This window comes from uncultured Microbacterium sp., assembly GCF_945952435.1.
GTDB lineage: Bacteria > Actinomycetota > Actinomycetes > Actinomycetales > Microbacteriaceae > Microbacterium.
Map to the genome: position 1 here is coordinate 1 of NZ_CAMFHZ010000006.1, position 57671 is coordinate 57671.

Consider the following 57671-nt stretch of genomic DNA (forward strand, 5'->3'; position numbering starts at 1 on the left):
CTCGACCTTCGCGCGCAGCCGCTGCACGTGCACGTTCACGAGGCGGGTGTCGGCCTTGTAGTGGTAGCCCCACACCTGCTCGAGCAGCATCTCGCGGGAGAAGACCTGCTGCGGCTTGGACGCGAGCGCGACGAGCAGCTGGAACTCCAGCGGGGTGAGCGCGATCGCGTCGGACCCCCGGCGCACCTCGTGCGCGTCGACGTCGATCGTCAGATCCCCGATCCTCAGCACCTCGGTCGTGGACTGCGGGGTGGGCCGCAGCCGGGTCCTGATCCGGGCGACGAGCTCCTTGGGGTTGAAGGGTTTGACGATGTAGTCGTCCGCGCCGACCTCGAGCCCTCGGACGACGTCGGCGGTGTCGCTGCGCGCCGTGAGCATGATGACGGGGACTCCGGACTCGGCGCGGATCCGCGTGCAGATCTCGATGCCGTCCATCCCGGGAAGCATGAGGTCGAGCAGGACGAGGTCGGGGCGCTGGGTACGCCACTCGTCGACGGCCTTGGCTCCGTCCGCGCAGAACACGGGCTCGAAGCCCTCCGTGCGCAGCACGATTCCGATCATCTCGGCCAGAGCCGTGTCGTCATCGACCACGAGGATGCGTGAGGTCATTGTGCCCAGTCGTCTTTCGTCCAAGGCGTGCGGGTGGCTCGGCGCGCAGCCCACACGTGGGACCAGCGTACTTCACACGCCGGGGAAGACGGCGGAACCGGCGGGTCGGCCGTCGGAGGCGTATGCCACGATGGGATCCACGACGAGAACGGGAGGACTCGTGACGAACGAGAGCTGGACCCCCGCGCCGAAACCCGGCCTGATCCCGCTGCGCCCGCTCGGGTTCGGGACGGTGCTGGGCAAGGCGTTCGCCGCGCTGCGGCACAACCCCAAGGTCCTTTTCGGATTCGCGATCGTCGTGCAGCTGCTCGTCCTCGTCGCCGTCGGCACGGTCGTCGGCGTGGTGGCCGTCGCGGCGTTCGGCCGTCTCGACACGGTGCGCCCCGGCAGCGACGACTTCGTGACGATCCTCGTCGGGTCGGCCGCGATCTTCGGCCTGGCCACGGTCCTGATGGGCCTCGTTTCCTCCGCATTCGGCGCGATCGTGCAGGGGGTCGTGGCCGCGGACGTCCGCGCCGCGGTGCTGCGGGAGCCGGCGACCCTGCGGGCGTTGTGGGCGCGCGTCAAGCCCGCCGCGTGGCGTCTCATCGGCTACGTGCTGCTCTACGGACTCGCGTCGCTGCTCGCGGCGACTCTCGTGCTCGCGATCGCGATCGGGGCGATCGGCGTCCCCACCGGGTTCCGCGGAGCGGGCCTCGTGGTCACGATCCTCGCGACCGTGCTCGGCATGCTCGGCCTCGTCGCGCTGGCGATCTGGATCGGCACGAAGCTCATGCTGGTTCCCTCGCTGCTCGTCGTCGAGGGTGCGGGGATCCGCGACGCGATCGTGCGGTCGTGGCGACTCACCCGGGGGCGGTTCTGGTTCGCGTTCGGCATCGCCTTCGTCATCGGAGCGATCTTCGCGGCGGTCTCGCAGACCCTCAGCACGATCTCCGGGCTCGTGGGCTCCTTGTTCGGCGGAGTGCTCACGCCGCTCGGCGGGACGGAGTCCTCGATCGCGGTCGGTACGGTCGTGACCATGATCATCGCCCAGATCATCGTGATCGTGGTGCAGTCGATCGGAGGCGTCGTGCAGGCCACGGCGGGAACTCTCGTCTACATCGACTGCCGGATGCGGTACGAGGGACTGGATCAGGATCTGATGGCCGCGATGGAGCGGCGCGCGGCGGGCCAGGACGACGGCGCGGATCCGTTCCGTGTCGACGACGCCCGTGCGGTCGGACGCGGCTTCCGCCCGCCGCGCCCCGCCTCCTACGGCTCTCCCGCGTACGGCGCTCCTGAGTACAGCGCTCCCGCGTACGGCGCTCCCGCGTACGGCGGCTACCTCCCGGCCCCCTCGCAGGGATACGCTCCGCCGGTCGCACCCCCTCCGCCGCCGTCGCCGCCCGCCCGTCCCGTCGCGGCGCCGTCCGAGCACGAGCGCGACGGCTGGGCCGCGCCCGGGTCCACCCGCTGAACCGCGGCATGCCGGTCTCCGTCCCGATCCTGCTCTCCGCGATCCCCCTGATCCCGGATGGCGACGACGCGCGCCGCCTCGCGGAGGAGGAGCTCGCCAAGGCCGTGTATCAGGCCGCGCGTCCGACCCTCGTCGATCGCTGGGCGCGCGCGATCGTCGACGCCGTGTCGCGCCTGTTCACGACGGACGGAGCCGCCGCGCTCGGACCCGGGGCAGCGATCGCGATCGGGATCGTCCTCGCCGCCGTGCTGGTCGCGGTGCTCGTGGTGTGGGGGCGACCCCGGCGTTCCCGGACCGGAGCCTCGCCCGCGATCCTGCTCGGAGCGGCGGACGACCGCACGGCCGCGCGGCTCCGCGACGACGCCGATCGCGCCGCCGCATCGGAGGACTGGGCCGCGGCGATCGTGCTCCGCTACCGCGCCCTGGCACGGGGCCTCCTCGAGCGCGACCTCATCGCCCCCGCGCCGGGCGCGACCGCGCAGACGATCGCCCGCGAGGCGGCGGTGCCGTTCCCGGCCGTCGGCGAAAAGCTGCACGGTGCCGCCGTGACGTTCGACGAGGTGCGCTATCTCGGGGTCCCCGGAGACGCCGACCGGTACCGTGCCGTGGTCGCGATCGACGACAGGGTGGCGCGGATGCGCCCGGAGGAGGCCGCCCCGGCCGATGCCGCGCCCGCCGCGCGGGAGTGGCGCGCATGACCGTCGACGCCCCCGCATCCGTCGTCGCGTCGACCGAGCGCGGCGAGCCCACGCTCGTGCGCGACCGGGGCAGGATCCGGCGGCTGGTCGGCTGGCTCGTGGTGGCGCTCCTCGTCGCGGTCGTCGCCGCCGCAGGGCTCCTCTTCGCGAACGCAGGATCCCGCGCCCAGCGCTACGTCCTGGATCCCGAGTCCGCGGGCCCCGACGGCACGAGGGCGCTCGTCGAGCTGCTGCGCCACGAGGGCGTCGCCGTGGAGGTCGCTCGCACGCGCGCCGACGTCGAACGCCTGCTCGACGAGCGCAGCAGCCTCGTGACGTCCGATCCGACCACGCTCACGGACGCCGGCACGCAACGGCTGCTCGACCGCTCGGACGACGTGGTGCTGCTCTCTGCGAGCGCGCGCATCCTGCGGCTCACGCGGCTCGGCGGCTACGCCGATGAGCCGTCGCCGTCTCGCGCGGGACCCGGCTGCGAGGTCGCCGCGTTCTCCCGCGTCGGCACGATCGCGCCGGGGCAGCTGTTCCGCGCGGCGCCCGGTGTCACGGCGTGCTTCGGGGACGCGGAGGGCGCGGCGGTGCTGCTCGACGAGCGCGACGGTCAGCGGAGGGCGATCGTGGACGGTTCGACGCTGTTCACCAACGAGCACCTCGCCGAGAACGGCAACGCCGCCCTCGGGCTCGCGCTGCTCGGAACCCGGCCGCGCGTGGTCTGGTACGTGCCGTCGATCGAGGACACGGACCGCACCGACACCGACGCCGACGCGTCGCTGGGCGACCTGGTCCCGGGATGGGTGACCCCGGCGATCGTCCTGCTCATGATCGCGGCGGCCACCGCGGGCGTGTGGCGCGGGCGCCGCTTCGGGCCGCTCGTCGCGGAGACCCTTCCCGTGACGGTGCGGGCCTCGGAGACGATGCTCGGGCGTGCGCGGCTCACGGCGAAGGCGGCCGACGCCGCGCATGCCGCGCAGGCGCTGCGCGACGGCACCACCGCCCGCCTCGCGCGGCGTCTCGGACTCGCCTCCCGCGCCGATCCCGCGTCCGTGGCCGACGCGGTGGCCGACCGGATCCGCGCGGACCGCGCCGCCTGCCGCGCGGTGCTGACCGGACCGCTGCCCACGAGCGACGCCGAGCTCGTCCCCTTCGCCCGCAACCTCACCGCCCTGGAGACCGCCGTCGAGGACGCGGTCCGCATCGAAAGGAGCACCCGTGACTGACGATCCCGGGACCACCGCCGCCGCCACGACACCGCCGCCGCCTCCCGCCCCGCGTCCGGATGCCGTGGCCTCACGCGAAGCGGCGGCCATCGAGGCGTCCTCAGCGGCGTCCGCCGCGACGGCGCCGCGGGCGGGTGACGACGATGCTCTGCGGCAGGCCATGCAGCGCGTCCGCGCGGAGGTGGACAAGGCCGTCGTCGGGCAGGCGGGCACGGTCACTGGTTTGCTCGTCGCCCTGCTCGCCCGGGGGCACGTGCTGCTGGAAGGCGTGCCCGGCGTCGCCAAGACCCTCATCGTGCGCGCGTTCTCCCGGGCGCTGGGCCTGGACACCAAGCGCGTGCAGTTCACGCCCGATCTGATGCCGGGCGACGTGACCGGATCGCTGGTCTACGACGCCCGATCCGGTGAGTTCGAGTTCCGCCGGGGGCCGGTATTCACGAACGTCCTGCTCGCCGACGAGATCAACCGCACCCCGCCGAAGACGCAGGCCGCGCTGCTGGAGGCGATGGAGGAGCGCCAGGTGTCCTCGGACGGCGAGAGCCTCGCGCTGCCGGATCCGTTCCTCGTCGCCGCGACGCAGAACCCCATCGAGCACGAGGGCACCTACTCGCTGCCGGAGGCGCAGCTCGACCGCTTCCTCATGAAGCTCGTCGTCGGCATGCTCGAACGGGAGGCCGAGGTCTCGGTGCTCCGGCGGCACGCGGACGGCTTCTCCCCCCGCGCGCTCACCGATCTGCATCCGGTCGTCAGCGCCGCGGAGATCCTCGCCGCTCAGGAGGCGGCGGGGCGCGTGCAGGTGACCGACGACGTCCTCGGCTACGTGGTCGATCTGGCTCGCGCGACGCGGCAGTCCCCGTCCGTGGAGCTCGGCGCGTCCCCGCGCGCATCGACGGCGCTGCTGGCGGCGGCCAAGGCGTGGGCGTGGTTGAACGCCTCGAGCGCCGTCACGCCCGATCACGTGCAGACCATGCTCATCCCGGTGTGGCGGCACCGCCTGCAGCTGCGCCCCGATGCCGAGATGGAGGGCGTCTCCGCGGACGCCGTCCTCACGAGCGTCGTGCAGCAGACGCGCGTGCCGATCTAGGCGCGGAGGTCCGGACGTGTTCCTCACCGGTCGTTCCGTGCTCGCCGTCGCCCTCGGCGTCGTGCCGCTCGTGCTGCTCACCGGCGCCGGCCTGCCGCCCTGGCTCGTGCTCGCCGGGTGGCTCGTGCTGTGCCTGCTGCTCGCGGCCGTGGACACGCTGCTCGCCGCGCCCGTGGGAGCGGTGCGGATGCGGCGCGACGTGCCGCTCCGCGCCCGCCAGCACGAAGAGGTGGATGTCGCGGTCGTCGTGCAGAACCTCGGCGCCCGTCGCCTCCACGGCTGGCTGCGCGACGCGTGGCAGCCGACCGCCGGCGTCGCGAATCGGGGCAGGGCGCCGCTCGACCTGCCGCCGGGCGAGCGCCGACGTGTGACGATCCGGCTACACCCGCGGCGCCGCGGCGAGCTGACGAGCGAGTTCGTCGCGATCCGGTCGACCGGGCCGCTGGGATTGGCCGGGCGGCAGGGCAGACACTCCGTCCGCGGCGCGATCCGGGTGCTTCCGCCGTTCGCCTCCCGCCGTCACCTCCCGTCCCGGCTGGCGCGGCTGCGCGAGCTCGACGGCAACACGAGCGTGCTCGTGCGGGGGCAGGGCACGGAGTTCGACTCGTTGCGGGAATACGTCCGCGGCGACGACGTGCGGGCGATCGACTGGCGAGCGACCGCCCGCGCCGGCTCGACCATGCTCCGCACCTGGCGCCCCGAGCGCGACAGGCACGTCGTGATCCTGATCGACACCGGGCGCACCGCCGCGGCGCGGGTCGGCGACGGCACCCGCCTCGACGCCGCCTACGAGTCGGCGCTGCTGCTGTCCGCACTCGCCCAGCGCGCCGGTGACCACGTGCACCTGCTGCTGTTCGATCGCACCGTGCGCGCACGGGTCAGCGGCGTGGACGGGCCTGCCCTGCTGCCTGCTCTGTCCGACGCGATGGCCCCCGTGCACGCCCGTCTGGTCGACACGGACTGGACCGCGGCCTTCGGCGCGATCCGATCCGTGACGACCCGCCCGTCCCTCGTCGTGGTCCTCACCGCGCAGGACGCGGTGGAGAGCGCGCGGTCCTTTCTCGGCGCCTTCCCCGCGGTGTCGCGTGCGACGACCGTCCTCGTCGGATCCGCGACCGACGTGTCGATCGACGCCTTGGCCCGGGCGAGGACGTCGCGTGAGGACGTCTACCTCGCGGCGGCCGCCGAGCGCACGCTCCAGGACGCCGCCCGTGTCGCCGACGCGATCCGTCGCGCCGGCGGCGAGCCGCTGGCGGCGGATCCGGACGATCTTCCCCCGCGCATCGCCGACCGGTACCTCGAGCTCAAGGCCCTCGGCAGGCTCTGAGCGGGCGCATCGACCGGGCAGGGAGACACGCCCACAACGTCCGCCTTTTTCTGAATCATTCAGGAAAAGGTAGCCTGGAGCCATGGACACCTCGGCGATTCTGCACGACGCAGGCCTCCGCGTCACAGTGCAGCGCATCGCCGTGCTCCAGGCGCTGGCGCTGTCCCCGCACAGCTCCGCCGACCGCCTGCACACGGCGGTGACCGGAAGCGGGATCGCGCTGCCGACCGTGCACGCGATCCTCGGCGACCTCGTCGAGGCGGGTGTCGCCCGGCGCGTGAGCCTTCCGGACGCCGATCGCGCGCTCTTCGAGGTCGAGCCGGACGACAACCACCACCACATGCAGTGCGTGCGCTGCGGCAGGCTCGAAACCGTCTCGTGCTCGGTGGGCGCGGCACCGTGTCTGCACCCCGCGGAGGACCACGGGATGCGCCTTCTGGAGGCGTCCGTCACGTACCGCGCGATCTGCCGCGCCTGCGAAGAGGCCTCCCCCGGCCGCTGAGGCCATCGCGTCGCGCCGCCTCGGGGCCCTCCCCCGACGAGCTCCGTCGCGCCGTCTTCCCCCGCCCCACAGACCGACCATTGGAAAGGATCAGCCATGACTGATGTGACCGACGCGTGCCCGATCGACCACTCGGGCGGTGCGGAGCGCTCCTCTTCGCGCCGCACCGGCAACGACGACTGGTGGCCCGAACGGCTCAACCTGCGCGTGCTCGCGAAGAACCCGGTGATCGGGGATCCGCACGGCGGCGACTTCGACTACAAGGCCGCCTTCGAAGCGCTCGACCTCGATGCCGTCAAGCAGGACGTCGCCGCCGTGATGACCGAGTCCCAGCCCTGGTGGCCGGCCGACTTCGGCCACTACGGTCCCCTGATGATCCGCATGGCCTGGCATTCGGCCGGCACCTATCGGGTGTTCGACGGCCGTGGCGGCGGCGGAACCGGTCAGCAGCGGTTCGCGCCCCTGAACAGCTGGCCCGACAACGTGGGCCTGGACAAGGCCCGTCGCCTGCTCTGGCCGGTCAAGAAGAAGTACGGACGCGCGCTCAGCTGGGGGGATCTGATGATCCTCGCCGGCAACGTGGCGCACGAGCAGATGGGCATGCCGACCTTCGGCTTCGCCGGAGGTCGCCCCGACGTCTGGGAGCCCGACGACGACGTGTACTGGGGCTCGGAGAAGGTCTGGCTCGACTCCAGTCCGCGCATCAGCACCGACGACGAGGGCGGGCGCTCGCTGGAGAAGCCACTCGCGGCGACCATGATGGGCCTCATCTACGTCAACCCGGAGGGCCCGGAGGGCGTGCCGGACCCGCTGGCCGCCGCCAAGGACATCCGCGAGACGTTCGGCCGCATGGCGATGAACGACGAGGAGACCGTGGCCCTCATCGCCGGAGGCCACACGTTCGGCAAGACCCATGGCGCCGCTCCCGAGGCCGGCAACGTCGGCGAGAACCCCGAGGGCTCCCCGATGGAGCAGATGGGACTGGGCTGGAAGAGCAGCCACGGGACCGGGAGCGGCAACGACACCATCGGATCCGGCCTCGAGGTCACCTGGACCTATCACCCCACCCGCTGGGACAACGAGTTCTTCCACATCCTCTTCGCCTACGACTGGGAGCTGACCACCGGCCCCGGCGGAGGCAAGCACTGGCGGCCGAAGGACGGCGCGGGATCCGACATGGTCCCGGAGGCGCAGGGCGACGGGCGCCGCGAGCCGCGCATGCTCACGACCGATCTGGCTCTGCGCGAGGACCCGGCGTATCGCGAGATCTCGCTCCGGTTCAAGGACGACCAGGCTGCGTTCACGGATGCGTACAGCCGCGCCTGGTTCAAGCTCACGCACCGCGATCTCGGCCCGAAGGCCCGCTACCTCGGCCCCGAGGTGCCGGCGGAGGATCTCCTCTGGCAGGATCCGGTCCCCGCGCAGACCGGCGCCCTCCTCGACGCCGACGACATCGCGCGGCTCCGGGAGCGCATCGCCGCGACCGGGCTCGGCGTGTCCGACCTCGTCTCGACCGCGTGGGCCGCGAGCGCGTCCTTCCGTGGCAGCGACAAGCGCGGCGGGGCGAACGGCGGCCGGATCCGTCTGGAGCCGCAGCGCAGCTGGGAGGTCAACCGGCCGGCCGAGCTCGCCCGCGTGATCGCGGCGCTCGAGACCGTGCAGGCCGCGTTCAACGCGGAGGGCGGGGCGCAGGTGTCGTTCGCGGACCTCGTCGTCCTCGCCGGCAACGTCGGCGTCGAGCAGGCCGCCGCCGCCGCGGGACGCACCGTCGAGGTGCCGTTCACCCCCGGCCGCACGGATGCGACGCAGGAGCAGACCGACGTCGAGTCGTTCCAGTACCTCAACCCGCAGGCCGACGGATTCCGCAACTACGTGAGCGACGTCGCCCGGGGCATCCCCGCGGAGCACCTGCTCATCGACCGCGCGAACCTGCTGACGCTATCGGCCCCGGAGATGACCGCGCTCGTCGGCGGCCTGCGCGTGCTGGGCACGAACTGGGACGGCTCGGCCTACGGCCTCCTCACCGCCACGCCGGGCGTGCTCACGAACGACTTCTTCGTGAACCTCCTGGATCTGAACACGACGTGGAAGCCGCTGGATCCCGGCTCGCACGCCTTCCAGGCGACGGACGACACGACCGGGGAGCGGACGTGGATCGGCACCCGCGCCGATCTCGTCTTCGGCTCGAACTCCGAGCTGCGGGCGCTGGCCGAGGTGTACGCGAGCGACGACGCGGCGGACGCCTTCGTCGATGCGTTCGTCGCCGCCTGGGCCAAGGTCTCGGAGCTCGACCGCTTCGACGTGCGCTGACCCGTCGCGCGTGCCCCCGACCCCGTCGTCCGTCCGAACGGCGGGGTCGATCCGTCCCCGCACGCCGTGCCGCGCCCGCCTGCACGGTGCGTGCGACTAGTCTCGCTCACGGATCGTGCCGCGTGGCGCGACCCAGCAAGGAGTGAGATGTCCTCCCCCGTCGCACCGACCGCGGCCCTCTCACCGGTGCCTGCGGCGTTGCCCGCGCGGCTCGTCGCGGAAGCTCTCGGCACCTTCCTGCTCGTGACGGCCGGCGTCGGCACGGCACTGTTCGCGACGGGGCGCTTCGCGGATCCGGGGGCGCAGTCGGGCGTGTACCTCGCCGTGGCGGCGGCGTTCGGCGGAGCGATGCTCGTCGGCTTCTACGCGTTCGGTCCCCTGTCGGGAGGCCACTTCAATCCCGCGGTGACGCTCGGAGCCGCGGCGGCGGGCCGGATCCGCTGGCGCGACGCCGGCCCCTACGTCGTCGCGCAACTGGTCGGTGGCCTCGTGGCGTCGACCGTGCTCACGCTGATCGGCACCTTCGGTCCCGAGGGCTGGCTCCCGCGCATGCAGGACGCCGGCTTCGCCAGCAACGGCTGGGGGCCGCTGTCCCCCGGAGGCTTCGGCGGCTGGGCCGCGGTCATCGCCGAGCTCGTCTTCACCGCCCTGTTCCTCTTCGTCTTCCTCGGCGTCACGCACCCGGCACGCGGAACGGGACTCGCAGGGATCGCGATCGGCGTGGCCCTGGCGGTCGCCGTGCTCGCGACGATGCCGATCGACAACGCCTCGATCAATCCCGCACGTTCTCTCGCGACCGCGATCTACGGAGGGATCGGCCCCCTGACCCAGCTCTGGGCCTTCCTCGTCTTCCCCGCGCTCGGCGCGCTCGTGTCCGGTTTCACGTATCGCGCGCTCTTCGACCCGCCGGCGCGCTGATCCGCTCGCCGCCGGGATCCGCGACCCGTCGGAACGCGTGGAACGGCGAGGAGTGGGCTCAGCCGGCGACGAGCGTCGGCGTGCCCGCCTCGAACTCGGTGAGGTCGCCGGTCTCGCCGCGGCGCACGGCGCGGCGCCCGAGGACGAGCATGTAGCCGAGGAAGACGGCGAGCGCGAGCGCCCCGATGCCGATCTTCACCGGCCAGGGCAGCCCCCATCCGGTCACGAACCCCTCGACCAGACCGGACAGACCCAGCGCGAAGACGAGCCCGATCGCGACCGTGCCCAGGGACCGTCCCGCGGCGGCCAGCGCAGCGGCCCTGGACCGTGCGCCCGGGGCGACCCAGGCCCAGAAGATGTGCAGTCCGGCCGCAGCGGCGACGAAGATGCATGTGAGCTCGAGCATGCCGTGGGGCAGCAGGTAGAGCACGACGACGTCGCCCCGGCCGAACGCGAACATCACGCCCACGGCCACCCCGATGCCCACGGCGTTCTGCAGGAGCATGAAGAGGGGCCAGATCCCGGTCACCCCGAGTAGGACGCACTGCGCCGCGATCCACGCGTTGTTGGTCCACACCATCCCGGCGAACTCCGCCGCCGGGTTCTCCGTGTAGTACTCCGTGAACGAGTGGTCGACGTACTGCTGCAGGTCGGCACGGGGCCCGAGCGCGGCGACAGCCGCCGGATCCTGCGAGATCCACGCGGCCACCGCCACGACGACGGAGAGGCTGGCAAGAGCGATCGCGAGCGTCGTCCACCGCAGACGGTAGAGCGCGGCGGGCAGCTGCAGGGCGAAGAAGCGTCCCGCCTGGCGGACGACGTTCTCGCTCTGGCCCGTGAGCCGCAATCGGGCACGGGCCAGGATGGTCGAGACATGGGCGCTCTGCGGCGAGCTCCCGACAGAGGCCCGCAGATCGGCGAGATCCGCGGAGGCGGCCCTGTATCGGGTGATCAGCTCGTCGACGCCCGCGCCGTCGAGTCGGGCGCGGCTCAGCTCGTCCAGCCGCGTCCATTCGCGGTTCCTGGCATCGGCCAGCGCGTCGGCGTCCACCTGATTTACTGTACCCATGTCGCGCGCACAGCATGTCGAGGTCCTCGAGTCCGCGGACGAGGTGCTCTCCGGCGAGGCCGTGGCGATCGAGGTGCAGCCGGTCGGCCTGCTGCTTCGGACGCTCGGCGCGCTCATCGACATGCTCGTGGCGTTCGCGATCTTCGCCGCCTACCTCGTGGTGCGGTACTGGGTGCTCGGAGCGCTCGGGGATCCCGCGCTGGACCGGATCCTCGCCGTGCTCGCGCTCGTGACCGCGTTCGTCCTCGTCCCCTGCGCGGTCGAGACGATCACGCACGGCCGCAGTCTCGGCCGGCTCGCCGTCGGCGGGCGGATTGTGCGCGTCGACGGCGGTGCCGCGGGCTTCCGGCAGGCGCTCATCCGATCCCTCATCGGCGTCCTCGAGATCTACGCCACCTTCGGCGCCCTGGCCTTCCTCACCGCCGCGTTCAACGCCCGGTCGCAACGGCTCGGCGACCTCGTGGCGGGCACCTACAGCCAGCGCGTGCGCACGCCGCCCCTGCCCTACCGCGTCCCGGTCCTGCCACCGGGGCTCGAAGGCTGGGCCGCGATCGCGGACGTCGCACGCATGCCGGATCGGCTCGCGCGCCGGATCGCGCAGTTCCTCGAGAACGCGACGCGATTGGACCCGGGAGCGCGGGCGCGTGTCGCACAGGACCTCTTTCAGGAGGCCGCCCCCTACATCTCGCCCGTTCCGGCCGTGCCCGCGGAAGCCGTGCTGACGGCCGCGTCGGTGCTGCGGCGGCAGCGGGAACGCCGGGGGCTCGCGCTCGCCGACGAGCGGGTCGAGCGGCTCAGCGGGACGCGCGTCGGGCTCTGAGCGGACGCGAGGACGCGGATCCGCTCAGGCCTGCAGGCTCTCGTGGCGCACGACGATCCATCCCGTGGGCACGGAGAGACGCTCGGCATGGATCGCGCACAGATCGTGCGCGTGCGGGTCGTTCTCGACCCCGAGGGGCCCGACCGCAGCCATCTGGTCGCCGTAGTCGTAGGTGAGGGTCGCGACAGCCTCGCGTGCGCAGCCCACCTTGGAGCAGAGTCGTCCGTACATCGGCCCCAGCCTACGACGCCCGGGGGTCGGCGCGGGGATGCCGCGCGCACGTCCGCCATCCGTCCGCGCGCATAGACTTGCGGCATGCGTCGCACCCGTTCCGCCCGTCCGGTCCCCGCACCGCGACGCGGGGACCGCCACGGCCGTCACGGCCGGCTCGGACGCAGCTCCGTCGTGAAGCCGCCGCTGCCGCCTCTAGACGGTCGGCTGGACACGTTCGACCTGCACGTCGGATCGGCGGTCGAGCTGCTGCGGTCGATGTGGCCCGATCTGCGGCCGGTGCGGATCGAGATCGCCGCCATGCCGTCGCACGCCGACCCGGACGGTCTTCCGCGCTGGCTGGTCGACACCCGCGGACAACGGATCGTGTTGTTCCGGGTGCCGATCGAGCGGCTCATGGAACCGGGGCACGACGACGCCGCGCATCGCAGGGTCGCGATCGAGGGTGCCGTGTTCCGGGCCGCCGCGCAGTACATCGGGCGGGAGCCCTGGGAACTGGATCCGCACCACCCGGAAGACTGAATCCGCGGCGCTCCGCCCGCACGGCGTACCCGCGGCTCAGCGCTGGTAGACCTCGATCGGTGCCGCCGCCGCATCGGTCGCCCACACCGGATAGCCGGCGAGCTGCCCCGGGCCGGAGAAACCGACCGCGGCGCGCACGGCCGTCGGCGCCTGCAGGCGACAGACGGTGGAGGCCGTGAGCGGAACGGTGACCGCCTCCCCCGTCTTCAGGGTCAGCTTCTGCGACGCACCGCCGGAGACCGGGGCGAGTTCGACCGCGACGTCCTGCGCGGAGGCGTTCTGCACGTGCAGCTGCGGAGAGGGACCGGCCGCCACGGCGAACGTGGTCGTCCCCGTGATGTCCGGCGCAGGCGTCATCCAGGCGAAATCGGATCCCTTCGCGACCCCCGTGGTCTGCCGTGCGGCAGCCACGACCGGCGCGGTCGAGGTGATGTCGATGCCGTAGAGGCCCGGCTTGAGCGACGAGAAGTCGACGGATCCGACCTGCCCCGCCGTGAGCTTGACCTTCTTCGGCGCGCCGACCGCGCTGCCGTCGGCGGCGCTGCGGGGCTGCAGCGTGACCGTGGCGCCCTCGTGCGGTGCCAGCAGACGGACGGCGGTGGTCGCGTCGTCGTCGGCCGAGGGGACGAGGGCCCGGACGCCGAGGAGGGAGAAGTCGGTGCGCGGTTGCGGCACCGCGTCCTGGGTGTCGACGCCGACCGGATCGAGCGTGCGGATGAGGCTGGACTGCAGGGCCGCGCGCACGGGCGCGCCGGTCGAGGTGACCTCGACCACCGGGCTCGGCTCCCCCGCGGCGCTTCCCACGAGCGGGACGGCCGCCTGGGTGCCCGGCTGCACGACGAGCTCCGAGACCCGGGGCGCGAGCCCCTGCGAACCGAACTCGGTGAACGTGACGGACGCGGCGACGGCGCCGGGGTTCGCGACGAGGACGATGTCGTTGGATCCGGTGGTGCCCGCTCCGCCGACGAGCCAGGAGTCGAGGCTCGGCGGACGACAGGCCGAGGCGGCGAAGCCCGCCAGATCCTCCGACGACACCGAGACGGACTGTGCCGCGGCGACCTGCGCCGGGGCGGCGTCGCTCGGCGGGGCGGTGAACGCTGCAGCCTCGCCGCCGGGCACGGCGGGCAGGGCGAGGCTCTGCGCCGACAGCGACGATCCCGGAGCCGCCGCGCTGACGACGGACGGCGTCGCCGCGATGCCGAGCGCATCGGGCTGGGTCGCGTCGCGTCCGAGCGCGAGGAACGGTCCCGTGCAGGAGAGCAGCGTGTCGGCCGCGACGGGCGTGACCGTCGTGCGGGGAGGGGTGGCCGTGACCGTCGGCCAGGCGGCGGGGATCGCGAAGGCCGCGCCGGCCACGCACGCGGCGGAGACCACGATGCCCGCGGCGAGACGGGCGCCCGTCGCCGCGATCCGGACGGCGGTCTTCTGGGGCTTGCTCATCGGTCGCCTTCCTTCGCGGGCCTGGCGTGCGAGCCGGTGTCAGCGGTGACCTCGCTACCGGTGGCCGGCTCGTCGCCCGTGTCGGTCCACTCGGACCGCGCAGCGCCCTCGGCGTCGGCGTCGGCGTCGGTGTCACTCAGGGGCTCGCCCTTCCCGGCGGATGCGAACGCGTCCGGGGAGGCTTCGTCCGCGGTCGGATCCGAGGGCGAAGTTTCCTCGACGACCGCGAGCGAGCCCGTCTCACGCGGGGCGGCCTCATCCACGGTGTCTCTCTCCGCCGTGCCACTCTCCGGGGCGGGACGCCCGTCCCGCGCGGCGTCGGGCTCGACCGCGGACACGACAGCGGGTTCGGGCGTGGGTTCGACCGCGGGTTCGGCGGCGGGGATGACGACGGACCCGGTCGGGGTCGGCACCGGCCGCTTCCGGGGCGGGCGACGACGGTCCCGCGGGGGCTTCGGCGCCCGAGGAGCGCGCTCCGGCACGACGCCGATCGCACGGGGCACCGCGCGCGCCGCACGCCGCGATGCCCGAGTGGGGATCGACAGCAGCAGCGCGGCGAGCAGGACGATCACCTCGACCGTGACGACGAGCTGGGCCGTCGCGTGCTGCGCGGCGCCGACTCCGGGGCGGGCATCGGGCTGGCGCTCCATCCGCCACAGCACGCCGCGCGGCGTCTCCCCGACGCGGACGAAGCCCGCGCGCTGATCGAGCGCGGTTCCGGCCTGCAGGCGGAGGGCGCGCTGCGGGCCTGTCTCCTTCTCGCTGCCGGCTTCGACGAGCACGTAGCGCACGCCGAGCGCGGCGAGCGCGGCGGGGGCGTCGAAGCGCCGCGTCGAGACAAGGTCGACGGAGAGCCCGCTGAGATCGCGTCCCTGCGCGCGCGGCGCGGTGTTGAGCATCGTCGCCTGTGCGCTCAGGGTCGCGCTGGGCCCCCAGACGACCGTGGTCGACAGGGCCCCCTGCGGCTGAGCCGTCAGCACGAGCGTGCCGATCTCGCGATCGTCCCTGGCTTGGGCGTTGACGTAGGCGGGCAGGGTGCTGCCGTCGCTGCGCTGGATCGCCGCGGTGCCGGTCACGAACGAGGCCGCGGTCGGGATCGCGCAGACCACGACACCGGCGACGGCGATGAGCGCCGCGGCGCCGCGCAGGACGGGCAGCGTGAGGGCGCTGTCCAGGGTGACCAGGGCACCGCCGAGCGCTCCGAGCAGAGCGAGGCTGAGCGCGGTGCCGGGCCAGATCGGCACCGCGGCGGACTGCGCGAACGCCACGCTGAGTCCCACGGTCGCGAGCGCGGTCGCGAGTCCGGTCGCCGCGACGAGGAGGGATCCGATTCCCACGCTCCACCGCGGCGAGATCGTGGACAGGAGGGCGAGCAGGCCGAGCGGAGCGAAGAGCCACAGCACCCAGCCGGCGTCGTGCACGCCCAGAAGGGCCGGCCAGCCGGCCTGGTCCGTGGTCGGCAGGCCGCCGAGCAGCGCGAGCCTGCCCGCGGCGTCCGCACCCGCCTGCGGCGCGGCGACGATCACGCCGGGGTCGGAGAGGAGGCCGAGGAGGCTGCCGTGCGCGAGCTGCCACCAGACCAGCGGCGCGAAGACCACGACGCTCGGCACGAGCACCCACAGCATGCGGACCGCACCCCGCACGGACCGGCGAGCGAGCAGCCAGACGATCGCCACGAACCACAGCAGCACGAGCGCCGGGGCGAGCGATGGCGCGCAGGCCAGCGCGGCGGCGGTCAGCAGGGACGCCGCACCCGCGGCACCCCACGATCGCCACGCCACGAGACCGGCGTGGAACGCCCACGGCAGCAGCAGGTGCAGCAGGACGGCGGCGGGACGGCCCTGGGCGAGGGCGATGAGGAAGGTCGGCGCGAGCGCCCAGATCGCGCCCGCGAGGATCCGCAGGGACGCGCGGTCGGTGATCCGGGTGGCCACGAACCAGCCGCCGAGCACAGCCAGGGGCAGTGCGAGCAGCCAGAGCATGATGAGCGCGTAGGACGGCGCCCCCGGCCACAGCGAACCGAGGATCGCGAGCACGCCCGCGAAGGGATCGGCGGGCCCCACGACGCCGACGCCGAATCCGCGCTGGCCGTAGGCGGCGTCGCGCCAGAGCGCGCCGACCGTCTGGCGCAGGGGGAGGAGCGCGCCTCCGCCCAGCGCCGGCCAGGCGAGCAGCGAGGCGAACAGGCCGAAGCCCACGACGGCTGCCGCGAGCACGGCCCATGCGCCGCCGCCCGAGAAGAAACCGAGCTCCTGGTGCACGCCCTCCTCCGAGCCGTGCCCGTCGTCGAGGCGCTGACGCAGTTCGGCGCGGCTCACGCGGAGCGGCGCGATGCCGGCCCAGCTGGCGCTGCGGGTCTCCCGGATGCGGCGGCGCGACCGCGCCACGGCGGATCCGGAGACCATCGCGACCGCGGCCGCTCCCCACTCGGGCGCGACCGCGGCCGGGCGCTTGCCGATGAGGTGCGCGATCGAGCGCCAGAGCGCCAGGGGCAGGAGGGAGAGCCAGTGCAGCGGAACGGCGGCCGCGGGGGCGTAGGCGAGGCGGCGGTGCAGCTGAGCCCGCCGGGTGGCGTAGGCCTCCCCTGCCGTGCCGGCGGACGCGGATCCGTCGTCGACGCCGATCCGTGCCGCGGAGGTGAGGACGATCCGCCCGCCGGCAAGACGCGCGCGGACGCCCATGTCGAGCCCCTCGTCACGGCCGCCGAGACCGGTGTCGGGCAGGAGGTCGCGGCCCGCACGGACGAGCAGGCCGCGCACGTCGGCACCGAGCGCGTCGTCCTGCGCGTCGTGCTGACCCTGGTCGAGCTCGCCGCGAGCGGGATCGACCGCGCGACCGAGGCGCGTCATGCTCTGCCCGAACGACACGAGGTGCCGCTCGTCCGCGTCGCCGACGAGTTTGGGAGCCGCGACCGCGGAGGACGGCGAGCGTTCCAGGGCGCCGACGAGGTGTTCGAGCGCGTCCGGGGCCGGGACGCAGTCCTCGGTGAGGATCCAGAGCGCCGCGTCCGGGGCGACGCGCGGCACGGCGAGCGCGACTGCGGCGGCCAGCGTCGTGGAAGGGCGGGTCTCGACGACCGCCTCCGCGGCCGCGACGACGCGCGCGCTGGAGCGCAGCGTCGAGGAGGCGCCGCACGCCACGATCGTCAGCGCTTCGGGCGCGACGGTCTGGGCCGCGAGCGCGTCGAGGGCGCGTAGCAGGCGCGCGTGGGAGGTCGCTCCGGAGCGGGCGACGAGAACGGCGTGAACACGGGCAGACATGACCCGGTCAGCCTAAGCGGGCCTCATGCGCAAAACGGTTTGCGCATGGGCGCGTCGGGCGATCAGCCGGCGCGACGCTTGAGCTTGCGGCGCTCGCGCTCGGACAGACCACCCCAGATGCCAAAGCGCTCGTCGTTGTTGAGCGCGTACTCGAGGCACTCTCCCCGGACGTCGCAGGAGGTGCAGATCCGCTTGGCGTCGCGGGTGGAGCCGCCCTTCTCCGGGAAGAAGGCCTCCGGGTCGGTCTGCGCACACAGGGCATCGCTCTGCCAGGCGAGCGCGTTGTCCTCGTCCTCGGCGGGGCGGCGAACGCCCGGAACCCCGAGCTGGACGGGATCGACGAACCAGTCGTCGGGAACGTCCGATCGATACGTCGTCATGTCGCCCTCACTCCTGTTTCCCCCGGGTGCCCCGCGGGCCGCGTTGCATGACTAATTACACCCTTGTCATTCCCCACAGGTCAAGTCGCAGATCGTAAACCCTCAATCCGACATTGAACCTTCATCGCGGTTCATCGGCGTGTCGCGCGTGGATCGCGGGCACGGTCGCCGCTCCCGGGGGCAGCCCGGCTCACGCGGTACCCTGAACCACGATGGCGCAGCACTCCCGACTCTCCACGGCTCCCCCGCCGAGCGCCCCGGCGCGCGAATCGACACGGCATCTGCTGCTGCGCGCGCACATCGTGCTGCTGCTCTTCTGCGTTCTCGCGCACACGGCCGTCTTCAACCTGATCGGGATCGACGGGGCCGCGGTGGTGCTCGCGGTCCTGCTGCTCGGCACGCTCGGACTCGCCATCCCCCGCATCGTGATGGCGCGTCCCGCCCGTTTCCCCTGGCGGCGCATGCCCTGGGCGGCGCTGACGTACCTCCTCCTCGCGCTCGCGTCCGTGCTCTGGTCCCGGTGGCCCGAGGCGACACTGCTCACGTGGGTGCTGCAGGCGTCGATCACCGCGGTCGCGCTGTTCATCGCGTTCACGCTCACCTGGCAGGAGATCGTGCGTGCGCTGTCGAGCGCGTTCAAATGGATCATCGGACTGTCGATCCTGCTGGAGGCGTGGGTCGCTCTCGTGCTGCACCACCCGCTGATCCCGAACTTCGCGCAGTTCCCGCCCGGCAAGATCGATCCGCACTGGTATTGGGTGCGCGGCGATCTCCTCGGCACCGGGCGCATCCAGGGCATCGTGGGCAACTCGAACACCCTCGGAATCCTGTGCGCGTTCGCCCTCGTCGTCTTCGGCCTGCTCTACGCCGAGCGTGCGCGCCGTCGTCCCGCGCTGCTCGTGTGGATCGTGCTCGCGGGCTTCCTCTTCGTGAGGGCGGGTTCGGCGACCGCCTTCGCCGCGTTCGCCGTCGGTGTGCTCGTGCTGCTCGCGGCCCTCGTCATGCGCCGGGCGGAGCGACCGGGTCAGCGCGGACACCGTTACGCGCTCTTCGCCGGGCTCGCCGTGCTCGGCGCCGTCGTCGTGTGGCTCGGCCGCGGGGTGCTGTTCGGACTGCTGGGGAAGTCCTCCGACCTCACATACCGCGTGGAGATCTGGCGCAAGGTGTGGGCCAGGGCGATCGAGCATCCGATCTTCGGCAACGGGTTCTCCTCGCCGTGGGTGCCCTGGGACCCCGCATTCCACGACTGGATCCTCGACCACCGGATCACCGTGTTCATGGCGCACGACATGTGGCTCGACGTCTTCCTGCAGCTCGGAGCGGTCGGCGTGCTGCTCATCGCGATCGCGTTCGCCGCCTTCGCCTGGCGGGCCTGGTTCTTCGCGATCGATCGACCGCGCTGGGATCTGGTCAAGGATCGGCCGTTCTCCGCGCTGTCGCTGCTGCCGACCGTGATCGTCGCGATGCTGCTCGTGCTCGGCATCGCCGAGTCGACGCCGATCATGCTGTGGGGCTGGCTGCTGCTGATCCTGCTGTCGTTCAAGCTCAAGATCTCTCCGTTCGTCGGGACCGGGTTCGGCGAGGAGGCCCCGCCGGAGACGCGCGGAGCCGCGCGGCGCAAGGCCGAGGCGCGCCGACGCCGGGCGCGCGGGCGGACGGCATGAGCTCACGCCGGCACCGTCTGGCCCGGCTGCTCGGGTCGGTCGAGATGGCGCGCGCGTATACGACGTGCGCGCTGCTGAGTGTGTTCGGATCGTTCGCGATCGGGTCCTTCACCTCGCAGGCCACGATGAACACGATCATCGCCGCCCTCTGCGCGATCGGCGCCGGGATCCTCGTCGTCCGCCGCGAGGAGCTCAGCCCGCTGCGTGTCGCCCCGTCGACGCTGCTCGCCTTCCTCGCCTGGACGCTGGCGAGCGTGTTCTGGTCGACGGCGTCGAGCACCTCGGGGCGGGCCTGGGCCGCGCTGGCAGGGTACGCCCTCATCGCGGTGGTCGTCGGGCACATCCGCGACACGCTGCAGACCGTGCGCGCGCTCGGCGATGCGCTGCGGATCCTGCTCGCCGCGTCGCTGATCGCGGAGATCATGAGCGGGATCCTGCTCGACGTGCCCTTCCGGTTCCTCGGGATCCAGGGGAATCTCGCGCTCGGAGGACCGATCCAGGGCCTGTTCGGCACCCGCAACCTGCTCGGAGTCATCGCCGTGATCGCCGTGATCACGTTCGTCGTGGAATGGCGCTCGCAGTCCGTCGGCGCAGGGCTCGCGATCCCCTCGCTGGCCCTCGGAGGCTTCCTCGCCCTGCTCTCCGCCTCCCCCACCGTCCTGGTCCTCGCCGCCGCCGTCGGCGTGGCGAGTGTCGCACTGGTCATGGTGCGGCAGGCGCCGGCGCGGCGCCGTTCCGCCCTGCAGTGGTCGATCGGCGGCGTCGTGGTGCTCGGACTCGTCGCCGCCTTCTTCCTGCGCAACCGGATCGTCGCCGTGCTGGACGCGGGCAGCGACTTCCGCACGCGCGTCGACCTGTGGAGCACGCTGCTCCCGTACGCCTCCCAACGGCCGGTGCAGGGCTGGGGCTGGTTCGGCGCCTGGGATCCGGACGGCTACCCGTTCAACAGCATCAACTACTTCACGGGCGACCGTCATGCGAGCGCCCTGAACGCCTTCCTCGACGCGCTGCTGCAGGCCGGGGCCGCAGGCCTCGTGCTGTTCACGCTGCTCGGCGGCGTCGCTCTCGTGCGCTCCTGGCTCGTGGCGAGCGTGCGACGCTCCGTCGTGTACGCCTGGACCCCGCTCGTGCTCGTCGCTCTCGCGGTCGACTCGCTCTTCGAGAGCTTCACCCTCATCGACTCCGGCTGGTTCCTGCTCGTGCTGTGCGCGCTGCGCGCCGGCCAGTCCCGCTCCTGGCGCGAGAACATCGACGCCGCGCAGACGAGCGCGATGCCGCCGCTGCCCGATCGCTGACCGGGAATCCCCTCGGGCGCCGGGTAGTCTGGAAGGGATTCGTCTCGAGTCGATTTCCAGATCATCGGAGCACCCCTCTTGACCTCTGCCTCCCAGAACGACGTCCCGGAGAGCGCCGTCGCATCGCGCGCACGGGACGCCGTCGGCTTCGACGCCGCCTCCGCGACGATCGTCATCGTCACCTACAACCGCTCGCACCTGCTCACCGGCCTCCTCGACAGCATCCAGCGGATGGATCCGAAGCCCGGCCGCGTCGTGATCATCGACAACGCGTCCTCCGACGACACGACCGAGGTCGTCGAGTCGTACCGGGCGGCGCTCGGCACCGAGATCGTCTACCGGCGCCTCGAGACCAACACCGGCGGATCCGGCGGCTTCAGCGAGGGCATGCGCACCGCGTACGAGCTGGGATCCGAATGGATCTGGATGATGGACGACGACGTCGAGGTGCTGCCAGACGGGCTCGCCCGGATGGGCGCCTGGGCTCCGCGGTTCAAGAGCATCCAGGGACGGCGCTACGACTACGACGGCAGCGCGTTCTACTGGCAGTACCGGATCGCGGAGCGCATGGGGATCCCGATCCCGTTCGCGCCCGCCGGCTTCGACGCGACCGGGTTCAAGCCCATGAACAGCGGCTGCTTCGAGGGCATGTTCATCCACCGCTCGATCGTCAAGGAGATCGGACTCCCGGATCCACGGTTCTTCATCTACTGGGACGACCAGATGTACGGCTGGCTCGCGTCGCGCAAGACGCAGGCCGTGATCGTCGACGAGTTCGTGCTGCGCCGTACCCGCGAGATCAAGCAGTGGGACATGGGCATCCGGCACATGAACGCGTCGAGCAACGCGTACCGGTTCTACATCATGCGCAATCGCGCCTATCTGAAGAAGTACTACCGCGCCCACGGCGTGTACAACCCCGTGCTGTTCGGGCTGGGCACGGCGATGACGTTCGCGAAGGAGCTCATCCGGCTCGTCTTCGTCGAGCGCACCGTGCGCGGCACGAGCAACCTTTTCCGCGGGCTGCGCGAGGGCGGCAGGATCGCCCGCGACAGGTCCTGGCACCCGATGCCCCCTCTGGAGGACTGAATGAGCGACAACAAGCCGGAAGCGGTCTGGGTCTTCCCCGAGGAGAAGAAGCGCATGAGCGGCGGGCGGATCGCGGTGATCGTCGCGATCGTCGTCGTCGTGCTGCTCATCGCCGCGGGGCTCGTGTTCTTCCTCGTGCCGCGCGGGGGCGCGCCCGTCGCGACGCCGAGCCCGTCCGCCTCGTCGGCGACGCCCTCGGTCTCTCCCACACCCTCGCCGAGCGGCAGCGCGACGCCCGGACCCGGGGTGCCGACGGCACCGGTGACGTCACCGCCTCCCGTTCCGGACCCGTCGGTCGACGTGTTCCGAGGACAGGTGCAGCCGCGCCTCGATGACGCGACGACGGGGCTCACCCTGGTCGAGGGCAAGAGCGGACCGGATGCGGTCCAGATCGTGGAGTCGTTGCAGAACGACGCACAGAACCTGGCGACCCAGCCCGCGCCGGAGTCGATCCGGACGCAGTGGTCCGATGCGATCAACACTTATGCAACGAAGCTGTCCGCGCTGCGAGGCGCCGTGAGCTCTGGTGATGCGGGCGGCCCACTCGCTGACGCCCGTTCCGCGCTCGGCGCCGTCCGCAGCCTGGTCGGACTGTGATCCGGCCCGGTCAGGAGTTCTCGGCGTTGTAGCGGTCCAGCACCTCGTCGATCGAGGCATCGAGCACAAGGCCGCCCTTGTCGAGGTAGAGACCGCGCGTGCAGAAGCGACGCAGATCCTTCTCGTTGTGCGAGACGAAGAACAGCGTCCGCCCCTCGGCGAGCAGCTCGTCGATGCGGCGATAGCACTTGTCGCGGAACGCCTTGTCGCCCACCGCGAGCACCTCGTCGACGAGCAGGATCGGCTCCTCGAGCTGCGAGACGACGGAGAAGGCAAGACGCACCTTCATGCCGTTCGAGAGATGCTTGTACGGGGTGTCCTGGAACTTCTCGAGCTCGGCGAAGGCGATCATCCCGTCGTAGCGCTGCGCGACCTCGGCCCGGCTCATGCCGTGCAGCCCCGCCGTCAGACGGACGTTCTCGCGCACCGTCAGATCTCCGACGAAGCCTCCGGTCAGCTCGATGAGGGGCGCCACTCCCCCGTGCACCCGCACGTGGCCCTCGTCCGGCAGGAGCACGCCGGCGACGAGTTTGAGCAGCGTCGACTTGCCCTGCCCGTTGCGCCCGACCACGCCGATCGCCTCGCCCCGGCGCACCGTGAAGGAGACGTCGCGCAGGGCCCAGAACTCCCCGGGCCGATTGCGGCGCTTGGCTCCCGCGAAGAGGTCCTTGAAGCTGCGGCGGCCGCGACGCCCGAGCCGGAAGCGCACGCCCAGCCCGTCCACCTCGATGGCCGCGCTCTCTGCTGTGGCCATCACAGCTCCTTCAGGACATCGCGCTCGAGCGAGCGGAAGGTGAACAGGCCGAGCGCCAGGAAGACGAGCGTGACGATCGCCCCGATGAGCACGGGCTCGGTATGCCATTGCCCGGGGAACAGCCCGACCCGGTAGAGCGTGAAGATCCCCGAGAGCGGGTTCAGCGCGCCGACGAAGTGCAGCGGTCCGGGCAGATCCTTGAAGCCGTAGATGATCGGCGAGACGTAGAAGAGCGCACGTAGGACGAGGGCCGTCGTGCGCTCCAGATCCGCCCAGAGCACGCACAGCGGCGCGACCAGCAGACCGAGGCCGACGAGCAGAAGCGTCTGCCAGATCATCGCCACGGGGAAGAGCAGGAGCGACCAGTTCACCTTCGCGCCGGCGAAGACCGCGAACAGCACGAGGACAGGGATCGCGAAGACGAACTCGAGCCCCTTGGTGAGGATCACGCGGACGACCCAGATCGAGCGCGGGATCGCGGTCGATCGGATCAGCCGCGCGTCCTTCTTGAACGCCCGGGTGAACTCCCCCACCGACGTGTTGAACCACACCCAGGGCAGCAGAGCGGTGATGAGGAAAACGATGTAGGGCTGCTCCCCCACGGCGCCCCGATGGAACACCTGCGTGAACACGAACCAGTAGATCCCGCTCATCACCAGCGGGTCGAGCACCGACCACAGGTAGCCGAGGACGCTGGTCGCGTACCGCACCCGCAGATCGCGCGCGCTCAGCAACCACAGCGAATGAAGGTAGCGGCGGGATATCCCTCCCCCACGTACCTCGGTCACCGTCACAGGTCGATCCTACTGACACCGCCTGAGCGCATCGCGCGACGGTGGCGGCTCACGCGAGCTGGTTGTTCCACAGGGACAGCGCGGATCCGATCGCCATGTGCATGTCGAGGTACTGGTAGGTGCCGAGGCGCCCGCCGAAGAACACGTCCCTCTCGCCCTTCCCGAGCTCGCGGTAGGCCAGCAGACCGTCGCGGTCCGCTGCGGTGTTCACCGGGTAGTAGGGCTCGTCGCCCCGCTCCGCGAATCGCGAGAACTCCCGCATGATCACGGTCTTGTCGGTGGGATAACGGTCTGCACGCTCCGGGTGGAAATGACGGAACTCATGGATCCGCGTGTAGGGGACGTCCGCGTCCGGGTAGTTCATGACGCTCGTGCCCTGGAAGTCGCCCACGTCGAGGACCTCCTGCTCGAGGTCGATCGTGCGCCACCCCAGCTCCCCCTCGGCGTAGTCGAAGTAGCGGTCCACGGGACCGGTGTACACGATCGGCAGCTGGCCGACCGTCGCCTTCTTGTTCAGCGGCTGGGACTCGTCGAAGAAGTCGGCGTTCAGCTTCACGTCGATGTTCGGATGGTCCGCCATGCGCTCGAGCCACGCGGTGTAACCATCGGTCGGCAGCCCCTCCCACGTGTCGTTGAAGTAGCGGTTGTCGTAGGTGTAGCGCACGGGGAGGCGGCTGATAATCGACGCGGGGAGCTCGCGTGCGTCCGTCTGCCACTGCTTCGCCGTGTAGTCGCGGATGAAGGCCTCGAAAAGCGGGCGGCCGATGAGGGCGATGCCCCGCTCCTCGAGGTTCTTCGCCTCGTGCGCGTCGAACTCCCCCGCCTGCCCGGCGATGAGCGCCCGCGCCTCGTCCGGCGTGTAGGCGGAGCGGAAGAACTGGTTGATCGTGCCGAGGTTGATCGGCAGCGGGTACACCTCGCCCTTGTGCGTGGAGTAGACCCGGTGCACGTAGTTCGTGAACGTCGTGAACCGGTTGACGTACTCCCACACGGTCGGGTTGGAGGTGTGGAACAGGTGTGCGCCGTAGCGATGCACCTCGATGCCCGTCACGGGCTCGTCCTCGCTGTAGGCGTTGCCGCCGATGTGGTGGCGACGGTCGATCACGGTGACCTTGCGGCCCGCCGCGGCGGCGCGCTCTGCGATGGTCAGGCCGAAGAAGCCCGACCCGACGATGAGGAGATCCATGGGTGAAGCCCTTCTGCACGGTTCGCTTCGCGTGCATCGACGATGGCCGCAAAACAGTCCCAGACTAAAGGCTGTGACTCGACGTTCGCTGCATCCGGCGCGCCGTCCGCAGACCCGCGCCGGTAGCATGGTTCCGTCTCCCTCCGCCTGTGGATCCGGGCGGCGAAAGTCGAAGGAATCCTGTTGACGCTCGAAATCTTCTGTCCCTTTTGGGGTGATCCCGACCTCCTCTTCGAGGCGGTCCATTCGGTGCGCGCCCAGCGCAATTCCGACTGGCGGCTGACGGTGATCGACGACTGCTACCCCGACGAGACGATTCCCGCGCGCTTCGCCGAGCTGGAGGACGAGCGGATCACCTATGTCCGCAACGACACCAATCTCGGCATCACCGAGAACTACCGCGCGGCGATTCGGCGGGCCAGCTCCGATTACGTCACGATCCTCGGCTGCGATGACCTGATGCACCCCAACTACGTCGACGTCGTGCTGCGCGTGATCTCCGAGGCTCCGCAGGCCGACGTGGTCCAGCCGGGTGTGCAGGTGATCGACGAGCATGGCGCCGTCATCACACCTCTCGTAGACCGTGTCAAGCAGAGGCTGCTCGCGCCGCGCACACACGGACGCACGGTCGTTCTCACAGGGCCCGATATGGCCACCAGCCTCATTCGAGGGGATTGGCTGTACTGGCCGTCCTTGACGTTTCGGACGGACACCCTGAAGCGGATAGATTTCCGCGAGGGGCTCCCGATCATCCAGGACCTCGCGCTCCTGATGGACATCGCGTTCGACGGCGGTTCTCTCGCCTACACCTCGGAGGTCGCCTTCTCATACCGAAGGCATGGATCGAGCGCATCGCAGAAGACCATCCTCGACGGCCGCCGCTTCCACGACGAGCGCGTCTATTACCGCGCCGCTCGCGGCCTGGCACTGTCCAAGGGATGGCGGAAGACCGCACGGGTCGCCGCGGCTCGCCTGATGTCGAGAATGCATGCGCTGACCGAGGTGCCCGGTGTCATCCGGCACGGGAATGGCGCTGCGCTAAAATCGACGCTGGCGCACATATTCGCAGGTTGAGGCCTCGCCGCTGCGTCAAACGCCGTCGAGGATCGCCCGAACGCCGAGGAGAAGACCCATGCCCGAACACGTCCTGATCACAGGAGGAGCGGGTTTCATCGGCACCCGCCTGGCAGCACGCTTCGCCGCGGACGGCCACGTCGTCACCGCGCTCGACGCGCTCATCCCGCAGGTGCACGGCGAGGACCCTTCCACGACCTCGCCGCTGTTGCGCTCCCTCGACGGCGTCGCCGAGGTCGTCGTCGGCACGGTCGCCTCCAAGGATGACCTCCGCCGCGCTCTCGAAGGCGCGACGATCGTCATCCATCTCGCCGCCGAGACCGGCACGGGCCAATCAATGTACGAGATCGACCGGTACGTCGACGCCAACGTGGGCGGGACCGCGAAGCTCCTCGACATCCTTACCAACGAGGAGCACACGGTACGCAGGATCGTCATCGCCTCGTCGCGCTCGATCTACGGTGAGGGCACCTATGAGACCCAGGACGGACGGCGGGTCTACCCGTCCCATCGTGACGACGCCGATTTGTCCAACGGCGACTTCGAAGTGCACGTTCCTGGTGAAGGGCCGCTGCGTCTGGTCCCCACTGACGAGACCGCGCTCGTACATCCCTCTTCGGTCTACGGAATCACCAAGCAGATGCAAGAGTCGCTCATCATGACGGTCGCGCCGACGATCGACGTCGAGCCCGTCTCCGTGCGCTACCAGAACGTGTACGGCCCCGGGCAGTCGCTGAAGAACCCGTACACCGGAATCCTGTCGATCTTCTCCACCCTGATCCGTCAGGGCAAGGACATCAACATCTTCGAGGACGGCGAGGAGAGCAGGGACTTCGTCTACATCGATGACGTCGTCGAGGCGACGTTCCTCGCGGCAACCGCACCCGCGGCCGCCGGCGGAATCTTCAACGTCGGATCCGGGGTCGCGACCTCGGTGAACGAGGTCGTCGCCGCTCTGTTCGCCGCCTACGGGACCACCGTCCCCACGCATGTCTCCGGGAACTACCGCGTGGGTGACATCCGCCACAACGTGGCGGATGTCACCGCCTTGCGCGAAGTGCTCGGATACACGCCGGCCGTCGCCTTCGAGGACGGCGTGCGACGATTCGCGGAGTGGGTCCTGTCGGAGCCGATCGAGGCGGACGGATACGAGCGCTCGCTCCAGGAGATGGCGCAGCGGAAGCTGCTCAAGTGATCCGGCGCGCGCTGACGGGACGCGCCTTTCCCTATCGCACCAACAGCCTGAACATGTTCCGGCTCGTGCTGGCAATCCTGGTGCTCATCGCGCACTCCTTCTACACGACGGGCAATGGCGTCGGCCCCCGGCTGCACGGCGAGAACATCGGCGGATGGGCTGTCGCGGGATTCTTCGTCCTCAGCGGCTTCCTCATCACCCGCTCACGACTGCGGAGCACCCCTGGCGACTATCTCGTGCACCGTGTCGCGCGGATCTTCCCCGCCTTCCTCGTGTGCCTGGTCGTCACCGCCGCCGTCTTCGCACCGCTGGCACTCCTGATCCAGTACCACTCGCTCCGCGGCTACCTCTCCACCCCGGTCACGCCCTTCGAGTTCATCTGGAGCAACATCACGCTCTTCGTGAATCAGTACGGCATCGGCCGCTCTCTCAGCTCCGTCCCCTACCCCTCGGTCTGGAACGGCTCGCTCTGGACGCTCTATTACGAGTTCCTCTGCTACGTGCTCGTCTGGGTGCTGGGCGCACTGGCCTGGTTCCGCCGGAACGCGATCCTCACGGCCGTCGGCTTCCTACTGATCACGGCCGCGCACGCGCTGGAGCCGATCGTCATGCGCCTCGGCCTCGATGCGAGCTTTCTGCTGTTCCTCAAGCTCGCCCCCTTCTTCCTCGGCGGAGCGGTCGTCTACTTCCTCGTGGACCGCTGGGGGGTGAACGGATGGATCGGGATCGGGGCGCTGGTTGTGGCCGCCACCCTCTGCCTCGCCATTCCCGGGTGGGGCGGACAGATCGCCTCGCCGTTCATCGCCTACGGGCTTCTCTGGCTCTCCACCGTCATCCCGCAGCCCGCATGGATCGCGCGCAACGATGTCAGTTACGGGTTCTACATCTACGCCTGGCCCGTACAGCAGCTGCTCGCCCTCGTCGGGCTCGGCGTCGGCGCGGGGGCTCTCGGCCTCATCGGCTACGATCTGGTCGCAATGGCAGTGACCTTCGTCCTGGCCTGGCTGAGCTGGGTTCTCGTCGAGCGGCGGGTCATGGCCCGCGTCCGTGGAGTTTCGCCCCGCCCGGTACTCGCCTCATCCACCCACGGCACGCCGCTCCCCGAGCGTCGTGCCGAGAGCATTGGTCACTCGTAATGCCTCGCGTCCTCGTCGATCTTCTCTCCTACACCGGCACCAAAGGCGGTATGGAGACGTACACGCGCGAGCTCTACCGCGCCCTGGGCGCGCTCGGAGACGATTGGGAGTATCTCGGTTTCGTCTCCCGCGAGGGTGCGGAGCTCGACCTTTCCTGGTTCCCCGGTCGGATCATCGAGTCGGGTATCAGCGGGGAGAACCGCTTCATCTGGGCGTGGGGAGAGCTGACGCAGGTCTCCCGCGCGGCGAACCGCGAACGAGCGGATCTGGTGCACTCGCCAGCGACGCTCGGGCCGCGGCGAACGAGGATGCCGGCAGTCGTGACGATGCACGACATGCTCTATTGGAGCCACCCCGAGCTGATGACGACTCCGCTCTACAGTGCCCCCGTGCGGTGGATGGAGAGGCAGACGGCGAGAAACGCCACGAGGATCGTGACAATCAGTCCGACCTCAAAGAACGAGCTGGTCAAGTACCTGGGCGTCGCGCCCGACCATGTCGACGTCATCCCCCTCGCCGGACACGCCCCTCTCGACGTCGATCGTTCGCTGGCGGGCAGCGAAGGCCCGCTCATCCTCGCGATGGGCAACCGACGCCCCCACAAGAACTGGGGTGCGCTGATCCGCGCCGCCGCGCTCCTTCCTGCCTCGGAGAGGCCAAGGATCGTCATCACGGGCGGGCGGGGAGTCGATCCGCTGGCGGCGCAGGTGGAGGAGTATGGCGTGGGCGACGCCGTTGAGCTGCGAGGGTGGGTCGATGACGCGGAGGTTGCCCACCTCTACTCGACGGCGACGGCCCTCGCCATCCCCTCTTTCGCCGAGGGCTTCTCCCTGCCCACGCTCGAGGCGATGGCCGCGGGGATACCGACCCTGCTCAGCGACATCGAGGTGCACCGGTACGTCGGCGGATCCGCCGCGCGCTTCTTCCCGCCGTCGGACGACCGGGCCCTGGCTGCGCTGATCGGACGGATCAGCACGGATCCCGCCCTCGTCGCCGAGATGGTGCAAGCCGGGTTCGCGCAGGCCGCGACATTCACCTGGGAGAGGACGGCTCGCGAGACGAGAGCCGTGTTCGAGTCCGCCCTGTTACCGCCTGCGCGCGTCTGACCGTCGCTCCGGTCGGGTTCCGACGGAGCACTCTTGCGCGAGCGCTCAGATCGCCGCGACGGCGCGCGTGCGCGCCAGACCCACGGCATGCATGACCGCACCCGCGATCGGGGCTGCCACGAGTGCGACGAGGATCCGGACGCTCGGCTCACCGGGAGTACTCAGCGCCGCCACGGTGACCATCGCGCTGAGCACCCAGCCGGCCACATACCAGCGGTGCCGCCCCGCCGCGAGCAAGGCGGGCCCGGTGATACAGAGAACGCCCGTGAGACCGGCACTCGCCACGATCGCAGAGAAGACACCGCCGGGAAGTGCCTCGAAACGCGGATAGAACGCGTTCAGCAGAAGGGGGCCGAGCCACCACGCCAGCGCCCCAAGGACGGCGATGAGAGCGAGAAGAGCTCCGACCCAGCGCAGCACGACGGCCACGTGATTCCTGCTGTCCCGGAACTGTACGAGCAGATAGCCCTGGAGGGCGATGAGAGGGACGACCAGGGGTGCTCGAGTGAGGGAGATCACGAGGATCAGCGAGGCGAGCCAGCCCTCGCTGGCGTCCGGAGCGAACGCGCGGAGAAGAAGCGGCAGACCGCTGATCAGCGCCCCCGTGGCCAGCGACGCCACCAAGGTTGCCGAAGTGTTCCGGAAGAGCTGGCCTCGGCCAACATCCAGGCTGAGGTGAGCGGCGACATCCCGTCCCCGCCACGCCCAGATCACGATGACGGCGATCAGGAACGGAACGGCGATCGCCCAGCCCATCAGCACCGGGCTCGCGCCGAGCAGCAGGGCGACCCCGATCGTCCCCGCCCGTAGAAGCGAGTCGGCGATGGTCATCCCGCCCACACCCCGCCAGTCGCGCACTCCGTAGAGCGCGCCGCTCACCGCGGCGACGAGGCAGTATCCGAACGTGGCGACGGCGAGAGCGAGGACAAGAGCAACGGCGTCCGTGGAGAAGATACGAGGCCCGAGGATGAGGAACACGACGAGAACGATTGCCGCGGCGATGACGGCGACGACAGCGGTGAACGATCTCCATGTGCGGTATCCATCACCGGTCGAACCGGAGTGCGACGCGCGAGTGAGTTCCTGCTGCACCCCGGCCAAGCAGGAGACGACGAGGTAGGTCGCCGACCAGAAGGTCGTGAAGGTGAGATACGACGATCTCGTCAGCAGCGGCGGCACCAGCGCCTGGATCGCGTATCCGATTCCACCCGCCAGCACAGTAGCCAGCAGGATCGTCCGCAGCCCCTGGCCTGAGCGTGACCGCTCAGTCATGACGAGGCGGCTCGCCATCCCGCGAGGGGCACCCGGATTCGAGACTCCGGACGCGGCGCGCAAGGCCGTCGTAATCCGCGCGCAGGATCGCGAGCTCCTCCGCCGCGCGACGAATCTCGTCCTCGGCCTGCGAGAGCTCCCAGGAGAGATGCAGGGCGACGCCCAGCAGCAGCAGGATTGCCATCGCGAAGAGGAGGTTCGCGGGCAGAGCGACGCCGAACGCGGCGGTCAGCCCCGAGAGCAGGCCGGGGAACAGCCCGAGGATCAGGATCCCGATGCCGATGATGATCCACAGCGCAGCGTACTTCTCGCGCAGCCGCCGGGTGAGCAGAAGCGCGGTGACCACGGCGAGCATCACGACGGCGAGGGCGACGCCGGTGAGGGCGATCATGCGCTCTCCTCCGTGCGGCGAGGGGTGCGGGGGCGCCGGAGCAGCGCCAGTCCCAACGCGAGCACCGAGCGCGCGAGATAGACGGTCGATCCGAATGCCCCCTGGCTCGGGGTGCCATGCGCACGGGGCCTCATCGCGACGGGGACCTGGGTCACACGCAATCCTGCGTGGCAGGCGACGACCAGCGAGTCGAGGGTGTCGCCGAGATACTCCGCCGGGTAGTACTTGACGTACTGGTCGATGGCTCGGGCGTTCGCGGCACGGAAGCCGCTCGTCACATCGGTGAGCGTGGTGCGGGCCACCCGCGAAACGATCGCAGCGAGGACCACCATGGCCCAGCGACGCGGCCCGCGCACCTTGTAGTCTCCGACGTCGCTGAACCGGGCACCGATCGAGATGTCCGCGTTCTCGAGCCCCGCGACCACGCGCTCGATGTCCGCAGGGTTGTGCTGACCATCGGCGTCGACCTGGATCACCCTGCGGTAGCCATTGCGCTGCGCGTAGGTGAAGCCCGTGCGCATCGCACCGCCCACCCCGAGATTGAAGGGCAGGGTCAGGACAGTGGCTCCGGCTTCACGAGCGACCTGCGAGGTCGCATCGACCGAGCCGTCGTCGACCACGGCGACATGGAAGTCTTTTCCGGCAGTGAGAATCTCGCGCACGGTGTTGCCGACGTTGCGCTCTTCGTTCCAGGCCGGCACGATCACCAGCACGGTGTCGGCAGTCTGCGTCATAATGCCCTCAGTCTATCTGCGCGTCGGTCCCCGACCGGACGAGGCGATTCCGCAACGGCGACGACGTCTAGGCCTCCCGAGGCGCGAACAGCGACGACCAGGTCTCGGCGTCGGAGAGCGCGGAGGCCTGCGCGCGGTATTCGCGCGCGAGCGCCGGCCACCGCCACCACAGAACGACGGCCGACCGCATCGCGCCGAGAAGATGATGGAGCGCGCGCCGACGATCGCGCTGAAGGAGGAAACCGCTCCCACTCGCCGCCGCATGAAGAAAGGTCCTATCGGTCAGCCCGAGAGACCACCACTTGCCGTCCTCGCGGCGCAGGCCCGTCACTGCAGACGGCGAAACGGAGCGCACAGGACGGAACTGGTGCGCGACCACCCTGATCAGGCGTCCGATAGTGGCCGCCGAGCCGCGAGGAGCGACGGGGCGCACCGCGCGCACATCCACGGACAGGTCTGTCGCAGCGATCTGTGTCTGCTCCTCTTCCGCGAGCACGGTGCGGACGACGCCGGGCGTGGAGCGGAACTTCGCGATGAGATGATCGGGCCCCTCGAGGACGTCGCGAACAGCGCGGCGACGGACCGCCGCGGATCCGTATTGCGCGCAGAGCACGTGATTGACGTCCAACGCCACGATGTCGCGCAGCAGTGCCCCTCCCCGTCGGTACGGTGAGTGGATCAGAGCGGCGACAAGCCGATTGTGGAGCTGGTAATAGGCCTGCCAGTCGAGCCCGTCGTCCTTGACGGTCCACGGCACGTGCCACAGGGCGGCGCCGGGGAGCGTCAGCGTAGGGTGTCCGCTCCGTGCAGCCCGCAGTGCGTACTCGGCGTCGTCCCACTTGATGAACAGCGGCAAAGACGCTCCGAGGGCACGCACGACGGACAGGGGAATCAGACACATCCACCACCCGTTGAAGTCGACATGACTCGGCTCGCTCAGGACCGGTGCCCGGTCTGGACGCGCCTCGGAGACATCGAGCCCCGCGAGCGCGGGGCTCACAGGCTCCCACCAGAATCTCCGGCGTTCCACACGCTCACCCCAGGAGTGCACACGCGTGGGCTCGGTCAAGCGCAGCATGTGCGCGCCGATCAAGGGCTCATCCTGGGCGTACTCCGCCCGCGTGAGCATCCGCGACAGCGACTCGGGCTCGAGGACGACGTCGTCGTCCAGGATGAGGACATGACTGGCCTCCGTGGACAGCGCCTTCAGCATCCCGCGACTGAAGCCCCCCGAGCCGCCGAGGTTGTCCTGCTCGATGACCACCAGCCGATCCCCCCAAGGCGCCGCGGCCGCCGCGAAGTCGGGATGGGCATGGATCCGATGGTTCCCTTGATCGGCGACGACGACCTGCAGGATCCGCTCCTGCACGACAGTCTCGTCGGCCAGGCGCGCGATCAGGGCGACACAGTCGTCCGCTCGGTTGAAGGTCGTGATCGCAATCGACGCCATCGCGGGCTCTCGTGCCGGAGCCGGTGCAGCCCACGTCATCTCGCTGATCGTCGCCGTTCGCTCCGCGTCCACGACGAACCAGAGCCACCCTGCCGAGCGGTCGTCGAGCAGCACCGTCGTGGTGAACCCGCCGACGGCGATGGAATCGGCGATCTCGTGCACGGACCCGGCCGCATCGGTTCCAAGAACGCGGATCCGGACGGATCCGTCGACCGTACCCGCGAGGCGCAGCCGGTCGATCCCCGATCCCTGCCAGGCCACCCTCGGAACAGCGCCGAAGTACGTGGCGAACGACGCATGCGTTCCCGCCTCGAGCCTCAGCGCGGTCCGCGAGAGGATCTCGCCCGCGCCCTGGAGCGCGACGTAGAGCTCCTGCGTCCCCGGCGGCACGTGCGCGTCGGGAAGGACAACTCTTTGGACGACCCGCCACTCACCGCTGTCCCCGGAGCTCGTCAACGCATCCGCCTTGCCTGGCGACGCCGTCGCAGGACGTCCACGAGCCGCTGACCGACCGTGCGCCGTTCATCGAGCTGCCGAGCCACCTCGTCCTGCACATAGCGGGCGAGGAAGAGAGGCAGGCCGTCGCCGTGCCCCGCGACGTAGGAACGCAGGGCTTGATCCCTGACCATCCGGTCGTAGAAATCGTGGTCATCACCCAGGACGAACATGCTGTTCCCCAGCGCCCCGACCGCCGTGGGACGCTGCATCCAGTACGCGCGCACCTTGTCGCCGAGGAATCCGATCGGATACCGCGCGGCGACCCTCAGATTGAACTCCCAGTCCTCGGCCGCATGGATATCCTCGCGGTAGTCCCCGACCTCGTCGTGCAGTCGTCGCCGATATAGATAGGCGATGGGCACGAACCTGTTCACCTGGAGGAGCTCCGCGTAGCTGATGCTACGAAGGGTGGGCCAGAACGGCACCCTCCCCGTCTCCTCGAATCCGTTCGTCGTCTCCCGCTCGTAGACGATCTCGGTACGGGCGACCACCCCGCCGTCGCCAGGATGCGCATCGAGCCACGCCGCCGTCGCCTCCAAGAACCCGGGATCCCAGAGGTCGTCATCGTCATGCAGCACCACGTAGTCGGTCGTGACACCGTGAACACCCGCGTTGGCCGCGGCGGAACGCCCGAGCCCGTTCGGGTGATGGATCGTGCTGATGCGGCCTCGCGCTCGGTCGTGGAACCGTTCGACGACCTCGTCGACCGCGTCCGCGTCACCGCCATCGTTGACGACGACCGCGACCCACGAGTCGAACCGCTGAGCGAGGATGTCTTCGAGCGCGCGGGTGAGCATCGTCGGCCGATCCTTGGTGCGCAGGACGATGCCGATTCGGGCCTCCGACGCGATCTGCGCGACCTCTTCCGAGGGTTTCGTGACCACGACGTGTCCCTCCTGCTCACCGACCGTTCGAGGCTATCACCCACATAGAATCTGAACGTGCTGAGCATGCTGAGGGCGCTGTGGCGCCGATCCCGGGCCCATCCGGTGGTCGGAGACGCGTTGCGCGCCGTCGACAGGATCTGGTGGGCGCACACGATCCGCCGCTCCGGAATCGTCGACGTCGACTTCGTCCGCGCCCAGTATCCCGCCCGGCGCATCGGTCTGCGCCGCGCGGTCCGGGCGTATGTCCGAGGCGGATTCCGATACGGCATGGCGGTCAATCCGCTGTTCCTCGAACAGTACGTCTCGGCGCAGCTTCCCGACGCGGGACGTGTTCCCGCGCTCTACGCGTACCTCGTCGCCGACGCGTCCCGCATCGACACGACTCCGGCCTGGAACGCCGCGGAGTACGCCGCGACGCACGCAGCCGCCGCGACCGCCAACGGCGGCCCGGTGGGGCACGCGTGGCGGAGCGCTCTCGGGGGTGCTCGACTGCGAATGCGCTCGGGACGCTCCCTGGACGCGGTCGATCTGCGCCGATCGGCCGGCGCGGTCGACATCGTTCCTCCGCGCCCAGCGGTTCCGGGGGACGCCGCGCTCCTCTCGGACGACCGTCGGGAGCCCTGCCTGATCGTGCTCCGCCTCGGACCTGACGATGCCGACGGTCGCAGCCTCGCTCAGCTCTGCTCACTTCTGGCCGAACCCGAGGCAGACACCCTGCGCGTGCTGCTCCATGCGCCCGAGAAGTCGAGCGGGGACCTCCTGGTCGCCGCCCGTCTGCTCGCTCTCTCCGACCCCCGGGTCGGCCTGGCCAGCTCGGTGCCCGGGGAGCCTGCCACCGGCGAGATTCTGATCGTGCGCGAGCCGGAGACCGATGTCGATGCGGACGCTCTGAGCGCGCTGCGCGTCGCGGCCCGCCACGGGCCCGTGGCGCCCTTGGTCCTCGCCGCGGACGGAACGATAGCGTCCGCGGGCTACGTCGTGCACGACGAAGCGGCTTTCGCGTTCTTGAAGGGTCTTCCCGCCGAGGACGCACGCATGTTCGGGGAGACATGCCCCTCGGCGATCCTGCACGCCCCGGTTCTCGCCCGACGGGTCGGCGACGACACCGCGCCGCGCGTCCTGCTGCACGCGACGGCGATCACGCGGGCGCCGAACCCCGAGGCCGTTTCCGCACCCGATCATCCGGACACGCCCGTCCCCCCGCTCGGGCGTGGCCTCGCCGTCGATCGTTGGTCCGTGAACGGACCCGTGCTCGGCCGCACACGGAGCACGTTCGCACTTCACGACGGCACGACGGTCCCCCGGCTGCGCTGGGCGATCAAGACGGCCGCCCCCGCAGGTCCTCGCGGCGAGAATTGGGGCGAAACGCACTTCGCGCGGGCGCTGGCGGCGGCGCTCGAAAGGCTCGGGCAGTTCGCCGCCGTCGACGCTCACCCCGCGACGCATCGGATCAGCTCCGCGCTCGACGATGTCTCGCTCGTCCTTCGGGGGCCCCGACGCATCGATCCGACCGCATCCGGTCTGCAGCTGCTGTGGATCATCAGCCACCCCGATGAGATCACCCTGGAGGAGATCGCGGGCTTCGATCGAGTCTTCGCCGCTTCCCGCTCCTGGGCAGCGTCTGCGACGGAGCGCTTCACACGCACGGTCGAGCCGTTGCTGCAATGCACAGACGCGATACGCTTCCATCCGACGGGCGCGGAAAGAGATCGCGACATCGTGTTCGTCGGCAACGCTCGCGGCCTCCACCGGCCTGCCGTCATCGCGCCGATCGCCGCGGGGCTGCCGCTGCGCGTCTACGGACCGGACTGGCGCGGCTACATCCCGGCATCACACATCGCCGCCACTGGTATCGAGAACGACGCCCTCCCTCTGCGCTACGAGACGGCGGGCGCGGTGCTCAACGATCACTGGCCGGCGATGCAGCGGCACGGGTTCATCTCCAACCGCCCCTACGACGTCCTCGCCGCCGGCGGCCGCGTGATCAGTGATGAGGTCGAAGGGATCAGCGCCGAGTTCGACGGCGTGGTACCCACGTTCCGTACCGGCGCTGAGCTCGTCGATCTTCTCTCGAACGACCTGGACACGCTGTTCCCCTCCGCCGATGAACTCGCGAGGGTCAGCGCTCTGGTGCGCCACCGTGACTCTTTCGACGCCCGCGCGCGACTTCTGCTCGACCTCGCGGTCGCCGCTCGCTGACGTCCCTCCACGCGCGCTCGCGGATGGCGCCACCCGCGCCGCGACGGGCATCGCCGTGACGGAAGGCCCGCTCGGCCTCGGCAATAGACTGGGAATCATGCCTGCATCGATGGCCTCGCCTTCCTCACCGAACCCCGACGTGCGTTCGGAGGAGAGATCTGGACGCGCGTCCGCGCTCCGCGTCATGCTCGTCGCCGCGCTCGCGCTGCTGTCGCTGCTGGGCTGGGTCTTCGCTTCTCCCGTCGGGTCCAGCCCGGACGACAACTTCCATATGACGAGCATCTGGTGCGCCCAGGGTGAGCGAAGCGGGCTGTGCGAGACCGGAGCGACGCCCGACCAGCGGGCCGTGCTCGCCGAGGTCGCCTGGACTTCGGCCTGCTACGCCACGCGGCCCAAGCACAGCGGGGAATGCGACACTCCCATGCAGGGCATGGTGAACACGGCACATGGGAATTTCGCGGGACTCTATCCGCCCGTCTTCTACGCCACGATGAGCGTCTTCTCCGGCCCCGACGTGCAAACGTCGGTGCTGTGGATGCGCGTCTTCAACAGCGTCCTCGCCGTGATGCTCATCACCTCGGTGTATCTCCTGGTCGACGTGCGATTGCGGAGAGCGATGCTGTGGAGTCTGTTACTCGCCGGAATCCCTACGGGCATCTTCCTCGTCGCCAGCGTCAACCCGAGCGGATGGGCCATCGTCTCGGCCGGAACGCTCTGGGTTTCGCTGGTCGGGTACTTCCGCGCGCCGACGCCGGCACGGAGCATCGCGCTCGGTGGTCTGGCTCTCGTGTCGTCCGTCATGGGGGCGGGGTCTCGCGGTGATTCCGCGGTGTTCGTCGCGTTCGGCGCGCTGCTGGCCGCGGTCGTCGCATTCGAGCGGACCCGACTCTACCTGCTGCGATTGGCCCTGCCGCTCGTCGCGATGGCGATCGGAGCCGCGTTCTACCTGAGCTCGAATCAAGTCGGATCCGCCCTCGGCGGTGAGATGGCCGGCGATCGACCCCCGCACGTCAACATCGTGACCGACTTGGTTCGCACCCTGCTGAACATCCCGAAGCTCTGGGTCGGCAACTTCGGTACGCAGGCACTGGGCTGGGGAGATGTCGCGCTGCCTGCCGTGGTCTGGTTCACGACCCTCGTGCTCTACGCCGGTGTGGCCTTCTGGGGTCTGTCGCATGCGCGAAAAGCCAGCACGAACGTCGCCATCATCCTGGCGGGCATCGCACTGGTCATGGTGCCGAGTGTGATCATCGTGCAGAACGGAGTGGAGGTCGGAGTCCTCGTCCAGCCTCGCTACGTCCTTCCGCTGCAGATCCTGTTCCTCGCGATGATCCTGATGAGCAGCCGACGATCGAGCATGGCGATGACCGCGGTGCAGCGGTGGATCATCATCGTCGGCCTCTCCGGGGCGAACAGCATCGCGCTTTACAAGACCTTCCGGCGGTACCTCACCGGCACCGGCTACTCGGGCTTCGATCTCGACCGCGGCATCCAGTGGTGGTGGCGCGACATGGTCTTGTCGCCGAACACCTTCTGGATCGTCGGCACGCTGGCCTTCGCCGGGCTGGTGTACTTCGCGTCGACCGGATTGACGCGACACGCGCCCGCCACGGTCGCCCTCGTCGGGGCGCCCCGCTGATCGAGCTCTTCAGCCGGCGGGAAGCGTGGGCGGAGCCTGAGAGAAGTAGCGCTCCGTGAACACGTAGAGCACGGTGTCGGCGCCGCATTTCTCAGCTTCTGCAACGACGTCGGGACGTGTGTTGTTCGCGCTCTTGTCGGGGTAGTCAAGATTGTGACGGATCTGGCAGGTGTCCTGGAATGCCTGCGCCCAGATGGGCGCAAGTGCCTCGCCGGTCGAGTCCCGAAGGATGAGCGCACGGCCCGTCCCCGAGGGATTGGTCGTGCTCGCCGGCATGTCGAGCAGCCCCACGGACCCATCCGACGGGCCTTCCTTCTGGTTACCGTCAGCGCCGGTGATCGTGGAGCGGACGTCCGCCCGCTGAACCGCCAGCGTCGGGGTGGTCCAGTCCTCGGGCGTCGACGAGTCTCCGAGGGCCGTGAACTCGTTCGGCGCGACGGAGTTCGTCACTCCGGTCACCGCAGGCACGGTGACCTTCCCCCACAGCGATCCCGGATACAGCGCCGAGGCGCAGGAGACGGTCTGACGCCAGGCGGCGTAAGCACCGTAGGGCGTCCAATGCGAGTTCACGGCCGAGTAGACCGGGGCGTCCTGCTTAGCCTGCTGCATCGCGTCGCGCACGTCGACCACGGGCAGGTGGCCCGAGTGCGCGAGGAACTGTTCGAGATGCGTACGTCCCTGAAGACCGTCTGCCCATTCGGGAAGCTGATCGCGGTATAGCTCCCACTTCGCGGGAGCGACGACGATCACGAGGTTGCGTCCGTCTTTGCGCAGCTGCTTGTCGAGTCCGTCGAAGTAGGTCAGCCACTGGGAGAGCTGGGCATCGAGCCAGGGCGCGCGGCCAAGCGCCTGGGACATGTTCTGGCTCTGCGCGTCACCCCAGAAATCGAAGCCGTCGCGCCCTTCGACACGCATGCCCTGAGCGTCGGGGTGGGCGGCGAACCCCGCCTCCGACTCGGCCGTCCGCGCGCCCGTCCAGATATCGGCTGGATGGGCGGGGAATCCTGTCGATGTGCAGCTTGCGGGCAGCGACGCCTGCTGCGCGGGCTGGGCCAGTACGGCCCGCTGCTGACCTTCCGCGGCCTCGTGCATCGCAATTCGAGTGCTCGCGCCGATGATGGCCAGCACGACCACGATGATCATCAGCACCGCCAGCGGCACGAACTGCCAGATGCGCCGGGCACGCGACCCCGGCTTCGCCTGCTCCACGGCGTGCACGCGATGGAGCGGTGTGCCGCTGCTCATGACTGGGCTCCGCTCTGCGCACGGAGCGATTCGGCGAACCGCGTCGACGAGTAGTCGGGGTTGACGATGACACGTTTGATGCGCATCGTCAGCGGAGACAGCCGGTGCAGCACGGCGGCGAGCCAGCGCGGAGTCCAGTCCTTCAACGACATCGCCGGCTTCTCGATCAAATGCCAGGAGAGGATCGCGAGGACGTGCACCATGACCACGATCGTGAGGTGATAGATGAACCACCCGTGCTTCTGCAGACCGAAGTATGTTGCGAGCGTCATGAGCGGCCACGCGTAGATGTAGATCCCGTAGGAGAAGTCACCGAACCTCGCCCAGCGAGTGAGACGCAGCCGCACGCCGCACCACATCAGGAAGTAAAGGAAGCCGAACTGGCCCACGACGTTCCAGCCACCGAAGGCGTATGTGAACAGCCCCAGCCCGAGCATGCCGAATGCGGCGCGGTCATCGATCGGGATCTTGTCGCCGTGTAGGGCGAAGAGCATGCCGAAGGCGTACGGCGCGAAGAACATCAGGATGAACGGGTCTGCGAACACGCGGTTCAGCCCCGCGATGTTGCCTGCCCCCAACCACTGCAGTGCGTTCAGACCGATCACGATGACCGCGAAGGCGGTGGCGAAGCGCTTGGACGCGAGAGCTCCGAACACCCCCAGAAGACCCACGACGATGTAGCAGAGGAACTCATAAGACAATGTCCACGCGGAACCGTTCCAGTCCCTCACCCCGTGAATCTGGAAATACGGAACCGTCTCACCGAGGCCGGCGATGTTCCGCTGGTTGAGCAGCAGGAACATGTTGTCGAAGAAGTACGTCTTGGGCGACTCGATGACGGCGTTCCAGTATCCGTCGAAAGTACCGTGCACGGTGCGCCAGGCGATCGGAGCGAAGACCAGGACCGTCAGCGCGAGCGACGCCCAGAACGCGGGGAAGATGCGCAGGCAGCGTCGCCAGAAATATCGCCAGATCGTGGACCTGCCCATACGGGACTTTGTGATGAGGAAGCCGGAGAAGAAGAAGAAGCCGGCGACGGCGACGCCTCCCAGGGACTGCTCACGCGAGACCTGAACGCCGAGATCCTCGCCGCCGTAGAACCCAGCGATGGGCCCGGCGTGCGAGAAGATCACCAGGAAGGCCATCAGCCAGCGCAGGAAATCGAGGGAGTTCGCGCGCGGGTCGAAGGCTGCAGCGACGCTCAGCGGACCGCGTCGCATCTCCCTCACGCGTTGTTCCGCTTCGTCGCTGCACGGCCCGAGCGCAGGCGGACGTACGACGCCCGCAGTGCGGCGTACGCCGGGTGCAGAATACGGGCGACACCGGGGAATCTGGTGCGCACGATGCTCTTCGTGAAGCGGAGCAGGCTGGGTGGCGCCTCGAGGCGATCGAGATGCGCACGCTGCTGCATGACCGTGCCCGGCAGGCCCTGACTGAAGTTCTGGAGCTTGTATTCGAGGAACGGGTAGTTGATCGACGCGAGTTCCGTACTCTGCACGGTGTAGACGGGCATACCCGCACCGAGAGACGAGTAGGTAAAGAGGCGTTCGAGCACGTGTGCCAGCGATCCGTCGCCGTACGGCTGGTTCTCGAAGTCCGACCACGTCAGGCCCGCGTTCACCAGAGTGCGCAGAGCGCGCGGACGCGCAATGAACATCGAGCCGTAGGCAGCCACCGGTGTTGACTTATCCAAAGGCGTGGCGATCCCGAGCGACCGGCACAGCTTCGCAGCGGGTTGCTTGTTGTGGTACCACGCCTGGCCCATCGTGGGGAATCCGATGTGGATGACCGGCGGGATCACCATGCCGATCTCGGGATGCTCGGCGAAGAGATTCACGACGTTCGCCGCGTAATGCTCGGAGTGCAGGAGATTGCCGAAGAGATGCCGCTTGAACCAGCCGCCGACGACGGCGCCGTCCTGCGGGGAGCGCTTGGAGTGCAGCTTCACGACGATGTCGAAGTCATCATCCCGAAGCAGATCCGCGCAGCCGAGCAGGAACGCGGACACATCACGCCCCGCGTTAGATTCCGTCACACGGACCTCGTAGGACGCCACACCCCGCTCCGCCAGCGCGGCGTCGAGGATCGTGCGCTTCCCCTTCGTGTCCGTCGTCACCACGATGTGCTTCTCACAGGGCAGCCGATCCGCGTAGTCCATGAGCTCGTCGATCATGTCTTCGTAGTAGCAGTGGATCGCCACCAGGGCGCGCATTCCTCGCGCGCGCTCGAGCTGGGTCTGATCGATCTCCAGCGCATCTGAGAAGATGCGGTGGAGCGAGAAGTTGGTCGCCGCGACGCGCGGCTCCATGGTGCGGGCGACGTTCTCCCAGATCAACTCGACGGGATAGTCCGAACTCTGCTCCAGGACGCTGATCACGTCACGCCCGATGATGGCGTGGTCGGAGAGATAGAGCGGATCGTGGAAGAAGGTGCGTCGTTTCACGATCGGACAGCGCTCGGCCACGAGCTCGACCACATCGTCGAGCACCGGATTGCGACTGGGAAAATCCGTGTACGGATAGACGACTCGCCACCGGAATCCGCGTTCCTCGAAGTGCTGGGCGAACCGCGCCTCATGACGATCGATGGACTGCTCGTAGCTCGTGATCATCGGCATCGTCTCCCAGTACCGCCGGAAGGCCGCGGAGCCCAGCAATGACTTCCGGACCGCCAGCCAGTGCGACTGGATGTGCCGTGGCAGCACGCCGCCCTGTGCGAAGTGGTGCGGGGCGACCTCTGCGTGCTCCGTGATGCCCCAGAAGTCGACATCCCATTCGTCCGTCTTCGCGAACATCTCGGAGAACGGATACACCGGGCCGAAGAACGTGTAGTTCAAGAGGATCAGCTCGTCGTAGTCGGCCAAGCGGTCGAAACCGAACTTTTCCAGCGCTTCCTTGTAACCCCACACGTCGAATCCGACGTTCTCGCGCTCCCACACCTCATCGGACACGCTCTTGAGCGCTGCGCGCCCGTCCTCCGACAGCGGACCGTTGGAGATGACGACGATGTGCTCGACGTGCTCGCGGAGCTTGTCCAGACAGTACGGGATGTAGCGGTCGACGATCCCTTCTCTTTCCCAGAACAGGTAGAAGGCGATGCGCTTCACGGGTCTCCTCACGAACTGGACATTCCGATCGAGTATATCCGCTGGCACTGTAAGTCACCTGAGGCGCCGTCGGCCCGGGCGCCGTGAGGTCTCGCGCCGGGCCGATAGAATGGACGTTCCATGGCTCGCGTCACGCCGTGTGCCCCTCCGCCCGCGGGATACAACGAAGTCTGCCCGATCCGACGAGGAGAGAAGCCTCCATGCCCGATTCGCTTTCCCCGACAGAGCCGCTGCCCGGCAGACACGTGTTGATCGTCAGCCCGGACACCTTCGGACGGAAGATGGGCGGGCCTGCGATCCGCGCCTGGGAGATGGCAAAACGACTGGCCGCGATCGCGGACGTCCACCTCGTGTCGATCAAGAACGCCTCGATCGAGCACGACGACTTCGAGGTCAGCGTCGTCGACGACGACGAGCTGCGCCGACAGGTCGAATGGGCCGATGTCGTCATCGGTCAGGGCGAGGTTTTCACCTTGCATCCGTGGCTCGTGGAAGCCGAGGTCGTGATCGTCGCGGATGTCTACGACCCGCTCCATCTGGAGGTCCTCGAGTCCGCGAAGGACGAGGGCCCTGAGGGGCGCAGCTTCCTCGCTCGCTACAGCGTGGACATGCTCACAACGCAGCTGAAGCGCGCGGATTTCATCATCTGCGCCTCCGAGAAGCAGCGCGACTTCTGGCTCGGTCACCTCGGGTCGCTGGGGCGCATCTCCCCAGAGAGTTACGACGCCGATCGTAGCCTGCGCCGCCTGATCGATGTCGTCCCGTTCGGGGTGTCGGACGACATGCCGACCCAGACGCATCAGGGGATCCGCGGCGCGATCGAGGGCATCGGTACCGAGGACAAGGTCATCCTCTGGGGCGGTGGGGTCTACAACTGGTTCGACCCCCTCACCCTGATCAAGGCCGTCCATCGGATCTCGACCGAACGTCCCGAAGTGAAGCTCTTCTTCTTGGGGATGACCTATCCCAACCCCGACGTGCATGAATCGACGATGGCTGTGCAAGCCATGCAACTCGCGGACGAGCTCGGCCTGACGAACACCCAGGTCTTCTTCAACATGGGGTGGACCGACTATGACGATCGAATCAACTACCTTCTGGACGCGGACGTCGCGGTCAGCACGCACTTCGAACACATCGAGACGGCCTTCAGTTTCCGCACCCGCATCCTGGACTATCTCTGGGCTGGCCTGCCGATCGTCGCGACCGACGGCGACGCGTTCGCCCCATTGATCCGAGACCAGCAGCTCGGTGTCGTCGTCCCCGCCGAGGACGTGGACGCGCTCGTCGCGGCACTGGAGCGAGTACTTTTCGTCGAGGATGCCGAGAGGATCCGTGCCAACGTGCGCTCCTTCGCGCAGACCCTTTCCTGGGAGCGTGCGCTCGCGCCCCTGATCCGCTTCTGTCAGGCGCCGCAGCACGCCGCCGACTACCCGACGACGCGCATCGAATCCTTGGACGCTCACCGCGCCAGGCACATCGAGGTGCTGGAAGCCAAGATCCTCGAGCTGAGCGATCAGCTCGGTGTCGTACGCGACAAGCTGGTCAGCACGCGAGATGAACTGGACGCCGTGTACGACAGCACGTCGTGGCGGTTCTCCGCTCCCGTGCGCATCGCGGGGCGGCTGCGCGGCGCCGGGCGCTGAGCCGTGCTGCGGCTCGGACGTGTGCCGAACCTCAGACTTCTGCGGTGATCGAGGCGGCGACAGACCCGAGAGTCGTCGTCTCCGCCCTCACGGTGAACATCCGCCCCTGCATGAGCACGTGCGAGTTGATGTCGATGACCTCGGAGACGTTGGCGTTGATGTAGTACTGACCCGCACCCAGGTATACCCGCTCGATCCGGAAGTCGACATGCGTGTCTCCGGCGTCAATCGGCGGCAGCACCATGTCGAGTCGCTCCGTATTCGAGGCGATCGTCATCTGCCCCAAAGCCGTGTCGATGCTGAAGCCGGCTGCCCAGTGGGACATCGCCTCGCGCGCCCGTGCATGGATGCGCACCGTCAGCGGATCCCCCACGTGCACCTCGGTGATCTCGTCACCGTGATCGTCATGGAGGGTGATGGCAGTGACCTCGATCAGCTGCTCGTCCCCGCGCTCATGGAGCTCGCCCAGCCGGCGGCCCTCGAGGACATCCCGCAATGCCGCGACTCCCCTGTTGACGTCCCCGTCGAAGACGATCTGGCCGTCCTTGAGCACGACCGCACGATCGCAGAGCTCCTGAACTTGTGAGGCGGAATGCGAAACCAGGATGATCGTGCGGCCCTCGGCTCGGAATTGTGCGATCCGCTCCATACACTTGCGCTGGAACGCCTCGTCGCCGACGGCGAGCACCTCGTCGACGAGAAGCACATCCGGATCCGTGTGGATCGCCACCGCGAATGCGAGACGGACGAACATTCCAGATGAATAGAACTTCACCTGGGTGTCGATGAAGTCTCCGATCCCACTGAACTCGTGGATCGCATCGAACTGCTCGTCGACCTGAGCGCGGCTGAGCCCCAGGATCGCGGCGTTCAGGTATACGTTCTCGCGTCCGCTGAGGTCCGGATGGAACCCCGCACCGAGCTCCAGGAGCGCGGCCATCCGCCCGCGATTGTAGATCGCGCCGTTCGTGGGCGCGACGATGCCGCCGATGAGCTTGAGCAGCGTGCTCTTTCCAGAGCCGTTGGCGCCCAGCAGACCGACGGTGGTACCCGCCTGGATCTCGAGCGAGACACCGTTCACCGCGGTGAAGCGCTCTCGATGCTCCCGGCCGAGCTTGCCGAGGTGGACGATCCGATCCTTGAGGGTGTTGTCCTTGCGCACCTGGAACGTCTTGGTGACGTCCTCGACTCGGACGACGACAGGACCCGGGACAGTTGAGACGACCATCACATCTCCTGTGCGAAGTTGCCCTGCAGCCGCGTGAACACGCGGTGGGCGATGAAGACCAGCACGACGCCGATGATGAAGGCGATGAGAATGCGCAGGCCGAGGTCGGTGGGGTAGTCGGCGGCCGTGCCACCGCCCCAGAACGCTCGGTGGAAACCGAGGACACCGAGCGTGATCGGATTGTTCTGGTAGATCTCGAACACCCAGGGCGGGAGGTTGAAGCTCTCGAAAGCGCCCTTCACCATGCCCCAGGTGTAGACGATCGGTGATGCCCACATGGCGAGCATCACTACGACGTCGAGTAGGTATTGCACGTCGCGAAGGTAGACGTTGACCGCAGAGAGCAGCAGGCCGAGCGCGAGTCCGTAGACGAGGATCAGCGCCACCGACGGGAAGAACCACAGCATCTGGGCTGGATCGGCGGGAAGCGCCCGGAAGATCAGCGCGGCGATGAGCAGGACCACGCACTGGACGAGGAACATGAACCCCGCACCGCCGATGCTCGCGAGGGGAAAGATCTCCCGCGGGAGATAGATCTTCTTCACCAGACCCGAGTTCGCGAGGATCGAGCCGGTGGCGCTCACGACCATCTCGTTGAAGAAGCCGTAGAGCGTGAGTCCTGCGAAGAGATAGACGGCGAAGTCGGGCACGCCGTCTGCGGCCCGCAGAAACTTGCCGAGCACGACGTAGTACATCAGGAACAGGATGATGGGTCGGATCACGGTCCAGAGGAACCCGAGAAAGCTATCCCGATAGCGGGCCTGGAGGTCGCGGCGCACGAGGAGCTGCAGCAACTCCCGGCGTTGGAAGATCTCCCGGATCTTGCCTCCGCGGACGTCGAGCGTCAGCCCCGAAGCGTCTGTGCGCAAGAACGGCGCGGCGGCCAGCCGCGTATATCGAGGTTCCGTATCCACCGTGCTCCCACGTCGTCCAACCCAACCTTCTCAGCCTACTGCAGGCACCTGTCAGATTCCCGGCGGCGGGCGCCGCGAGGAGATCCGGTACCCTCGTGACGGACGTCCGCAGGTCGACGGACGCGGGATTGGAACGGTGGCGTCTTCATGACTGACTCTCGCGCGCGCTTCGTCGTGACCGGCGCAGGCGGCTATCTCGGACCGCACGTCGTTGCGGCGCTCGCCGACCGCGGACACGAAGTCCTCGCGGTCGTGAGGCCCGGTTCCTCGGCGAGCACTGACTCCCGCGCGATCCGCGTGGAGGCCGACGTCCTGGCGCCCGACTTCGATGTCCGCAGCTGGGGATCTCCTCAGGGCATCGTCCACCTTGCGTGGCAAGACGGGTTCGTCCACAATTCCCCGGCCCATCTGGGACAGTTGTCCGCCCATTACCGGCTGCTCACCGCGGCCGCCGAGGCGGGCGCGCCACGTCTCGTGGTCCTGGGGACGATGCACGAGGTCGGTTACTGGGAGGGGGCGATCGCTTCCGACACTCCCACGAACCCTCTGTCGCAGTACGGCATCGCGAAGGACGCGCTCCGACGCGCGCTGCCTCTCGCGCTACCACCCGAGACGGGACTGGCCTGGGCACGGGCGTACTACATCTACGGCGACGACCGCCGCAGCAACTCGATCTTCCGCAAGATCCTGGAAGCCGTCGACGCTGGGAAGACGACGTTCCCGTTCACCTCCGGCAAGAACCGCTACGACTTCATCCGGGTGGAGGAGCTGGGGCGTCAGCTCGCTGCTCTGGCAGAGGCCGTCGACGTCACTGGCACCCTGAACTGCTGCACGGGCGAGCCGATGTCGCTGGCCGACAAGGTCGAGCAGTTCATCGCGGAGAACGGTCTCCCCATCTCACTGGAGTACGGGGCATTCCCGGATCGGCCCTATGACTCCCCCGGCGTGTGGGGCGACGCCACCGTTATCCGTGAGGTGATGGCCCGAGGCTGAGGCGCCTCGGGCGATCCGCTCAGCGGCCGCGGGCGACGATATCCAGCAGGTACTGGCCGTATCCGCTCTTTACCAACGGTTCCGCGCGCTCGCGCAGCTCGTCATCGTTGAGGAATCCCATCCGCCACGCGACCTCCTCGGGACAGCCGATCGACAGGCCCTGGCGCTTCTGCACCGTGCGGATGAATTCCGTCGCCTCACTCAGCGAGTCGAACGTTCCGGTGTCCAGCCAGGCCGTTCCCCGGGGAAGAATCTGAACCTTCAGGTCGCCCCGGTCGAGGTAGACCCGGTTCAGGTCGGTGATCTCCAGTTCGCCACGCGCGGACGGCTTGAGGTCCCTGGCGATCTCCACCACGTCATTGTCGTAGAAATACAGACCGGGGATCGCGTAGTTGCTCTTCGGCCGTGTCGGCTTCTCCTCGATCGAGAGAGCGCGTCCCTGCGCGTCGAACTCGACCACGCCGTACGCCGTCGGATCGGCGACCCAGTATCCGAAGACCGCGGCGCCGCTGAGATCCGAGTACTCCCGCAGGTGCGAGCCCATCCCCGGCCCGTAGAAGATGTTGTCACCGAGCACCAGAGCCGCAGTGTCGCCGCCGATATGGTCGGCTCCGAGGGTGAAGGCCTGCGCGAGACCGTCCGGAGAATGTTGCTGGACGTAGGTCAGCGAGACCCCGAACCGCGAGCCGTCGCCAAGAAGGCGCTGGAACTGGTCGGCGTCATGCGGGGTGGTGATGATGAGGATGTCGCGGATCCCGGCCAGCATCAGCGTCGACAGCGGGTAGTAGATCATCGGCTTGTCGTACACCGGCACGAGCTGCTTGGAAATGCCGAGGGTGATCGGATGAAGCCGCGAGCCGGTCCCGCCGGCCAGGATGATTCCACGCATCTGTCCAGTCTCGCGCAGAACGGTGTTCGCGCCAAACTGTCCGGCCCGTAAGGACAGACCGCGTCGGGGTCTGGCGCAGCACCTCCCGGTATCATGGCCGGATGCGCAGACTCTTGGTCACGGGCGGAGCCGGCTTCATCGGTTCCAACTTCGTTCACTACGTACTCGAGAACACCGACGACACCGTCACGGTGCTCGACAAGCTCACTTACGCGGGGGACATCGCCTCATTGCAGGGTCTGCCCGAGGACCGCTTCCGGTTCGTCGAAGGAGACATCTGCGACGCAGATGTCGTGAACCAGCTGTTCGACGAGCACGACACCGTCGTGCACTACGCCGCAGAGTCGCATAACGACAACTCCCTGACCGGTCCTGCCCCGTTCGTCCAGACCAACCTCATCGGAACGTTCACCCTTCTCGAGGCCGCGCGCCGGACGGGGATCCGCTTCCATCACATCTCCACGGACGAGGTCTACGGGGATCTCGAGCTCGACGATCCCACGCGTTTCACCGAGCAGACACCGTACAACCCTTCCAGCCCCTACTCGTCGACCAAAGCCGGCTCCGACCTGCTCGTGCGCGCGTGGGTCCGCTCCTTCGGCGTCCAAGCCACGATCAGCAACTGCTCCAACAACTACGGGCCTCGCCAGCACGTCGAGAAATTCATCCCTCGTCAGATCACGAACCTCATCGATGGCGTGCGTCCGCGCCTGTACGGCGACGGACTCAACGTGCGCGACTGGATCCACGCCGACGACCACTCCTCCGCCGTCTTGCGAATCCTGGATGCGGGTGCGATCGGGGAGACCTATCTGATCGGTGCGGACGGCGAGAAGACCAATCGCGAGGTCATCGAGCTCATCCTCCAGGAGATGGGCCGCCCCGCGGACGACTACGACCTCGTGACGGATCGCGCCGGTCACGATCGCAGGTACGCGATCGACTGGACTCGTCTGCGAGAGGAGCTCGGCTGGACGCCGCAGTTCTCGGATTTCTCCACCGGGATCGTCGACACGGTGCGCTGGTATCGCGACAACGAACAGTGGTGGCGTCCGCAGAAGTCTGTCACGGAGCGCAAGTACGCGGAGACCGGCCAGTGACCGCCGAGATGCGTTTCGGCGCCACACTCGCCGTACACGCGACGACCATCGAAGGGCTTCTGCAGCTCGATGTGCCGGTGCACGGCGACAACCGCGGATGGTTCAAGGAGAATTGGCAGCGCGAGAAGATGACCGCTCTCGGGCTTCCCGAGCTCGGTCCGGTCCAGAACAACATCTCGTTCAACAAGAGCCGCGGAACGACCCGCGGCATCCACGCCGAGCCCTGGGACAAGTACATCTCTGTAGCGACGGGGAGCGTCTTCGGCGCGTGGGTGGATCTTCGCGAAGGCCCCGGTTTCGGGAACGTGTTCACCACGGTGATCGACCCGTCCGTCGCGATCTTCGTCCCCCGCGGGGTCGGCAACGCGTTCCAGACGCTCGAGGATTCGACGGCCTACACGTATCTCGTGAACGAGCACTGGTCGCCCGAGGCGGAATACGTCTTCCTGAACCTCGCCGATGAGACGGCGGATATCGCCTGGCCCGTCCCGCTCGAGCAGGCGGAGCTCTCGGACAAGGACCGCGCCCACCCACGACTGGGCGATGTGGTCCCGCTGACCTTCAACTGATCGATACGACGACGACCGGGCAGTCCCACGGGGCGCCCGGTCGTCATCGTATCTCGGCTCAGCGCAAGGCACCATCGGCGAGGACGATAATCCCCCGCGGGACGCCATAGGTCGCACTGATCCATGCTTGATCCGCATCGCTGACCGGAGTCAGCCCGCCCGAGGCCAGGTACACCTGGGTGGCGCTCGCCTCGCGGACGAAACGCGCCCCCGTCCCGGACGCTCCCACCGGGAGGGCCGAGATCACATCGGCGTCGACGTCACCGAACGCCAGACCGCCGTAGTTCCCGGCGCTCACCGGCACCCACCCCTGAGTGGAAAGGACATAGACGGCTCCCGAGTAGGCGGCCCTGACGGGAAGCGTGCCGGTGGACGCCAGCTTGGCGAAGGACTCGTCAGAGAGGGGCTTCGTGGCGGCCTTGATCACATCGACTTGCGCGGGCGCGGGGATGTCGAGGACGCGGGCGATCCGGGTGACGACGCGCATGGTCCCGGCAGAATTTCGATAGAAGCCGGGAGCGATCACAGGCTCCCCGATCGGCAGTCCCGCAAGGAGCGCGTCGGACACGGCCGTGGAGCTGGAGCCGATGCCGTAGGCGGCCAGGATCGAGGGATCCGGCACCTCTCGCCGCTGCCCGTTCTGAATCAGCCAGGGGTTGGCTCCGCTGCCGCGGACGAGGACGGAGATCGATCCGGCGTCACGCATCCCGAGGACCGTGGCGTCAGCATTCGGAATGGTCGCACAGTCCTTCCCGAACGCCGCCACATCGGTGCAGCTGCCCATCCGGTAGAAGGCCGAACCATCCGAGATCATCAACCGCGCATCGTTCGACTTCCACACCACGCCCGGGCTGAGGGAAAGGCCTTGCAAGGTGCCGTCCGCGAGCACCCAGAGCGTGGGCGACAAACCGAAATACGTGGAGGCCCACGCCCGAGCGGCATCGTTGACGATGATCTGCGGTGATCCACCGGAGATCAAGAAGGTCTGGCCTGACGACCTTTCGCGAACGAAATGCGGTCGCCCGTCGGAACCCGCGAGCGGAACGCCCAACCAGGCGTTCGGATCAGCCGCGGTGAAGAACTTCATCCCGCCGTACTGGGCCGGATCCACGTGAAGCCAACCCTGCTGCGTCAGCACCAACGCACGATTGTCGCTGACGATCCGTGTCGAGAGATCGCCCCGGGGAGCAACGGTCGCGAGGCTCGCCACCGTCAGACGCTTCATGAGCTTCGTGACCACGTCGACGCGCGCGTTCTGACCAACGCGATACGCACCAGCGGGATTGATGAGCAGGACGCTGTCCCCGCCATCGGTGTATACACCCGAGCCGAGCACAGGGGCGCCCACTCCCAAGGTCTCAGCGAGGGCGGCGGACACGGTCGTCGTAGCGCCGCTGATCCCGTACGGCGCGAGGATCGCGGTGTCGACAACCTCACGGCGCTTGCCTGCTTGGATCAGCCACGTCGTGCCGGTGGACTGACGGATCAGCATCTCCAGTGTGCCGCGATTGGAGGACTGGTCCAGCTCCGACGCCGACAAGGTCGGGAGCTTCGCACAGTCGCCACCCCAGTCCGAGACCTGAGTGCAGGAGCGGAACCGGTAGCGGCTCTGACCGTCGAGGAGATAGGCCGTGCCGTCCGCGCCGCGGACCATCCGCTGAGCCGGCGCTGCCACACCGCCCAACGCTGTGTCGGCGACGACGCGCACAACCGGGCTCACGCCGAAATTGGCTGTGATCCAGCGTTGCTGATCAGCATTGACCTGCTGCATCGTCCCGCCCGAGACGAGGAAGACCTGCAGGCCCGATTGCTCGCGCACGAAGTGGGGACCGGACACGGCCCCGGACGTGGGCAGACCTGTGATCGACCCTGCGGGAAGATCCGTGAAGGGGACCGTCGAACCGTAGGCGTCGACCCCCATCCAGCCGTCCACTCCGAGCAGCGAGGTCTGGGTGCCCGTGCGCACCGCGAGCGGCAATGCGCCGCCCTTGCGGAGCCGCGCAATCGATTCAGCGGTGAGGCGCTTGGCCGACGAGACAAATCCAGGGACCTGCCCCTGCGAAGACACCGAGTAGGCGAGACCGTTCTGAAGCAGAGCCGTCATCGCTCCCGTCGAATCCGAGTAGATGCCGGCGGCCAGCACGGGATCGCCCAGCTTGTACTCAGCGGCCATCGCATCGGCGATCGCGCTGACTCCCGTCGACATGCCGAACTGTGCGAGCAGCGAACGGTCGGCGATCTCCCGACGTGCTCCTCCTTGGATCAGCCAGGATGATCCAAGAGCGGAGGCCGTCGGCTGCAGAGTCCCCGCCTCGGGATAGACGTTCACCTGCACCTGCGCCACCAGCGGCAGAGAACCGCAGGTCCATCCGTAGTCCGCGGCGAGTGAGCAGGACGGCACCCAGAAGCGGCGGCCGCTGTCGAGGAGATAGACATGGCCCGCATCGGTGCGCACGGCTCGGGGTGCGACCCCACCGTCCGAATACTTCGCGAGATCGGCGGAACTGACCGACCTCTTACCGGAGATCCAGGTGAACTGCGCGGCGCGCTCGTTGCTGGGGAAGAGGTACTTGACGGTTCCGGAGACGAGGTAGATCTTGCCGGTCGACGAATCCTGAAGGACTTGGCCGACGATCGAGGGTCCGGACGTCTGCGTCGAACCGAACCAGTCGGTGAAGTAGTTGTAGAAGTTTCGATTGCCGTAGGCCGAGCAGCCGTCGCCTTCTCCGTAGCCCGCCGCCATTGCCGCCGCATTCGGCTGGTACGGCGTGTAGTAGTAGAGCGCCGCCGTCGCGGCGTTGGAGATGAAGACCGGTGAAGAACCACATGCGCGATTCGGGTTGAAGAGGATGTTCCAGAAGTTCCCCGGCGCGTACCAGGTGAAGTAACGACCTTCCATGTAGATCTTCATCTGCCGGGCAGCGCCGTAGATCTGGAAGAAGAAGCCCACATAGTCCGGATTGCAGGCGGCATCGTCAGGACATCCCTGCCCCAGAGCCGCGTCATACCTCCAACTGCTCGGCCAGGTGTGGGTCACCAGGCCCTGCTCCTTCTGCAGCATGACGACAAGAACCTGCGGGTTGATTCCGCACGACTGCGCGGAGCGCGCGATGATCGTCGCCGCCGACTCTCCGCCCACGCCGGAATAGCCATTGCAGTAGCGGTCGGCAGGTCGGTCCACCGTGTTCTGCCGGAAGTCCTTCAAACACGTATACCCCGACTGACACGAACTGACCTTGCTGTTGAAAAAGGCCTGGATCTGGTCCGCCGACATCGTGGAACTGTTCGTGAACACCGCATCGCTCATGATGTTGCCAGGATTGAATCCGCTCAACGTGGCAGGACGGATCCCCGCTTGCGCCGAGGCGGGCGCAACGGCAGACGCCGATGACGAAGCCGCCGTCAATGGCACGAGAAGACCGACCAGCAGCGCCATAGCCGCAAACGCGCTGGTCACAAAACGATAGGCCGTTCGCGCGCGCGCAGAGCTTCCGCCGGGTCCGTGCATGTGACCAGTGTGGCGGAAGTGGCAAGATATCGCCAGCGCAACAAGATCACAAGTCCGCGTGCAGAGCCCACACCCGCTCGGCGGCGCCCTCCCAGGAGTACGCACGCGACCGATCCGCGGCAAGCACCGAGAGCCGACGAGCGCCCTCCCCCGCGGCCTGCTGCACCGCTTCGGCGTAGCCGTCGGGCTCGACGAGCAGCCCCCCGTCCGCGAGCACATCCGCGTGAACCCCACCGTTCCGGGCGATCACGGGTACACCCAAGGCGAGCGCTTCGACGAGCCGCCAGGGCCAGGCCGGCGCGGGATCCGACGCGACGAACCCGAGGGCACCGCCGAGCAGCGCGGCCCGGTCCTCCGCGTCCCGGCGGGAGAGCACGTGCACGCGCGGCGCGTCGAGACCGGCCGCGACGGCTCGTTCGGCGATGGACGGGGCCGCGTCGTCCGCGGCATCCAGCACGAACGCGTCGGCGTCGGCGGCGACCGCTGCGGCGAACACGGGCTCGAGCGTCTCGGCCCTTCCCGTCGCGACGAGGTAGCGGGCGGGTGCGCCGAGCGCCACCCGCCGTTCCGACGCGTCGTGCGGGATCGCGAAACCGGGGGCGACCGCACCGGGGATCACGCGGATCCGATCGCGGAGCTTGACCAGGCCGCCCAGGCGCTCCGCCATCTCGTGCGTGGGCACGACCACGGCGTCGGCGTACTTGACGGCGCGCTTCATCATCGCCCTCTGCCAGAGCACGCCGGCCCGCGGGAGCTGTTCCGGCGCGGTCCAGGGGCGCAGATCCCACACCGTGGCGACGGTCTGGTCGTAGTCGTTGACTTTGTCGTGCTTGGTGAGCGGCGCGAAGAGCGAGGGGGCGTGGATCATGCCCCCTCCGACCCCGGCGACGACGCCGAGCTGCCAGGCGGCGCCGAGCTCGCGACGCCCGAGAGCCAGTCGGCGCAGCGTGTCCGCGCCGGCTGGAGGCTCGCTCTCGGCTCCCGCGGGCACGATCGCCTCGATCGTGCACCGCTGCGGGGCCGTGGCCCCGAGCCCGTGGAGCAGCCCTCGCGCCGCATCGGCCTGATCGGGGTCGACGACGTCCTTCGCCTGATCGATCACGACACGCAGCACAGCCATGCGAGAAGCCTATTCGGCGCTCCCCGGGAGTCCTCTGAGGCGCTCCGGCAGCACACGGGACCGTCGTGCCGGGTGACCGGCCGGACTCAGTTCGTGGGCGTCGGCGAGGGCTCGGGATGCAGCGCTGCCTTCACCATCGCGTGGATCTGATTCCAGTCGGGGTTGAACTCGTCCACCCCGCCCTCCGGGGTGAGCTCGATCGTCTGCACGGGGTGCTGCTTCGCCTTCATCATCAGTTCGACGAACTCGGGCAGCTTGTCCTGCGGGATGTCCGTGTCGACCAGCTCCGTCCCCGCCTGGGCGAGCTCGGTGAAGTGCGTGAGGACGTTCTGCGGCGTGAACTGCTTGAGGATCGCCTCCTGCAGCTCGCGCTGACGACGCATCCGGTCGAAGTCGCTCGTCGTGTACCGGGAGCGGGCGTACCACTGCGCGGTGTCGCCGTTCATGTGCTGCTTGCCCGGTTCGATCCAGCCGATCGCCCAGGAGTCGACGTCGTCCGCACCGGATCCGGGAGGCGGACCGCCCTCGGGCAGGCGCTCCTTCACGTCGATGTCGACGCCGCCGAGCGCGTCGATGAGCTGCGCGAAGTGGTTCATGTCGAGGAAGACGTAGTACGGGACCTTGATCCCGAGGACGCCCTCGGCCGCATCCCTGGTCGCCTCGATTGACGGAGCCCAGGGGTGGCCCTTCACCTCGGGGTAGTACGGCTTGCCCGTATGACAGGTCTGCACGGCGTTGGTGAGCTGGTTGATCCCGCTCCCCCACCCGCAGTCGTCGTCGGCGTGCGCCTCGAAGCCGTTCGGATACGCGTCGTGCATCGGCCCGGCCGAGAACGGGACGTTCGGCATGTCGCGAGGGATGCCGAAGATCGTGACCTTGCCGGTCTCCGCGTTCACCGAGACGACCGAGATGCTGTCGAAGCGCATCGAGTCTCGCCCGTCGCCGCTGTCCGCACCCAGCAGCATGACGTTGTAGTAGCCGTCGCTCGGCGGCAGGCTCGGCCCGCCCGAGCCGAAAAGGGTGCTGATCGCGTTGCGGCTGGATCCGGCGATGTTCGCGGCGGACGCCGCCCCGCTGCCGCAGAGGGCGAGCACGAGCACCGCGACGAGCGGGATCGCGATCTTGGCGTAGTTCTTGGCGCGCACGAGCCGCACGAGCCGGAGGGTGTCGAAGGTCAGCACGATCCACAGCACGACGTAAGCGCCGCAGAGCACCTGGACGAGCGTGAGCACCAGCCACGACACCCAGCCGCCGCCGATCGTCAGCCACAGCAGCGCGGGTCGCCAGAGCAGCCCCAGCAGCACGGCGAACACGACGAGCGCCCACATCGTGAGCGTCGCGCCGAGACCGAACCGGCCGAGCCGCCGATTGCCCGCGAGCACCTGCGCGGATCCGGGGATGAGCACGTTGAGAACGACGAGCCACCACCCGCGGCGGGTCATGTGCGTGGGGTTCGAGAAGTCGGGATCGCGCATCGGCCGGGACCGGACGAGCGAGCGCGCAGAGCCGGATCCGCGCGCGGGCGGCTTCGCCAGCACCTGGCTCACAGGCTGTCCTTGAGGCGACGGTTCTTCTCCTCGACCTGGGCTTCCAGGTCCCGCGCGTAGGCCTCGACGCGGTCGGCGAGCGCCGGATCCGCGGTGCCGAGGATCCGCGCGGCGAGGATCCCCGCGTTGCGCGCGCCGCCGATCGAGACGGTCGCGACGGGGATCCCTGCGGGCATCTGCACGATCGACAGCAGCGAGTCCATGCCGTCGAGGTACGCGAGCGGCACGGGGACCCCGATCACGGGAAGCGCCGTGACGGACGCCAGCATGCCGGGAAGATGCGCCGCTCCCCCGGCGCCGGCGATGATCGCCTTGAGACCTCGTCCACGCGCCTCGGTGCCGTAGCGGTGCAGCTTCTCCGGCGTGCGGTGGGCGGAGACGACCTCCACCTCGTGCGGGATCCCGAACTCGCTCAGCGCCTGAGAGGCGTCGCTGAGAACGCGCCAGTCGGAGTCGGAGCCCATCACGACCCCGACGAGAGGCGCGGCCGAAGAATGTAGAGTCCCAGTCACGCGTCCCAGAGTAAGCGCGAGTTCTGGGAGAACCCGGCGCACACTCCGTCTCTCCGCAGCAAAGCGTCCGGCGGGAGCGCTCAGTCGAAGGCGGCTGCAGCGGCACGCGCGTCCGCGCGCACCGCATCGAGCTCTGCCCCTGAGACGTTCACGTGACCCACCTTGCGGCCGGGGCGCGGGGCCTTGCCGTAGGTGTGCACCTTCGCGCGCGGGCTCGCGGCGAGCGCGGCGGGGACGCGGTCGAGCATGCCCGCGTCGGCGGGACCGCCGAGCACGTTCACCATGACGGACCAGGGGGCGATCGGTGCGGCGCCGCCGAGCGGCAGATCGGCGACGGCGCGGAGATGCTGCTCGAACTGGCCGGTCACGGCACCGTCCTGGCTCCAGTGGCCGCTGTTGTGCGGGCGCATCGCGAGCTCGTTGACGAGGATCCGACCGTCGGCCGTCTGGAACAGCTCGACCGCGAACATGCCGGTCACGCCCAGTCCGTCCGC

At 68.9% G+C, this 57671-nt stretch carries 48 protein-coding genes and 1 pseudogene (1 of these 49 running past the window's edge); 24 read left to right on the forward strand and 25 right to left on the reverse strand.

The genetic code is table 11. From position 1 onward, the window contains the following. Positions 1 to 609: MtrAB system response regulator MtrA (gene mtrA / locus Q0P88_RS04320; RefSeq protein WP_295011459.1), on the reverse strand; the 609-nt coding region annotated here is incomplete at its 3' end. A gap of 160 nt (positions 610 to 769) precedes the next feature. On the opposite strand from mtrA, the gene Q0P88_RS04325 reads away from it, so the two are divergent. The 8 genes from Q0P88_RS04325 to Q0P88_RS04360 all read left to right on the forward strand — a co-directional run bounded on the left by Q0P88_RS04325 (position 770) and on the right by Q0P88_RS04360 (position 10118). Then, positions 770 to 2065, forward strand: coding sequence for a hypothetical protein (locus Q0P88_RS04325; RefSeq protein WP_295011461.1), 1296 nt, complete (start codon positions 770 to 772; stop codon positions 2063 to 2065). 8 nt (positions 2066 to 2073) lie between these two features. Next, a complete protein-coding gene (locus tag Q0P88_RS04330; RefSeq protein WP_295011463.1) occupies positions 2074 to 2763 on the forward strand; it encodes a DUF4129 domain-containing protein in 690 nt (229 codons plus the stop codon). Continuing rightward, complete coding sequence (locus Q0P88_RS04335) at positions 2760 to 3977, forward strand: DUF4350 domain-containing protein (RefSeq protein ID WP_295011465.1); 1218 nt, start codon at positions 2760 to 2762, stop codon at positions 3975 to 3977. The genes Q0P88_RS04330 and Q0P88_RS04335 overlap by 4 nt, the downstream gene beginning before the upstream one ends. A gap of 160 nt (positions 3978 to 4137) precedes the next feature. Then, positions 4138 to 5061 carry a MoxR family ATPase gene (locus tag Q0P88_RS04340; RefSeq protein WP_295011716.1) on the forward strand — a complete coding sequence of 308 codons (924 nt, stop codon included), beginning with the start codon at positions 4138 to 4140 and terminating at the stop codon, positions 5059 to 5061. Positions 5062 to 5077: 16 nt separating this feature from the next. After that, positions 5078 to 6388: a DUF58 domain-containing protein gene (locus Q0P88_RS04345; protein ID WP_295011467.1), complete on the forward strand. Its 1311-nt coding sequence runs from the start codon at positions 5078 to 5080 to the stop codon at positions 6386 to 6388. Positions 6389 to 6470: 82 nt separating this feature from the next. Then, on the forward strand, positions 6471 to 6890 hold the full coding sequence (locus Q0P88_RS04350) for a Fur family transcriptional regulator (RefSeq protein WP_295011469.1): 420 nt from the start codon (positions 6471 to 6473) through the stop codon (positions 6888 to 6890). A 96-nt stretch (positions 6891 to 6986) separates the two neighbouring features. Continuing rightward, on the forward strand, positions 6987 to 9200 hold the full coding sequence (gene katG, locus Q0P88_RS04355; RefSeq protein WP_295011471.1) for a catalase/peroxidase HPI: 2214 nt from the start codon (positions 6987 to 6989) through the stop codon (positions 9198 to 9200). A gap of 147 nt (positions 9201 to 9347) precedes the next feature. Next, entirely contained in the window at positions 9348 to 10118 is a 771-nt protein-coding gene (locus tag Q0P88_RS04360) for an aquaporin (protein ID WP_295011473.1), read from the forward strand. A gap of 58 nt (positions 10119 to 10176) precedes the next feature. Here Q0P88_RS04360 and Q0P88_RS04365 read toward each other — a convergent pair whose 3' ends face one another. Next, positions 10177 to 11169 (reverse strand): stage II sporulation protein M, encoded by a 993-nt coding sequence (locus Q0P88_RS04365; protein ID WP_295011475.1) that lies wholly within the window; start codon positions 11167 to 11169, stop codon positions 10177 to 10179. A 16-nt stretch (positions 11170 to 11185) separates the two neighbouring features. Between Q0P88_RS04365 and Q0P88_RS04370 the strand changes: the two genes are divergently transcribed. After that, positions 11186 to 12007 carry an RDD family protein gene (locus tag Q0P88_RS04370; protein ID WP_295011477.1) on the forward strand — a complete coding sequence of 274 codons (822 nt, stop codon included), beginning with the start codon at positions 11186 to 11188 and terminating at the stop codon, positions 12005 to 12007. Between the two features lie 24 nt (positions 12008 to 12031). Here the strand turns inward: Q0P88_RS04370 and Q0P88_RS04375 are convergent, their stop codons facing one another. Next, positions 12032 to 12238: a DUF3499 family protein gene (locus Q0P88_RS04375; RefSeq protein ID WP_295011478.1), complete on the reverse strand. Its 207-nt coding sequence runs from the start codon at positions 12236 to 12238 to the stop codon at positions 12032 to 12034. Positions 12239 to 12322: 84 nt separating this feature from the next. On the opposite strand from Q0P88_RS04375, the gene Q0P88_RS04380 reads away from it, so the two are divergent. Continuing rightward, positions 12323 to 12760: a hypothetical protein gene (locus Q0P88_RS04380; protein ID WP_295011480.1), complete on the forward strand. Its 438-nt coding sequence runs from the start codon at positions 12323 to 12325 to the stop codon at positions 12758 to 12760. A 36-nt stretch (positions 12761 to 12796) separates the two neighbouring features. Here Q0P88_RS04380 and Q0P88_RS04385 read toward each other — a convergent pair whose 3' ends face one another. The 3 genes from Q0P88_RS04385 to Q0P88_RS04395 form a co-directional block, all read right to left on the reverse strand. After that, positions 12797 to 14200 (reverse strand): DUF5719 family protein, encoded by a 1404-nt coding sequence (locus Q0P88_RS04385; protein ID WP_295011482.1) that lies wholly within the window; start codon positions 14198 to 14200, stop codon positions 12797 to 12799. Next, positions 14197 to 17460, reverse strand: a complete 3264-nt coding sequence (locus Q0P88_RS04390; protein ID WP_295011484.1) for a glycosyl transferase — start codon at positions 17458 to 17460, stop codon at positions 14197 to 14199. Before Q0P88_RS04390 ends, Q0P88_RS04385 begins: the two co-directional genes overlap by 4 nt. A 62-nt stretch (positions 17461 to 17522) precedes the next feature. Then, the gene (locus tag Q0P88_RS04395; RefSeq protein ID WP_295011486.1) at positions 17523 to 17840 is read right to left on the reverse strand and encodes a WhiB family transcriptional regulator; all 318 of its coding nucleotides are present in this window, start codon (positions 17838 to 17840) and stop codon (positions 17523 to 17525) included. Positions 17841 to 18052: 212 nt separating this feature from the next. Here Q0P88_RS04395 and Q0P88_RS04400 point away from each other — a divergent pair, with 212 nt between their 5' ends. From Q0P88_RS04400 to Q0P88_RS04415, 4 genes are all read left to right on the forward strand, one after another. Continuing rightward, positions 18053 to 19504, forward strand: a complete 1452-nt coding sequence (locus tag Q0P88_RS04400) for an O-antigen ligase (RefSeq protein WP_295011488.1) — start codon at positions 18053 to 18055, stop codon at positions 19502 to 19504. Next, on the forward strand, positions 19501 to 20799 hold the full coding sequence (locus tag Q0P88_RS04405; RefSeq protein ID WP_295011490.1) for an O-antigen ligase: 1299 nt from the start codon (positions 19501 to 19503) through the stop codon (positions 20797 to 20799). The genes Q0P88_RS04400 and Q0P88_RS04405 overlap by 4 nt, the downstream gene beginning before the upstream one ends. Positions 20800 to 20967: 168 nt before the next feature. After that, the gene (locus Q0P88_RS04410; protein WP_295011718.1) at positions 20968 to 21888 is read left to right on the forward strand and encodes a glycosyltransferase family 2 protein; all 921 of its coding nucleotides are present in this window, start codon (positions 20968 to 20970) and stop codon (positions 21886 to 21888) included. Continuing rightward, positions 21889 to 22485, forward strand: coding sequence for a hypothetical protein (locus Q0P88_RS04415; protein ID WP_295011492.1), 597 nt, complete (start codon positions 21889 to 21891; stop codon positions 22483 to 22485). It abuts the gene before it with no gap. 10 nt (positions 22486 to 22495) lie between these two features. Here the strand turns inward: Q0P88_RS04415 and Q0P88_RS04420 are convergent, their stop codons facing one another. Genes Q0P88_RS04420 through glf form a run of 3 tightly spaced genes read right to left on the reverse strand, consistent with a single transcriptional unit; the run spans position 22496 to position 25219 of the window. Next, positions 22496 to 23239 carry an ABC transporter ATP-binding protein gene (locus Q0P88_RS04420; RefSeq protein ID WP_295011494.1) on the reverse strand — a complete coding sequence of 248 codons (744 nt, stop codon included), beginning with the start codon at positions 23237 to 23239 and terminating at the stop codon, positions 22496 to 22498. Beyond that, on the reverse strand, positions 23239 to 24033 hold the full coding sequence (locus Q0P88_RS04425; RefSeq protein WP_295011496.1) for an ABC transporter permease: 795 nt from the start codon (positions 24031 to 24033) through the stop codon (positions 23239 to 23241). The genes Q0P88_RS04420 and Q0P88_RS04425 overlap by 1 nt, the downstream gene beginning before the upstream one ends. A gap of 49 nt (positions 24034 to 24082) precedes the next feature. Then, complete coding sequence (glf, locus tag Q0P88_RS04430) at positions 24083 to 25219, reverse strand: UDP-galactopyranose mutase (RefSeq protein WP_295011498.1); 1137 nt, start codon at positions 25217 to 25219, stop codon at positions 24083 to 24085. 183 nt (positions 25220 to 25402) lie between these two features. On the opposite strand from glf, the gene Q0P88_RS04435 reads away from it, so the two are divergent. The 4 genes from Q0P88_RS04435 to Q0P88_RS04450 are packed head-to-tail and all read left to right on the forward strand — an operon-like array spanning position 25403 to position 29730. Beyond that, positions 25403 to 26293 (forward strand): glycosyltransferase family 2 protein, encoded by an 891-nt coding sequence (locus tag Q0P88_RS04435; RefSeq protein ID WP_295011500.1) that lies wholly within the window; start codon positions 25403 to 25405, stop codon positions 26291 to 26293. Between the two features lie 58 nt (positions 26294 to 26351). After that, on the forward strand, positions 26352 to 27488 hold the full coding sequence (locus Q0P88_RS04440; RefSeq protein ID WP_295011502.1) for an NAD(P)-dependent oxidoreductase: 1137 nt from the start codon (positions 26352 to 26354) through the stop codon (positions 27486 to 27488). Next, positions 27485 to 28624 carry an acyltransferase gene (locus Q0P88_RS04445; protein ID WP_295011504.1) on the forward strand — a complete coding sequence of 380 codons (1140 nt, stop codon included), beginning with the start codon at positions 27485 to 27487 and terminating at the stop codon, positions 28622 to 28624. Before Q0P88_RS04440 ends, Q0P88_RS04445 begins: the two co-directional genes overlap by 4 nt. Then, entirely contained in the window at positions 28624 to 29730 is a 1107-nt protein-coding gene (locus Q0P88_RS04450; protein WP_295011506.1) for a glycosyltransferase family 1 protein, read from the forward strand. The genes Q0P88_RS04445 and Q0P88_RS04450 overlap by 1 nt, the downstream gene beginning before the upstream one ends. Before the next feature lie 45 nt (positions 29731 to 29775). On the opposite strand, the gene Q0P88_RS04455 is transcribed toward Q0P88_RS04450, so the two are convergent. The 5 genes from Q0P88_RS04455 to Q0P88_RS04475 form a co-directional block, all read right to left on the reverse strand. After that, on the reverse strand, positions 29776 to 31002 hold the full coding sequence (locus Q0P88_RS04455; protein ID WP_295011508.1) for a hypothetical protein: 1227 nt from the start codon (positions 31000 to 31002) through the stop codon (positions 29776 to 29778). Beyond that, on the reverse strand, positions 30995 to 31393 hold the full coding sequence (locus tag Q0P88_RS04460) for a DUF2304 domain-containing protein (protein ID WP_295011510.1): 399 nt from the start codon (positions 31391 to 31393) through the stop codon (positions 30995 to 30997). Before Q0P88_RS04460 ends, Q0P88_RS04455 begins: the two co-directional genes overlap by 8 nt. Next, on the reverse strand, positions 31390 to 32127 hold the full coding sequence (locus Q0P88_RS04465; RefSeq protein WP_295011512.1) for a glycosyltransferase family 2 protein: 738 nt from the start codon (positions 32125 to 32127) through the stop codon (positions 31390 to 31392). The genes Q0P88_RS04460 and Q0P88_RS04465 overlap by 4 nt, the downstream gene beginning before the upstream one ends. A gap of 67 nt (positions 32128 to 32194) precedes the next feature. Next, complete coding sequence (locus tag Q0P88_RS04470) at positions 32195 to 34033, reverse strand: glycosyltransferase (protein WP_295011514.1); 1839 nt, start codon at positions 34031 to 34033, stop codon at positions 32195 to 32197. After that, positions 34030 to 34959 (reverse strand): glycosyltransferase family A protein, encoded by a 930-nt coding sequence (locus tag Q0P88_RS04475; RefSeq protein ID WP_295011516.1) that lies wholly within the window; start codon positions 34957 to 34959, stop codon positions 34030 to 34032. The genes Q0P88_RS04470 and Q0P88_RS04475 overlap by 4 nt, the downstream gene beginning before the upstream one ends. A gap of 57 nt (positions 34960 to 35016) precedes the next feature. Here Q0P88_RS04475 and Q0P88_RS04480 point away from each other — a divergent pair, with 57 nt between their 5' ends. Both Q0P88_RS04480 and Q0P88_RS04485 read left to right on the forward strand, forming a co-directional pair. Further along, on the forward strand, positions 35017 to 37161 hold the full coding sequence (locus Q0P88_RS04480) for a hypothetical protein (RefSeq protein WP_295011518.1): 2145 nt from the start codon (positions 35017 to 35019) through the stop codon (positions 37159 to 37161). Between the two features lie 97 nt (positions 37162 to 37258). Next, positions 37259 to 38800, forward strand: a complete 1542-nt coding sequence (locus Q0P88_RS04485; RefSeq protein ID WP_295011520.1) for a DUF2142 domain-containing protein — start codon at positions 37259 to 37261, stop codon at positions 38798 to 38800. A gap of 9 nt (positions 38801 to 38809) precedes the next feature. On the opposite strand, the gene Q0P88_RS04490 is transcribed toward Q0P88_RS04485, so the two are convergent. The 3 genes from Q0P88_RS04490 to Q0P88_RS04500 are packed head-to-tail and all read right to left on the reverse strand — an operon-like array spanning position 38810 to position 43151. Next, positions 38810 to 40045 (reverse strand): hypothetical protein, encoded by a 1236-nt coding sequence (locus Q0P88_RS04490; RefSeq protein WP_295011522.1) that lies wholly within the window; start codon positions 40043 to 40045, stop codon positions 38810 to 38812. After that, entirely contained in the window at positions 40042 to 41265 is a 1224-nt protein-coding gene (locus Q0P88_RS04495; RefSeq protein WP_295011720.1) for an acyltransferase, read from the reverse strand. The genes Q0P88_RS04490 and Q0P88_RS04495 overlap by 4 nt, the downstream gene beginning before the upstream one ends. A 5-nt stretch (positions 41266 to 41270) precedes the next feature. Further along, positions 41271 to 43151 (reverse strand): rhamnan synthesis F family protein, encoded by a 1881-nt coding sequence (locus Q0P88_RS04500; protein WP_295011524.1) that lies wholly within the window; start codon positions 43149 to 43151, stop codon positions 41271 to 41273. 200 nt (positions 43152 to 43351) lie between these two features. Here Q0P88_RS04500 and Q0P88_RS04505 point away from each other — a divergent pair, with 200 nt between their 5' ends. After that, positions 43352 to 44797 carry a glycosyltransferase family 4 protein gene (locus Q0P88_RS04505; RefSeq protein ID WP_295011526.1) on the forward strand — a complete coding sequence of 482 codons (1446 nt, stop codon included), beginning with the start codon at positions 43352 to 43354 and terminating at the stop codon, positions 44795 to 44797. A 31-nt stretch (positions 44798 to 44828) separates the two neighbouring features. Here Q0P88_RS04505 and Q0P88_RS04510 read toward each other — a convergent pair whose 3' ends face one another. Together Q0P88_RS04510 and Q0P88_RS04515 are read right to left on the reverse strand one after the other, a co-directional pair. Continuing rightward, the gene (locus Q0P88_RS04510; RefSeq protein ID WP_295011528.1) at positions 44829 to 46025 is read right to left on the reverse strand and encodes an ABC transporter ATP-binding protein; all 1197 of its coding nucleotides are present in this window, start codon (positions 46023 to 46025) and stop codon (positions 44829 to 44831) included. After that, positions 46025 to 46894, reverse strand: a complete 870-nt coding sequence (locus tag Q0P88_RS04515) for an ABC transporter permease (RefSeq protein WP_295011530.1) — start codon at positions 46892 to 46894, stop codon at positions 46025 to 46027. The genes Q0P88_RS04510 and Q0P88_RS04515 overlap by 1 nt, the downstream gene beginning before the upstream one ends. A 192-nt stretch (positions 46895 to 47086) precedes the next feature. Here Q0P88_RS04515 and Q0P88_RS04520 point away from each other — a divergent pair, with 192 nt between their 5' ends. Beyond that, positions 47087 to 47932 carry an NAD(P)-dependent oxidoreductase gene (locus tag Q0P88_RS04520; RefSeq protein ID WP_295011532.1) on the forward strand — a complete coding sequence of 282 codons (846 nt, stop codon included), beginning with the start codon at positions 47087 to 47089 and terminating at the stop codon, positions 47930 to 47932. A 19-nt stretch (positions 47933 to 47951) separates the two neighbouring features. On the opposite strand, the gene rfbA is transcribed toward Q0P88_RS04520, so the two are convergent. Continuing rightward, positions 47952 to 48821: a glucose-1-phosphate thymidylyltransferase RfbA gene (gene rfbA, locus Q0P88_RS04525; RefSeq protein WP_295011534.1), complete on the reverse strand. Its 870-nt coding sequence runs from the start codon at positions 48819 to 48821 to the stop codon at positions 47952 to 47954. Between the two features lie 101 nt (positions 48822 to 48922). Between rfbA and rfbB the strand changes: the two genes are divergently transcribed. After that, the gene (rfbB, locus tag Q0P88_RS04530; protein WP_295011536.1) at positions 48923 to 49921 is read left to right on the forward strand and encodes a dTDP-glucose 4,6-dehydratase; all 999 of its coding nucleotides are present in this window, start codon (positions 48923 to 48925) and stop codon (positions 49919 to 49921) included. Between the two features lie 8 nt (positions 49922 to 49929). Continuing rightward, positions 49930 to 50478 (forward strand): annotated as a pseudogene (rfbC, locus tag Q0P88_RS04535) (dTDP-4-dehydrorhamnose 3,5-epimerase); the annotation flags it as partial. Positions 50479 to 50548: 70 nt separating this feature from the next. On the opposite strand, the gene Q0P88_RS04540 reads toward rfbC, so the two are convergent. From Q0P88_RS04540 to Q0P88_RS04560, 5 genes are all read right to left on the reverse strand, one after another. Then, on the reverse strand, positions 50549 to 53998 hold the full coding sequence (locus tag Q0P88_RS04540; protein WP_295011538.1) for a hypothetical protein: 3450 nt from the start codon (positions 53996 to 53998) through the stop codon (positions 50549 to 50551). 46 nt (positions 53999 to 54044) lie between these two features. Further along, positions 54045 to 55118 carry a glycosyltransferase gene (locus Q0P88_RS04545; protein WP_295011540.1) on the reverse strand — a complete coding sequence of 358 codons (1074 nt, stop codon included), beginning with the start codon at positions 55116 to 55118 and terminating at the stop codon, positions 54045 to 54047. Positions 55119 to 55204: 86 nt separating this feature from the next. Beyond that, positions 55205 to 56593, reverse strand: coding sequence for an LCP family protein (locus Q0P88_RS04550; RefSeq protein ID WP_295011722.1), 1389 nt, complete (start codon positions 56591 to 56593; stop codon positions 55205 to 55207). 68 nt (positions 56594 to 56661) lie between these two features. Next, entirely contained in the window at positions 56662 to 57129 is a 468-nt protein-coding gene (gene purE, locus Q0P88_RS04555; protein WP_295011724.1) for a 5-(carboxyamino)imidazole ribonucleotide mutase, read from the reverse strand. A 128-nt stretch (positions 57130 to 57257) separates the two neighbouring features. After that, on the reverse strand, positions 57258 to 57671 hold the final stretch of the coding sequence (locus Q0P88_RS04560; RefSeq protein ID WP_295011542.1) for a 5-(carboxyamino)imidazole ribonucleotide synthase. 711 nt of this gene lie beyond the right edge of the window; 414 of the gene's 1125 nt are visible here — the last part of the coding sequence; its start codon lies beyond the right edge, outside the window; it ends in the stop codon at positions 57258 to 57260.

Coding starts and splice junctions, on each gene's coding strand:
- Q0P88_RS04455 (WP_295011508.1), bottom strand. CDS start 31,002: ATGACTGAGCGGTCACGCTCAGGCCAGGGGCTGCGGACGATCCTGCTG.
- Q0P88_RS04510 (WP_295011528.1), bottom strand. CDS start 46,025: ATGGTCGTCTCAACTGTCCCGGGTCCTGTCGTCGTCCGAGTCGAGGAC.
- Q0P88_RS04405 (WP_295011490.1), top strand. CDS start 19,501: ATGAGCTCACGCCGGCACCGTCTGGCCCGGCTGCTCGGGTCGGTCGAG.
- purE (WP_295011724.1), bottom strand. CDS start 57,129: ATGGGCTCCGACTCCGACTGGCGCGTTCTCAGCGACGCCTCTCAGGCG.
- Q0P88_RS04385 (WP_295011482.1), bottom strand. CDS start 14,200: ATGAGCAAGCCCCAGAAGACCGCCGTCCGGATCGCGGCGACGGGCGCC.
- Q0P88_RS04540 (WP_295011538.1), bottom strand. CDS start 53,998: ATGCACGGACCCGGCGGAAGCTCTGCGCGCGCGCGAACGGCCTATCGT.
- Q0P88_RS04375 (WP_295011478.1), bottom strand. CDS start 12,238: ATGTACGGACGACTCTGCTCCAAGGTGGGCTGCGCACGCGAGGCTGTC.
- Q0P88_RS04505 (WP_295011526.1), top strand. CDS start 43,352: ATGCCCGATTCGCTTTCCCCGACAGAGCCGCTGCCCGGCAGACACGTG.
- Q0P88_RS04440 (WP_295011502.1), top strand. CDS start 26,352: ATGCCCGAACACGTCCTGATCACAGGAGGAGCGGGTTTCATCGGCACC.
- Q0P88_RS04460 (WP_295011510.1), bottom strand. CDS start 31,393: ATGATCGCCCTCACCGGCGTCGCCCTCGCCGTCGTGATGCTCGCCGTG.
- Q0P88_RS04520 (WP_295011532.1), top strand. CDS start 47,087: ATGACTGACTCTCGCGCGCGCTTCGTCGTGACCGGCGCAGGCGGCTAT.
- Q0P88_RS04415 (WP_295011492.1), top strand. CDS start 21,889: ATGAGCGACAACAAGCCGGAAGCGGTCTGGGTCTTCCCCGAGGAGAAG.
- Q0P88_RS04330 (WP_295011463.1), top strand. CDS start 2,074: ATGCCGGTCTCCGTCCCGATCCTGCTCTCCGCGATCCCCCTGATCCCG.
- Q0P88_RS04350 (WP_295011469.1), top strand. CDS start 6,471: ATGGACACCTCGGCGATTCTGCACGACGCAGGCCTCCGCGTCACAGTG.
- Q0P88_RS04400 (WP_295011488.1), top strand. CDS start 18,053: ATGGCGCAGCACTCCCGACTCTCCACGGCTCCCCCGCCGAGCGCCCCG.
- rfbA (WP_295011534.1), bottom strand. CDS start 48,821: ATGCGTGGAATCATCCTGGCCGGCGGGACCGGCTCGCGGCTTCATCCG.
- Q0P88_RS04420 (WP_295011494.1), bottom strand. CDS start 23,239: ATGGCCACAGCAGAGAGCGCGGCCATCGAGGTGGACGGGCTGGGCGTG.
- Q0P88_RS04550 (WP_295011722.1), bottom strand. CDS start 56,593: ATGCGCGATCCCGACTTCTCGAACCCCACGCACATGACCCGCCGCGGG.
- Q0P88_RS04335 (WP_295011465.1), top strand. CDS start 2,760: ATGACCGTCGACGCCCCCGCATCCGTCGTCGCGTCGACCGAGCGCGGC.
- Q0P88_RS04465 (WP_295011512.1), bottom strand. CDS start 32,127: ATGACGCAGACTGCCGACACCGTGCTGGTGATCGTGCCGGCCTGGAAC.
- Q0P88_RS04340 (WP_295011716.1), top strand. CDS start 4,138: ATGCAGCGCGTCCGCGCGGAGGTGGACAAGGCCGTCGTCGGGCAGGCG.
- glf (WP_295011498.1), bottom strand. CDS start 25,219: ATGGATCTCCTCATCGTCGGGTCGGGCTTCTTCGGCCTGACCATCGCA.
- Q0P88_RS04485 (WP_295011520.1), top strand. CDS start 37,259: ATGCCTGCATCGATGGCCTCGCCTTCCTCACCGAACCCCGACGTGCGT.
- Q0P88_RS04545 (WP_295011540.1), bottom strand. CDS start 55,118: ATGGCTGTGCTGCGTGTCGTGATCGATCAGGCGAAGGACGTCGTCGAC.
- Q0P88_RS04450 (WP_295011506.1), top strand. CDS start 28,624: ATGCCTCGCGTCCTCGTCGATCTTCTCTCCTACACCGGCACCAAAGGC.
- Q0P88_RS04495 (WP_295011720.1), bottom strand. CDS start 41,265: ATGCGACGCGGTCCGCTGAGCGTCGCTGCAGCCTTCGACCCGCGCGCG.
- Q0P88_RS04490 (WP_295011522.1), bottom strand. CDS start 40,045: ATGAGCAGCGGCACACCGCTCCATCGCGTGCACGCCGTGGAGCAGGCG.
- Q0P88_RS04390 (WP_295011484.1), bottom strand. CDS start 17,460: ATGTCTGCCCGTGTTCACGCCGTTCTCGTCGCCCGCTCCGGAGCGACC.
- Q0P88_RS04360 (WP_295011473.1), top strand. CDS start 9,348: ATGTCCTCCCCCGTCGCACCGACCGCGGCCCTCTCACCGGTGCCTGCG.
- Q0P88_RS04380 (WP_295011480.1), top strand. CDS start 12,323: ATGCGTCGCACCCGTTCCGCCCGTCCGGTCCCCGCACCGCGACGCGGG.
- rfbB (WP_295011536.1), top strand. CDS start 48,923: ATGCGCAGACTCTTGGTCACGGGCGGAGCCGGCTTCATCGGTTCCAAC.
- Q0P88_RS04370 (WP_295011477.1), top strand. CDS start 11,186: ATGTCGCGCGCACAGCATGTCGAGGTCCTCGAGTCCGCGGACGAGGTG.
- Q0P88_RS04395 (WP_295011486.1), bottom strand. CDS start 17,840: ATGACGACGTATCGATCGGACGTTCCCGACGACTGGTTCGTCGATCCC.
- katG (WP_295011471.1), top strand. CDS start 6,987: ATGACTGATGTGACCGACGCGTGCCCGATCGACCACTCGGGCGGTGCG.